19 protein-coding genes and 1 rRNA gene (1 of these 20 only partly in view) are annotated in these 44,261 nt (G+C 63.4%); 9 read left to right on the top strand and 11 right to left on the bottom strand.

The window, feature by feature from the left end; translation table 11 throughout:
* From HU762_RS20180 to HU762_RS20200, 5 genes are all read right to left on the bottom strand, one after another.
* A protein-coding gene (locus HU762_RS20180) for a TonB-dependent receptor (RefSeq protein WP_186639981.1) crosses the window boundary here: on the bottom strand, window positions 1-104 show its start. 2,368 nt of this gene lie to the left of the window's left edge; only the first 104 of its 2,472 coding nucleotides appear in the window; it begins with the start codon at window positions 102-104; its stop codon lies off the left edge, out of view.
* 347 nt (window positions 105-451) lie between these two features.
* Window positions 452-3,670 (bottom strand): amino acid adenylation domain-containing protein, encoded by a 3,219-nt coding sequence (locus HU762_RS20185; RefSeq protein WP_186639983.1) that lies wholly within the window; start codon window positions 3,668-3,670, stop codon window positions 452-454.
* Window positions 3,667-17,142 carry a non-ribosomal peptide synthase/polyketide synthase gene (locus HU762_RS20190; RefSeq protein WP_186639985.1) on the bottom strand — a complete coding sequence of 4,492 codons (13,476 nt, stop codon included), beginning with the start codon at window positions 17,140-17,142 and terminating at the stop codon, window positions 3,667-3,669. The genes HU762_RS20185 and HU762_RS20190 overlap by 4 nt, the downstream gene beginning before the upstream one ends.
* On the bottom strand, window positions 17,142-29,471 hold the full coding sequence (locus HU762_RS20195) for a non-ribosomal peptide synthase/polyketide synthase (protein ID WP_186639987.1): 12,330 nt from the start codon (window positions 29,469-29,471) through the stop codon (window positions 17,142-17,144). The genes HU762_RS20190 and HU762_RS20195 overlap by 1 nt, the downstream gene beginning before the upstream one ends.
* 218 nt (window positions 29,472-29,689) lie before the next feature.
* Complete coding sequence (locus tag HU762_RS20200) at window positions 29,690-30,442, bottom strand: alpha/beta fold hydrolase (RefSeq protein ID WP_186639989.1); 753 nt, start codon at window positions 30,440-30,442, stop codon at window positions 29,690-29,692.
* 134 nt (window positions 30,443-30,576) lie between these two features.
* On the opposite strand from HU762_RS20200, the gene tam reads away from it, so the two are divergent.
* Window positions 30,577-31,347 (top strand): trans-aconitate 2-methyltransferase, encoded by a 771-nt coding sequence (gene tam, locus HU762_RS20205; RefSeq protein WP_186639991.1) that lies wholly within the window; start codon window positions 30,577-30,579, stop codon window positions 31,345-31,347.
* A gap of 81 nt (window positions 31,348-31,428) precedes the next feature.
* Window positions 31,429-32,562 carry a cupin-like domain-containing protein gene (locus HU762_RS20210; RefSeq protein WP_186639993.1) on the top strand — a complete coding sequence of 378 codons (1,134 nt, stop codon included), beginning with the start codon at window positions 31,429-31,431 and terminating at the stop codon, window positions 32,560-32,562.
* A gap of 30 nt (window positions 32,563-32,592) precedes the next feature.
* Here HU762_RS20210 and HU762_RS20215 read toward each other — a convergent pair whose 3' ends face one another.
* On the bottom strand, window positions 32,593-33,765 hold the full coding sequence (locus HU762_RS20215) for an MFS transporter (RefSeq protein WP_186639995.1): 1,173 nt from the start codon (window positions 33,763-33,765) through the stop codon (window positions 32,593-32,595).
* Between the two features lie 157 nt (window positions 33,766-33,922).
* On the opposite strand from HU762_RS20215, the gene HU762_RS20220 reads away from it, so the two are divergent.
* Both HU762_RS20220 and HU762_RS20225 read left to right on the top strand, forming a co-directional pair.
* On the top strand, window positions 33,923-34,723 hold the full coding sequence (locus tag HU762_RS20220; protein ID WP_186639997.1) for an SDR family oxidoreductase: 801 nt from the start codon (window positions 33,923-33,925) through the stop codon (window positions 34,721-34,723).
* Window positions 34,716-36,539, top strand: a complete 1,824-nt coding sequence (locus tag HU762_RS20225; RefSeq protein WP_186639999.1) for a glycoside hydrolase family 15 protein — start codon at window positions 34,716-34,718, stop codon at window positions 36,537-36,539. Before HU762_RS20220 ends, HU762_RS20225 begins: the two co-directional genes overlap by 8 nt.
* 39 nt (window positions 36,540-36,578) lie before the next feature.
* Here HU762_RS20225 and HU762_RS20230 read toward each other — a convergent pair whose 3' ends face one another.
* Window positions 36,579-36,950, bottom strand: a complete 372-nt coding sequence (locus tag HU762_RS20230; RefSeq protein ID WP_186640001.1) for a DUF6124 family protein — start codon at window positions 36,948-36,950, stop codon at window positions 36,579-36,581.
* Between the two features lie 581 nt (window positions 36,951-37,531).
* Between HU762_RS20230 and HU762_RS20235 the strand changes: the two genes are divergently transcribed.
* Window positions 37,532-37,909, top strand: coding sequence for a hypothetical protein (locus HU762_RS20235; RefSeq protein ID WP_186640003.1), 378 nt, complete (start codon window positions 37,532-37,534; stop codon window positions 37,907-37,909).
* A gap of 28 nt (window positions 37,910-37,937) precedes the next feature.
* The gene (locus HU762_RS20240; RefSeq protein WP_186640004.1) at window positions 37,938-38,840 is read left to right on the top strand and encodes an alpha/beta hydrolase; all 903 of its coding nucleotides are present in this window, start codon (window positions 37,938-37,940) and stop codon (window positions 38,838-38,840) included.
* Here the strand turns inward: HU762_RS20240 and HU762_RS20245 are convergent.
* Window positions 38,809-39,801, bottom strand: coding sequence for a GlxA family transcriptional regulator (locus HU762_RS20245; RefSeq protein WP_186640006.1), 993 nt, complete (start codon window positions 39,799-39,801; stop codon window positions 38,809-38,811). The genes HU762_RS20240 and HU762_RS20245 overlap by 32 nt on opposite strands.
* A gap of 99 nt (window positions 39,802-39,900) precedes the next feature.
* Here HU762_RS20245 and inhA point away from each other — a divergent pair, with 99 nt between their 5' ends.
* A complete protein-coding gene (gene inhA, locus HU762_RS20250) occupies window positions 39,901-40,587 on the top strand; it encodes an isonitrile hydratase (RefSeq protein WP_186640008.1) in 687 nt (228 codons plus the stop codon).
* 36 nt (window positions 40,588-40,623) lie between these two features.
* On the opposite strand, the gene HU762_RS20255 is transcribed toward inhA, so the two are convergent.
* Window positions 40,624-41,361 (bottom strand): SDR family oxidoreductase, encoded by a 738-nt coding sequence (locus tag HU762_RS20255; protein WP_186640010.1) that lies wholly within the window; start codon window positions 41,359-41,361, stop codon window positions 40,624-40,626.
* Window positions 41,362-41,559: 198 nt separating this feature from the next.
* On the opposite strand from HU762_RS20255, the gene HU762_RS20260 reads away from it, so the two are divergent.
* Window positions 41,560-42,507, top strand: coding sequence for an AraC family transcriptional regulator (locus tag HU762_RS20260; RefSeq protein ID WP_186640012.1), 948 nt, complete (start codon window positions 41,560-41,562; stop codon window positions 42,505-42,507).
* A gap of 573 nt (window positions 42,508-43,080) precedes the next feature.
* Here HU762_RS20260 and HU762_RS20265 read toward each other — a convergent pair.
* Entirely contained in the window at window positions 43,081-43,539 is a 459-nt protein-coding gene (locus HU762_RS20265) for an SRPBCC family protein (RefSeq protein WP_186615741.1), read from the bottom strand.
* Window positions 43,540-43,658: 119 nt separating this feature from the next.
* Here HU762_RS20265 and HU762_RS20270 point away from each other — a divergent pair, with 119 nt between their 5' ends.
* On the top strand, window positions 43,659-44,060 hold the full coding sequence (locus tag HU762_RS20270) for a lysozyme inhibitor LprI family protein (RefSeq protein WP_186640014.1): 402 nt from the start codon (window positions 43,659-43,661) through the stop codon (window positions 44,058-44,060).
* Between the two features lie 99 nt (window positions 44,061-44,159).
* Here HU762_RS20270 and rrf read toward each other — a convergent pair.
* Window positions 44,160-44,261: ribosomal RNA gene (gene rrf, locus HU762_RS20275) — 5S ribosomal RNA — on the bottom strand; the annotation flags it as partial.

Genomic DNA, 44,261 nt, shown 5'->3' on the forward strand with positions numbered 1-44,261 from the left:
AGAACGCAGACCAGACCCAGCCCCGTCAACATCCGGCGCGAACGCAGGCCGCGGGACATGACAAGTGCCTTGAACAACGGTTTCAACTCATGAATTGCCGACATCGCGCTCTCTATTATTGGTAAAGGTGAAAAGTCCATGGGGCCAAAGGGCCTGCCGCTCGCCAGCACGGGTGAACCCGCACCGTCGATTGCCTGGGGCAATGCATCGGTGCGTGGCCGACCGGCCCCTCCCCGGGCACGGTCGTCCGGCTGGACGACGGCTAAATTTTTTCCTGGACACAACCGGCGCCTGGGCTGCCCTGCCCGAGCCGATTTGCCCGCATACCTTAGTAAGACGCAGCACTTGGGAAAAACCGGAATGAGTTTATTTATCATTCGCGCATAAACTTAAAAAAAAGCCGACGCTCGCGGGCGTCGGCCTGTTGTTGAGTGAGATGTTGGCTGGGATGTCAGCTACCCTGCGCAACCTTGGCGGCTTGCAGTTGCCGAGCCTGTTCGGTCAGGCGGGCCTTTTCCTCGGGGCTCATCGCGTCCATGCGCAGGCGCACCTGGGCGATTTTTTCCAGCTGCCCCGGAGCGCTCTCCTCCGCCCGCAACGCCATGGCGAGCGACGCCACGGTCGGATGATCGAAGACCAGTCCCGGATGGATGTCGCACTGCAACAACTTGCGAATGCCGGCCACCAACTTGATCACCAGCAACGAATGCCCGCCGGCGGCGAAGAAGTCGCGGTCGATGCCCAGCCGTTCAAGCCCCAGCAGCTGCGCCATGCGCGCGGAGAGCAATTGCTCCAGCGCATCACGTGGCGCGAGGTCTTCGTCGTTGCTCGGCGCGATCATCAGTTGCTGCAACGCCTTGCGGTCGATCTTGCCGTTGGCCAGGCGTGGGAAACGTTCGATCAATTGCAGATGCTGCGGCACCATCACGCCGGGCAGCCGGGCGATCAGTTCGCCACGCGCGGCGTCCAGCACGCCCGAAGACTGCCCTTGCCGGGCCACGACGAACGCCAACAATCCCTGCTCGGCCGACGCGGCCGGCAGCACCAGCGCTTCGGCCACTTGTGGCACTCGCAACAGTTCGGCCTCGATCTCCGCCAGTTCGATACGGAACCCGCGCACCTTCACCTGCTGATCACGGCGACCGTGCAACTGGACAGCGCCGTCGGCGCGATAACGCGCCAGATCGCCCGTTCGGTAAAGGCGTTGCGCCGGGTCGAACGGGCTCTGGATAAACGCTTGCCCGTGCGCCTCGGCATTCAGGTAGCCCCGGCACAATTGCGCGCCGCCCAGGTACAACTCGCCCAACATGCCCACCGGCGCCAGGCGCCGATCAGCGTCGAGGATGTAAACCTGATTGTTGCCCAGCACGTGGGTCAGCGCCGAACAATCATCGGCAGCGCCGTCCAGTGACAACGGATGAATCATCACCCCGACCGTGGCTTCGGTCGGGCCATAGTGGTTGAACACCCGGCAATCGCTGCGCAAGCGTTTGATCCGCTCGACCAACGTCGGCGCAATCGGCTCGCCGCCGAGCACCAGCGTGCGTGGCAGTGTGGCGTGCTCACTGTCGAGCAGCGCCGCGAGGTGCGACGGGACGATTTTCAGGCAGTCGATCTGTTGCTGTTGCATGAATCTGCTAAATAATTCGCCGTCCTGCATCTGCTCATCAGTGGCGACATGCAGGGTCGCGCCGTTGAACAACGCACCGAACAGCGCCGTGTTGCCCAGATCCGCCGCCACGGTGGAACTGAACGCGACGTTGCTGCACTGCCCAAGCCCCAACGCCTGGCTGGCCTGGGCGGTGTAGTTGAGCAGTTGCCGATGTTCGATCACTACGCCTTTGGGCACGCCGGTGGAGCCGGAGGTAAACAGCACGTAGGCGATGTCATTGCCCTTGGTCATGAGCGCCGACAACGGCGCGCTCGACAAGTCGAGCCCGGCCACCGTCAGCGCGGTGTATGGCTGCTCCTGCCAGCCAGACACATGCAGCGCATCAGTCAGCACCACAGCGGCGCCGGCCTGCTCCAGCATCAACGCCTGACGGGCCTGGGGCCACTGAATATCCAGTGGCAGATACGCCGCCCCGATGCGCCAGCTCGCCAGCATCGCAATCACCAGGTCCACCGAGCGCGGCAAGGCCAGCGCGACAATCGAACCCTCGCCCAAGCCTTGGTTCACCAGGCCTTGGGCGATGCGCTCGACTTGGCTATTCAACTGGCCGTAGCTGAGGGATCGATGGGCGTCGGTCAGGGCAATCGCTTCCGGCGTCTCAAGCGCCAGATCCGCGATACGCTGCGGCAGGTAGCGCTGATCGACCAGCGCCTGCATCGTCGGGTTGATTGCCCGTAAGCGCTGTTCCTCTTCAGGCCCGAGCAAGTTGAGCTGCGCCAGCGGTGTTTGCGCAGCCGCGAGGATCGAAGCCAACAGCACGTCGAATTGTTCCAGCACAGTGGTGGCCGCCGCCGACGAATAACGCGAGGCGGCGTAATGCAGGTTCACCGAATCAAGCCGCTGGGCGTCGTCCAATTGAACGTGCAGCAGCACCTCGAATCCGTCGGCCCGCGCGGGTAAAGACTCAGCCGCCCAAGCCAAACCGCCGCTGCTGTTGGTAATCGGCGCCCGGCCTACCGTAAAGCCATAGGCCGGATACGCCGCGTCTGGCGCCAACTCCGGCGCCCAGTATTCCTGCCAGGTGCGATGTGCTTCGAGGCGTGCCGCCAGCTCCACCAGCCACTCGCTGAACGGCGCGGTGGCCGGCAGCGGAACGCAAAGCGGCAGGTTTTTTTCGAACACGCCAATGGCATTGGCGAAGTACTCGTAGTCGCCTCGGCTGTCGTGGCGCACGCCGACCAGCGCCTGTTCGAGGCCGCTCAGGCGCCCCAGCAATACCCACCAGGCGCCTTGCAGCAACGTCGCCAGCGGTTGGCCGAGTTGGTCGGCCAAGCGTTGCAAGGCGTCGCGCCGGGCCGGTTCCAAGCTCAGCGATACCTGCGCATTAGCTGTCCCGCTGACGGTGCTGCGTGCGGCCAGCCACGGTGTGGCGATATCCGCCTGCAAGCCTTGCAGGTGTTGCTGCCAATAAGTCCGCGCAGTGGCGGCATCTTCATCGAGCACCACTTCGCTGCGCCATTCCAGATACTGGGCGAACTCGCCCGGTGCTTCGTCTTCCGACGCCTGGCCCGCATACGCTTGCCGTACCTGTTCCAGCAACAGGCTCATCGATCGGGCATCGGCACTGTAGCGAGCGATACCCAGCAGCAATTGCCATTGCCGTGGCGCCAGGCGATACAGTACGGCCTGGACACTTGCCGATTCGCCCAGCACAAAAGCGCGACCGAGCATTTCGTCGATCTGCGCCCGGACTTCATTGGCGCGCTGCCCGCTGGCCTGTACCGTCAGCGGAAAGCGCCCGGCATCGGCGGCGGCTTGACGCAGTCCGTGGAAACCGCCGACCTTGGCCAGGCGCGCCAGCACCATGGGTTGCTGCGCCACCACCGTATCGAAAGCGACCTGCAATCGCTGCGAATCGAGATCGCCGTCAATGACCACGCTGAACCAGCGCAAGGCCTCGCCGCAGGTCACCGTGCCCGTCAGCCATTCAACTTCCCGTTGTTGCTCGGGCGTCAGGGCGAAACCCGGATCCTGCGCGTCCATCATCACCTCGTTCATGCTCCGGTTTCCTCGGTATTGAATGCGCCCCGCGGGGTTTGCCCAAAGGCAGGTCGTTGCAGGCTGGCATGGTCATACATGTCGCCCATGGCGACGACGATCTTGCGCGGCCCCTCGAACGGGTCGCGGGCGTGGGCCACGAGCATGTTGTCCAGCAGGATCACATCGCCCTTCTGCCAGTCGAAACGCACCGCGCAGGCCTCGTACAACTCGCCGATACGCGCCATCACCTCGTCTTCAATCGGTGTGCCGTCGCCGTAATACACGTGACGAGGCATGCGCTCCAGGCCGTACATCGACAACAGGTCCTGGCGCACGTCCGGCTCCAGCCAATAGATGTGGTGCAGCTGCACCTGGTTGAAGAACGATTTCTCCCCGGTGATCGGGTGCGTGATGATTGCCGGCCCCGGCGTGCGGGTTTGCAGCTCATCGTTATCGAGCCAGCGCCATTGAATGCCACCGGCCCGGCAGCGCGCCTCCACTTCAGAACGATCCTCGGTCTTGAAGAAGTGCTGCCACGACACGTCGAGCTTGTCGGTGAAGGTGCGCACGTACAGCAGCCCCTTGTCCTCAAATTTTTCGCGAAGGTCTGCTGGAAGCTTTTCGTACATCAAGCGGCAGTCCACCACTGGCGTCGCACCGCCTACGGGCGCGGCTTGCTCGCAATAGAACATCTGCTTGCGCGGCCAGCGGTCCTGGTGGGAGCTCTCGTTGTGGAACAGGATCATCTTGCGTTCCGGGTACGGCGTGGAACGGTAGGTGTTCTTGCCTCCCTCCTTCTTGGGAAGATCGCCATACTGGCCGTACAGTCCCGGTTGTATCGCTTCGGCGAAGGCTTCAAAGCCCTGGATGCCGTCCAGCGCGAAACCGCGGAACAGGATGCCGGCGTGTTCGGCCAGCTTCTGCTCGATCAATGGCCGGTTCTGCTGGATCCACTCGATGACGTCCAAGTGTGGCTCGCCGGGCTCCATCATCAGCGGGAAGCGCTGTGGCGCGGCCACCAGCGATTCGCGCACCAACGCCGGTCGAGGCCGGGCAGCCGGAGTCGCCGCGCGCTTGAGAAACTTGCCCAGTTTGTCGGCCTTGGGCCCCGGGACGTTGGCAGGCGTGGCGGCTGTCGCCACGTTGTCGACTGGCATGCTGATAGCTCCCAATTGAATGTCCTGATCAGCGACGATCTGTTCCAACAGGGCCGTCCAGGCCTGGACCAGGTACTGGATGCGCTCATGTCCGAACAAGCCTGTGGCAAATTGCCAATTACCGCGCAATTGCCCTTCTTCTTCGTCAACGAACAACGCCATGTCGAATTTAGAATGGGTCTGCAACGCCGGCAGGAACTCGACGCTCAAGCCCGCCATGGCGCGGCTGCGCACCGGCACGTTGTTCATCACGAACAACACCTGCAGCAGCGGGCTCATGCCTTTGTGCCGCGGGACGCCCGAGGCCTCGACGATCTGGTCGAACGGCAGGTCCTGATGCTCCAGCGCGCCGAGCAGGTCGTCCTGGGTCTGCGCGAGGAATCGGCCGAAAGTGGCGTCGGCGACGAAGCGCGAACGCAGCGGCAGGACGTTGACGAAGAAACCGATCAGGCGTTCCAGCTCGGGCTGTTCGCGCCCGGCCACGTCGGCACCGACCACCAGATCCTGCGTAGCGCAGAGTCGATGCAACAACACCTGGAACGACGCCAGCAACGTGCTGTACAGCGTGACACCGGCCGCGCTGGATACTCGCCGCAACGCGGCGCTGAGCCCGGCAGAAAGCTCGAACTGCAACGCATCGCCTTCATAGGACGCCGTCGGGCCGCGAGGATTGTCCAGTGGCAGGTCGAGACGGCCGTTGTAACCGTCGAGCCGGTCTTTCCAATAATCGGCCTGGCGCGCCAGCACGCCTTGTTCCTCCAGCGCTTGCTGCCACAAGGCGAAGTCGTGGTATTGGACCTCCAACGGCGCCAGCGGCATCGGTTCGTTGCGCGAGGACGCCTCGTAGACCTGCACCAGCTCATTGATCAACAGCCCCATCGACCAGCCGTCGGAGATGATGTGGTGCATGGCGTACAACAACACATGCTCGGTCGGGCCCAGGCGCAGGATCCGTCCGCGCAGCAGCGGCGCCTGTTCCAGATCAATCGGTGTACGCGCATTGTCCAGCGTCGCCTGGGCGACGTGTTCCTGCTGGGCACCGGGCGAGAGGTCGGACAGTTCGATCAGCGGGAAATCCAGTTGGACCTCATCGACAATCAGTGCCACCGGGTCGCCTTCGTCGTCCTGGACGTAGGCGGTGCGCAGCACGGCGTGACGGCGTGTCACTTCGGCGAAGCTGCTCATCAGCCGCTCGACCGACAACTCGCCACACAGCCGCAACGCCATGGGCATGCCATACGCCGATGTGCCGCCGGCCAGCTGCTCGGCGATCCACAACCGCCGTTGCACCAGCGACAGCGGCGCCGATTGCCGTGGGCCATGGGCCTTGAGCCGGACCTGGCTGGAGTCGCCCGCCCGCACCGAACCCTCGTCGCCAGCGCTCATCACTGCCGCCAACGCCTTGAGTTGCGGGTGATCGAACAGGTCGCGCAGGCTCAATGGATAAGTCGTCAGCTTGCGTAACCGGGAGATGGCCTGGGTCGCCAGCAACGAATGACCGCCGCGCTCGAAGAAATGGTCGTTGCGACCGACTTGCTCCACTTCCAGCACCGCTTGCCAGATGTCGGCGATGCGTTGCTCGAGTTCGCTGGCCGGTGCCGCGTAATCGCTTTGCTGCAACCCGCTCTCGATGCCCGGCAACGCCTTGCGGTCGAGCTTGCCGTTGGGCGTCAGCGGCAGTCGGTCGAGGAACAGCCAGTGCGCCGGGATCATGTAGTCGGGCAGGTGTTGCTTGAGGATTTCGCGCAGCGTGTCAGCGCCCCGTTGCAGCGCTGGGGCCACCACGTAGGCCACCAGCTGTTGACCGCCCGCGCCCTCCTGGGCGAGCACCGCCACTTCGCGCACCGCCGGTTGTTGCAGCAGCCGCGCCTCGATTTCCCCCAGCTCGATGCGGAAGCCACGGATCTTCACTTGATGGTCGATCCGCCCCTGGTATTCGAGCACGCCATCGGCGCGATAGCGGCACAGGTCACCGGTGCGGTACAGGCGTTCGCCGGTTGTCGAGAACGGGTTTGGCACGTACTTCTCGGCGGTCATCGCCGCGCGCCCGAGGTAACCCCGGGTGATGCCCGCGCCGCTCAGGTACAGCTCCGCCGAGACGCCTTGAGGCACCGGTTGCAGGTTTGCGTCCAGCAGGTAGCTGGCGGTGTGCTTGAGCGGGCGACCGATGTTCGCCGTGCCGCCGGCGGTGCGGCGGGTCCAGGTCGAATAGGTGGTGTCCTCGGAAGGACCATAAAGGTCATAGACGTGCTCGATGGTTGGCTGTTGGTACAGCGTCTCCACCAGGCTTTGCTTCAGCGGCTCGCCGGCCAGGTTGATGATGCGCATGCTCGGCGGAATCTCGCCGTTGCGCTGCAACGCAGCGATGGCCGAGGGCACGCTGTTGATCAGCCGGACTTGATCGCGGGCCGGCAGCTGCGGCAGTTCCAGGGCGTTGCGGGCGATGATCAACGAGCCGCCATTGGCGAGCGTGACAAACAGCTCCCACACCGACAGGTCGAAGCACACCGAGGTGGAAGCGAGTACGCCTTGGATGTCGTCGCGGCTGTAGACCGATTTCGACCAGTCGATCAGCGCCAACACGTTGCGATGGGCGATGGCCACGCCTTTGGGTTTGCCGGTGGAGCCGGAGGTGTAGATCACATAAGCAAGATTGTCGGGTTTAACGCTGCTCTGTGGTGCGTCCAATGGATAGCGTGAAAGGTCGAGCTGATCGAGCATCAGTACCTCGGTCCCCGCCGGAACCGTCAGCGTTTGCGCCACTGCCTGCTCGGTCAACAGCACCCGCGCACGGCTGTCATCGAGCATGTAGGCCACGCGTTCGGCCGGATAATCCGGGTCGAGCGGCACGTAGGCGCCACCGGCCTTGAGCACCGCGAGCAAGGCGATCAGCAACTGCTCGGAACGCGGCATCGCCACGCCCACTCGCACTTCCGGGCCGACGCCCAGTTCGATGAGTTTATGGGCCAGGCGATTGGCGCGGCCGTCGAGTTCGCTGTAGCTCAGGCGAATATCATTGAAGGTCACCGCTAGCGCGTCTGGAGTAGCGTCGGCTTGGCGAGCAATCAAATCGTGGATGCACACGTCCTGTTCGAACGGCGCATCGACTGGATTCCACTCGTGGGTCAGGCGCTGATGCTCATCGAATTCCAGCATCGACAGTTCACCCAGGCAACGCTCGCCTTGCGTGGTCATCTGCCCAAGCAACTGCGCCAGATGCGCCGCCAACCGCTCAACCGTATCCGGAGCAAAGCTCGCCCGCTGATAACTCATGTGCACCGACAACTGCCGCTCCAACCCCACCAACAGCGTCAACGGGTAGTTGGTCTGCTCCTGGGTAATGGGCGAGCCGAAGCGCAAACCGTCCGGAGCGCCCTGCTCCAGGGCCTGGGCAATCGGGTAGTTCTCGAACACCAGCAAGCTGTCGAACAGCGCGTCGCCGCCCTGCCCGGCCCAGCGCTGGATGTCCAGCAACGCGGTGTGTTCGAACTCGCGCAGCGCCAGGTTTTGTTCCTGCACCGCTTGCAGCCAGCTGTCCAGCGACTGCTCGGCCCGCGGGCTGGCGATCACCGGCAAGGTGTTGATGAACAGCCCGATCTGCTGCTCGATGCCCGGCAAGTCCGCCGGACGCCCGGCCACCGTCGCGCCAAACGCCACGGTGTCTTTGCCGGTGTAGCGCTGCAACAGCAGCAGCCACGCCGCTTGCACCAGCGTGTTGACGGTGACTTTCGAGGCTCGGGCAAAAGACTCCAGGCGTCGGGTCGACGCTTCGTCCAGCACCTGCACGTGATCGCCGTAGCCAGCGCTCGTTTCGGTCGGTTTAGCAACGGCATCGGCCAGCCGCGTCGGGGCTTCCAGGCGTTGCAGCGCGGGCTTCCAGAACGCTTCGCTGGCCGCCGCGTCCTGGCGTTGCAGCCAGGCGATGTAATCCCGGTAACGGCTGCCAGACACGGCAACCGACTGGCCGCTGTAGCGCTGCAACACTTCGCCGAGCAACTGCGAATTGCTCCAGCCATCCATGAGGATATGGTGGCTGGTGTAGATCAAGTGGTAACGGTCCTGGGCCACGCGCGCCGCCACCAATCGCAGCAACGGCGCTGCCTCCAGGACGAAACCTTGTTGCCGCTGGGCGGCTGCGAGAGCGTCCAGATACTCAGGCAAATCAGCCTGTGAGCGTCCGTCATGCAGCTGCAAAACGAGGTCCACGCGCTTGTGCACCACTTGCAACGCCCGCTTGAAATCACCCTCCCAGACAAAACCGCTGCGCAGCACATCATGGGCATCCGTTGCCGCTTGCCAGGCCTGGCGGAAGCGCTCGACGTCGAGCCCTTCGACATCGACGCGCATCTGATTGATGTAGTGGCCGGCCTGTTGCTCTAGCAACGTATGGAACAACATGCCCTGCTGCATCGGCGACAGCGGATAGATGTCCTCCACCTCTCGCGCCACCAGCGGCAAGGCGTCTAGCTGCGACTGGTGCAATCCGGCCAGGGGGAAGTCCGACGGTGTGAAGCCGCGGTGCTGCGGTTCGCAGCAGTGGTCGATCAACGCTTGCAACTCTCGACCATAGTCCACGGCCAACGCCTGGACCGTCGCCTCGTCGAACATCTGCGAGCTGAACGTCCAGTCGATGCTCAACTCGCCCGCATAGACACTGCCATTGAGTGTCAACCAGTTGTCCAGCGGCGCTAACGGACTCTGCGCCGCGCCCGCCGATTCGCTGGCGGGAACAAACAGCCCATCGCCGTCATCGGCAAAATCGCTGTCGAACTGGCCCAGATAATTGAACGTGATGCGCGGTACCGGCAGCGCTGCGAGGGTGCGACGCGTCGGTTCATCGCCCAGGTAACGCAACACGCCGAAGCCGAGCCCTTTGTCGGGAATCGCCCGCAGTTGCTCCTTGATCGCCTTGATCGAGCCTTCGGCAGTTGCCGTCGGGGTGAGGCGCACCGGGAACAGGCTGGTGAACCAGCCAACGCTGCGGCTCAGGTCCAACTCATCGAACAGCGCCTCGCGGCCATGGCCCTCCAATTGAATCAAGGTCGATTCCTGGGAGGTCCAGCGGCCGATCACCCGGGCCAGTGCGGTCAGCAGCAGGTCGTTGACCTGGGTGCGATAAGCCGCTGGCGCCTGTTGCAGCAAGCGCCGGGTCTGGTCTTTATCCAGCCGCGTCTGGACCTGCACCCCACGGCATCTTTGCAAATCGCCCTGCGGACGGTCGCAAGGCAAGTCGTGGCAAGCACCTTCCAGTTGTCCCTGCCAATACGCCATCTGGGCGTGCAACGCCGCGCTGCCGGCATACACCTGCAACCGTTGCGCCCAGGTCTGCGTGGCCGTGGTCTTGGCTGGCAGCGTCGGCGCCTGGCCGGCCTGCAACTGGTCATAGGCCTGTTGCAGGTCTTCCAGCAGAATGCGCCAGGACACGCCGTCCACCACCAGGTGGTGAATCACCAATAACAACCGTTGGCTGCCGTCGGCCAGGCTCGCCAGCACGCCGCGCAGCAGCGCGCCATTTTGCAGTTCGAGGCTGCGCTGGGCGTGTTCGGCCAACGCTTCGAGGGCCGACGCATCGGCCACCTCGGCGGTCCACAATAGCGGCGAACGCTGCCAAAGCGCCTGCTGCTCAGCCAGGGTGCCATGGCGAGCGCTCCAGACGCCGTCCTGGCAGGCAAAGCCCAGGCGCAACGCGTCGTGATGCGCAACCAAGGTTTGCAACGCTTGCTCCAGATGCCCGGCGTGTACGGGTCGCAAGCCCTTGAGCAAGACCGACTGGTTCCAGTGATGAGGCTCGATCATGGCCTGTTCGAAAAACCACTGCTGGAACGGCAACAGCGGTGTTTCGCCGGTGACCGGGCCTTGGTCAACGACAGGCCCGCCGTGTCCCGTCGTCGCGACGCTGGCCAGGCCCTGGATGGTCTGGTGCAGGAACAAGTCCTTTGGACTGATGTGGATCCCGGCCTGACGGGCGCGGCTCACCACCTGAATTGAAATGATCGAATCGCCGCCCAGCTCGAAGAAGTTGTCGGTCACCCCTACGCGCTCGCGCCCGAGCACGTTTTGCCAGATCACGGCTAACGTTTGTTCCACGGCGGTAACCGCTGCAACGTAGCCCTTGGGGCTCGCGCTTGGATCGGCCTTGGGCAGCGCCTTGCGCTCAAGCTTGCCGTTTGGGCTGACCGGCATTTTTTCCAGCCACACCCAATGTTGCGGCACCATGTAGTCGGGCAAGGATTGGCTCAGATGTTCCCTCAAGCGAGCTTGCAGCGCTTGGCGAACGGCGTCGTCGGCGGCCAGCAGCTCGGCGCGCGTCGGGACCACGTAAGCCACCAATAACGTGCCGTCCTGGGCCAGGACCACGGTTTCGCGCACCGCATCGTGCTCGGCCAGGCGCGCGTCGATTTCGCCCAGTTCGATGCGCAGTCCGCGGATCTTCACCTGATGGTCCATTCGCCCGGCATATTCGATCACGCCATCGGCGCGATAGCGCGCCAGGTCGCCGGTGCGATACAAGCGCTGGCCATGGCCGAACGGCCCGGTGACGAAGCGCTCGGCGGTCAACGCCGCGCGCCGATGGTAACCCCGCGCCAGCCCCTCGCCCGCCAGGTACAGCTCGCCGATCACGCCCACCGGCACCGGCGACAATTCGTCGTCGAGGATGTAGGTGCCGAGGTTGGCGATCGGCTGGCCGATCGGCACGCTGTCGCGGCCTTCTTCGACACAGGTCCAGTGGGTGACGTCGATAGCCGCCTCGGTCGGACCGTAGAGGTTGTACAGGCCGGCGTTCGGCAGCTTGGCGAAGACCTGTTGCTGGGCATCCACCGGCAGCGCTTCACCACTGCAAACGATCCGCTTCAGGCTGGTGCATTGCGCCACGCGCGGATCTTGCACGAATGCCTGGAGCATCGACGGCACGAAGTGCAGCGTGGTGATGCGCTGCGCGGTAATCAGCTCGATCAGTTGCGTCGGGTCACGATGGGCACCCGGCGCAGCCACCACCAGCGTAGAGCCGGTCAGCAGCGGCCAGAAGAATTCCCACACCGAGACGTCGAAGCTGAACGGCGTTTTTTGCAGGACGCTGTCCGAGGCATCGAGGCCGTATGCCTGCTGCATCCAGCACAGCCGATTGACCAGCGCGCCATGGCGATTGCCGGCGCCCTTGGGCTTGCCGGTGGAGCCGGAGGTATAGATGACATACGCCAGGTTTTCGGCATGGACTTGCACATTCGGATTGTGCTCGCGGGTCGCGTATAGCCCATCGTCAGGCAGGTCCAGCACCAGGCAGCGCAGCCCGTCCGGAATCGGCAACGATTCCAGCAGAGCCTGCTGGGTCAGCAGCAAACCGATGCCGCTGTCTTCGAACATGTAGGCCAGGCGGTCCCGTGGATACTCAGGGTCCAACGGCACGTAGGCGCCGCCAGCCTTGAGAATCGCCAACAGCCCCAGCACCATTTCCACCGAACGCTCCACGGCGATGCCCACCAGCACATCGGGACCGACACCCTGGTCGATCAAGCGGTGGGCCAATCGGTTGGCACGAGCGTTGAGTTCGCTGTAGCTCAGGCGTTGTTCGCCAAACACCAGTGCCGGCGCGTCCGGAGTCCGGCGCACCTGTTCCTCGATCAGCGCCTGGACGCTGCGGTCAAGGGGGTAACGCTGCGCCGTCGTGTTCCAGTTGATGAGCATATGCCCGCGCTCGTCCTCGTCCAGCAGCGACCATTGCGCCACCGGACGATGCAGGTCTTGCACCATGTTCCGCAACACGTTGAGCCAATGCCGGGCCATGCGTTCGATGGTCGCCGGTTCGAACAGGTCCGTGGCGTAGGTCAAGGCTGCGTGCAAGCCCTGCGAGCTGTCGGTGGTGTCCAGGCTCAGGTCGAATTGCGCGGTGCGCTGCGCCCAGCCGACGGGTTCGACGCGAAGACCCGGCAAGGCATCGACGAAGGCCGAGTCGGCTTCGTTGCGGTGGTTGAACATCGCCTGGAACAGCGGGCTGTGACTCAGATTGCGCTGCGGCTGCAAGGCATCGACCAATTGCTCGAAGGGCAGGTCCTGGTGCATCTGCGCGGCCAAGGCCGTCTGCTTGATCTGTTGCAACAATGCGGCACCGCTCAGGTCGCTATGAAACTCGCTGCGCAGGACCTGGGTGTTGACGAAGAATCCGATCAGCCGCTCGGTTTCCAGCCGCTGGCGGTTGGCGATCGGCACCCCGACACGGATGTCGGCTTGACCACTGTAGCGATGCAGCAACGTTTGGAAAGCGCCGAGCAACAGCACGAACAGCGTGACGTTTTCTCGCCGGGCCAGGGCCTTGAGGTCATCGCTCAACGCGCGGTCCAGCACAATCGGCAGACGTGCGCCCCGCTGGCTTTGCTGCGCTGGGCGCGGGTGGTCGGTGGGCAATTCCAGCAACGGCTGTTCGCCGCCCAGTTGCGCGGTCCAGTAGGCCAGTTGGCGATCCTGTTCACCGGCCGCCATCCATTGCCGCTGCCAGACCGCGTAGTCGGCGTATTGCACCGCCAGTGGCGGCAGTTGCGCGCTGTGGCCCTGAGCGAATGCCGAGTACAGGCCCATCAGGTCATCAACCATCACCTGCAGGGACCAACCGTCCGAGACGATGTGGTGCAGCGTCAGTACCAGGACGTGATCCTGTTCGGTCACCTCCAGCAACGCCACGCGCAGCAGCGCATCGCTCAGCAGATCGAACGGACGTTGCGTCTGCTGCTCGAGGAAAACCTCGATAGCGGCCTCATCGTTCCCCTCCAAGCACTGCTCAATGAAATCAACCCGGCCCTGCCCGCGAATGACTTGGCAGGTGTGTCCATCCTCTTCGACGAACACGGTGCGCAAGCTTTCATGACGTTCCAGCAACGCCGCAAAACTCTTGCGCAGCGCGACTTTATCCAGCGTGCCGCGCATCCGCAGCGCAGTCGGGATGTTGTAGGCGGCGCTGTCCGGATCCATTTTCCAGAGGAACCATTGGCGCTCCTGGGCAAACGACAACGGCAGCGGCGCGTCACGCGACACCGGCACCATGACCGGCGTTTGTTCGCCGGGCGTTGTATCGAAGGCCGCGACGAACGCTTGCAACGTGCTGTGCTCGAACAGGCTGCGCAGCGGCACCTCGATGCCCAGCGCCCGACGGACTCGCGAGACCACTTGGGTGACCAGCAGCGAGTGCCCGCCCAGCTCGAAGAAGTTGTCTTCCAGCCCCACGCGCTCAAGCTTGAGCACGTCCTGCCAGATCGCCGCCACTTGCTGCTCGACCTCACTGCGCGGCGCCATGTAGGTCTGCTGCAAATCGCTGGCCTCGGGCGCCGGCAAGGCCTTGCGGTCGATCTTGCCATTGGGTGTCAGCGGCAGCTGCGCAAGAAACAGCAGGTGTGCCGGGACCATGTATTCCGGCAGCTGCGCCTTGAGCGCGGTCTTGAGCGCGGCGCGCAATGGCGCGTCCGCCTCCGGCACTTCGCCGGTCGCAGGGACGACATACGCCACGAGCTGCGCGCCGGTCGGGCCTTCGTGGGCGACCACCACGGTTTCGCGCACACTGTCCTGGGCCAGCAGCGCAGCTTCGATCTCGCCGAGCTCGATACGCAGGCCGCGGATCTTCACCTGATGGTCGAGGCGGCCGAGGTATTCGACCACGCCTTCGGCGCGATAACGGCTCAGGTCGCCGGTGCGGTACAGCCGCTCGCCCGTGGTGGAAAACGGGTCCGGCACGAAGCGTTCGGCGGTCAATGCCGGGCGCTGGAAATAGCCACGGGCGAGGCCGACGCCACCGATCAACAGCTCACCCGGCGCGCCAGGGGGATTGAGGCTCAGGTCGCTGCCGACGATGTACAGTGCAGTGTTGTCCAGCGGTTTGCCGAGGAACGGACGGTCGCACTCAAGGCCCAGCGGATGCACGGCCGACCAGATCGTGGTTTCGGTCGGACCGTAGAGGTTCCAGACCTTCGGCGAAAGCGCTAGCAGACGCTGGGCCAACTCCAGCGGCAATGCTTCGCCGCCGCACAGGAAAGTACGACCGGCGAGCACCCAAGCCTGCTCATGATCGAGCAGCATGCGCCAGCTCGACGGCGTGGCTTGCAGCACGCTGACGTCGTGCTGTTCGATCAGCGCCAGCACCGCTTGTGGATCCTGATGGACGTTCTGGCCGGTCAGCACCACGCTGGCCCCGACCGACAATGGCCCGTAGATTTCCAGGCCGAAAATATCGAAGGAGAACGTCGTCAGCGACAGCATGCGGTCGCCGGCCGCGAGGCCTGGCTGGGCGATCATGCTGCTGATGAAATTGCTCAGCGCGCCGTGGCGCACCATGACGCCCTTGGGCTTGCCGGTGGAGCCGGAGGTGTAGATGGCGTAAGCCAGGTGCTCGCCGGTCAGCGCTACGGCCGGGCAGGTTTGGGCGGCGTCTTGCAGCGCGGCGTCCGGCTGATCCAGCAGCAGGGTTTGGAGCGTCGCCGGGATCGGCAATCGATTGACCAAGCGGGCCTGGGTCAACAACAAACCGATGCCGCTGTCCTCGATCATGTAGGCCAGGCGATCCTCCGGGTACGCCGGGTCCAGCGGTACGTAGGCGCCGCCGGCCTTGAGGATCGCCAACAGGCCGACGATCATTTCGGCGCTGCGCTCCACCGCGATGCCCACCAATTGGCCTGGCGTCACGCCCCGCTCGATCAAGCGGTGAGCCAGTTGGTTGGCACGTGCGTCCAGTTGCCCGTAGCTCAGGGCGTGTCCGTCGACAGTCAGCGCCAGTGCCTCGGGATTCAGACGGGCCTGTTCAGCGATGCGCTGGTGTACGCACACGGCCTCGGCACCATGATCGGCCACGCGCAGCCATTGTTGTTGCGTGAGGCGCTGTTGCGCCGGGCCGAGCAGCGGCAGTTCGCCGATGCGCTGGTGTGGCGCGTCGACGATGCCTCGCAACAGGTTTTGCCAGTGCTCGGCCAGGCGTTCGATCGTCAGGGGGTCGAAGAGGTCGGTGGCGTAAGTCAGCTCCGCCGCAATGCCCTGCTCGGTTTCATAGGTGCCGAGGGTCAAGTCGAACTGGGCGGTGCGCCCTTCCCACAGCAAATCTTCGACGCGCAGTTGCGGCAGGTGCATCTGCCGGCTTCGATTGGCGCCGGCGTTCTGGTGGTTGAACATGACTTGGAAGATCGGGCTGTGGCTGAGGCTGCGCTCCGGTTGCAGCGCCTCGATCAGTTGCTCGAATGGCAAGTCTTGATGGGCCTGGGCGGCCATGGCCGCTTGCTTGACCTGGGCAAGCAAGCGATCGAATGGCAGCTGCCCGTCGACATGGGCGTTAAGCACTTGGGTGTTGACGAAAAAGCCGATCAGCCCTTCGGTCTCGACCCGGTTGCGGTTGGCGGTCGGCACGCCCACGCGAATCTGCGGCTGGCCGCTGTAGCGGTGCAGCAACGCCTGGAACGATGCCAGCAAGACCATGAACAGGCTCGCGCCTTCGCGCTGGGCCAGTTGCTTGAGCGCTGTCGCCAGTTCGGCTGCCAGCTTCAAGTCCAAGCGCGCGCCACGAAAGCTTTGCACGGGTGGGCGCGGATGATCGAGCGGCAGCTCAAGCACCGGCTGCTCATCACCCAGGGTCTGGAGCCAATAGGCCAACTGACGCTCGCGCTCGCCGGCCTCCAGCCAATGGCGCTGCCAGATGGCGTAGTCGGCGTACTGCACCGGCAGCTCCGGCAAGGCCAGCGGTTGGTTGGCGGTGTCGGCGGCGTAGTGCCGCACCAGTTCATCCACCAGCACTTGCATCGACCAGCCATCGGCGATGATGTGGTGCTGGATCAGCGCCAACACGTGGTCGTCTTCGGCGATTTTCAACAGCGAAATCCGCAGCAGCGGTCCCTGGCGCAGATCGAATGGACGCGCTGTTTCACCTTCGACGAAGGCCTTGATGACGGGGTCCTGGCTGGCCAGCGAACCGGCGGATAATTGCTGGACCGCGATGCGCAGCGGCATGTGCGGATGGATGACCTGCACAGCCTGCTCGCCTTGCTCGGTGAAGGTGGTGCGCAAGCTCTCGTGGCGCTCGACCAGGGCATTGAAACTGCGCTCCAGGGCCGGCACGTCCAACCGGCCTTTCAGGCGAAGGGTCGTGGGGATGTGATAAGCCGAGCTGTAGGGATCCATCTGCCACAGGAACCACTGGCGCTCCTGGGCATAGGACAGCGGGATGTGTTCGAACCCGGAACGCACCTCGGGGATCGGCAGATTGGCCGGCGAGACGCCCTCTTCGAGCATCTTTTCCAGATACAGCCTGCGTTTGTCCAGCGGCAGAGTGATAAAGCGCTTGGCGACCCTCAAAGCAACACTCTTGTCCATCAGACTTCCTCCATTTCATCAAGCAGGGCGTCCAGCTTGTTCAGTTTCTGTTCGTTGATTGACCGGTCGCCGCTGTCGAGTTGCGCGACGAAATCCTTCAGGACCGGGTGCTGGAATAGCAGTTGCGGGGTGAGGCTCAACCCCAGTTCAAGGGCCATGCGCGAGACGGCGGTGACCGCCAGCAACGAGTGGCCGCCCAGCTCGAAGAAGTGATCGCGCAAGCCCACGCGCTCGACGGTGAGCACTTGGGCCCAGATCGCCGCGACCTGCTGTTCGAGTTCGCTGACAGGCGCTTCGTAGCTGCTTTGCGACAACCCGCTCTCGATGCCCGGCAACGCCTTGCGGTCGAGCTTGCCGTTGGGCGTCAGCGGCAGTTGTTCGAGGAACAGCCAGTGCGCCGGGATCATGTAGTCGGGCACGCTTGTCTTGAGATTGGCCTTGAGCTGATCTCGCAAGGTATTGGCGTCCGCGTCCAGAGCCGAAGCGACCACGTAGGCCACCAGCTGTTGACCGCCCGCGCCCTCCTGGGCGAGCACCGCCACTTCGCGCACCGCCGGTTGTTGCAGCAGCCGCGCCTCGATTTCCCCCAGCTCGATGCGGAAGCCACGGATCTTCACTTGATGGTCGATCCGGCCCTGATATTCGAGCACGCCATCGGCGCGATATCGGACCAGATCACCGGTGCGGTACAGGCGTTCGCCGTTCGTGGAGAACGGGTTCGGCACATACTTTTCGGCGGTCATCGCCGCCCGCCCGAGGTAACCCCGGGTGATGCCCGCGCCGCTCAGGTACAGCTCCGCCGAGACGCCTTGGGGCACCGGTTGCAGGTTCGCGTCCAGCAGGTAGCTGGCGGTGTGTTTGAGCGGGCGACCGATGTTCGCCGTGCCGCCGGCGGTGCGGCGGGTCCAGGTCGAATAGGTGGTGTCTTCCGAAGGGCCGTAAAGGTCGTGGACGTGCTCGATGGTTGGCTGTTGGTACAGCGTCTCCACCAGGCTTTGCTTCAGCGGCTCGCCGGCCAGGTTGATGATGCGCACGCTCGGCGGAATCTCGCCGTTGCGCTGCAACGCAGCGATGGCCGAGGGCACGCTGTTGATCAGCCGGACTTGATCGCGGGCCGGCAGCTGCGGCAGTTCCAGGGCGTTGCGGGCGATGATCAACGAGCCGCCGTTGGCGAGCGTGACGAACAGCTCCCACACCGACAGGTCGAAGCACACCGAGGTGGAAGCGAGTACGCCTTGGATGTCGTCGCGGCTGTAGACCGATTTCGACCAGTCGATCAGCGCAAGCACGTTGCGATGGGCGATGGCCACGCCTTTGGGTTTGCCGGTGGAGCCGGAGGTGTAGATGACGTAGGCGAGGTTGTCTGGCGTGACAGCTATAACCGGTGGTTTCAACGGATAGGAGGTCAACTCAATCCGGTCCAGCAGCAACACTTCGGTCCCCGCCGGAACCGTCAACGTCGCCGCCACTGCCTGCTCGGTCAACAGCACCCGCGCACGGCTGTCATCTAGCATGTAGGCCACGCGTTCGGCCGGATAATCCGGGTCGAGCGGCACGTAGGCGCCACCGGCCTTGAACACCGCGAGCAAGGCGATCAACAACTGCTCGGAACGCGGCATCGCCACGCCCACTCGCACTTCCGGGCCGACGCCCAGCTCGATGAGCTTGTGGGCCAGGCGATTGGCGCGGCCGTCGAGTTCGCTGTAGCTCAGGCGCGTCTTGGCGAAAGTGACCGCCAATGCGTCAGGAGTGGATTGCGCCTGGCGGGCGATCAGTTGGTGAACACAAACGTCCTGTTCGAACGGCGCATCGACTGGATTCCACTCGTGGGTCAGGCGCTGATGCTCATCGAATTCCAGCATCGACAGTTCACCCAGGCAGCGCTCGCCGCCGTCGGTCATTTGTCCCAGCAACTGCGCCAGGTGCGCCGCCAGACGTTCCACGACAACCGCCGAGAAACTCGCCCGCTGATAACTCATGTGCACCGACAACTGCCGCTCCAACCCCACCAACAGCGTCAACGGGTAGTTGGTCTGTTCCTGGGTGATGGGCGAGCCGAAGCGCAAACCGTCCGGAGCGCCCTGCTCCAGGGCCTGGGCAATCGGGTAGTTCTCGAACACCAGCAAGCTGTCGAACAGCGCGTCGCCGCCCTGCCCGGCCCAGCGCTGGATGTCCAGCAACGCGGTGTGTTCGAACTCGCGCAGCGCCAGGTTTTGTTCCTGCACCGCTTGCAGCCAGCTGTCCAGCGACTGCTCGGCCCGCGGGCTGGCGATCACCGGCAAGGTGTTGATGAACAGCCCGATCTGCTGCTCGATGCCCGGCAAGTCCGCCGGACGCCCGGCCACCGTCGCGCCAAACGCCACGGTGGCTTTGCCGGTGTAGCGCTGCAACAGCAGCAGCCATGCCGCTTGCACCAGCGTGTTGACGGTGACTTTCGAGGCTCGAGCGAAAGCTTCGAGGCGGCGGGTCGACGCTTCGTCCAGCACCTGCACGTGATCACCGTAGCCGGCGTCCATGTCGGCCGGTTTGGCAACCGCATCGGCCAGCCGCGTCGGGGCTTCCAGGCGTTGCAGCGCAGGCTTCCAGAACGCTTCGCTGGCCGCCGCGTCCTGGCGTTGCAGCCAGGCGATGTAGTCGCGATAACGACCGCCAGACACGGCAACCGACTGGCCGCTGTAGCGCTGCAACACTTCGCCGAGCAACTGCGAATTGCTCCAGCCATCCATGAGGATGTGGTGGTGGCTGTAGATCAGGTGATAACGCTGCTCGTCGAGGCGCACGATCATCAGGCGTATCAGGGCCGACGCGCTCAGGTCCAGTTGTTGGCGCTCGGCATCGGCGAGGGTCTGCAAGGTCTGGTCGGGCTGCGGGTCGCCGCGCAAGTCATGCACGCTGTAAGGCAGCTCCAGATACCTGCTGACGACTTGCACCGGCGCCGACAGGTCGCCCTGCCAGACGAAACGCGTGCGCAATATGTCATGGGCGTCCACTGCAGCCTGCCAGGCCTGGCGGAAACGCTGCGGATCCAGCCCTTCGACGTCCAGGCGCAACTGGTTGCTGTAGTCACCGCTGGCGTCGCCGTACACGCCATGGAACAACATGCCCTGCTGCATCGGCGACAGCGGATAGAGGTCGAGAATCTGCGCTGTCGGCATTGGCAGCCCGTCCAATTGCTGCTGATTCAGGCTCGCCAGCGGGAAGTCCGACGGCGTCACACCGTGGTGTCCGCCCTGGCAGCAATGCTTGATCAGCCGCTGCAATTGGTCCGCATATTCGTCGGCCAAGGCCTGGATGGTGGCCTCGTTGAACTGCTCGCGGCTGAAGGTCCAGCCCAGGTTCAGCTCGCCATTGAACACCTGGCCGTTCAAGGCCAACACGTTGGACAGTGGCGCTTCGGCGTCCAGCTCATCGCCAGCAGCTTCGTCGGCCGGCACGAACAAGGCGCCGTCGGCTTCGTCAAAGCTGGCGTCGAACTGCCCCAGGTAGTTGAAGGTCAGACTTGGCGTCGGCAGTCGCGCCAGGAGCGCACGCGTGGCGTCATCGGCCAGATGGGCCAGGGCGCCAAAGCCCAGGCCCTTGTCGGGAATCGCCCGCAGTTGTTCCTTGATCTGTTTCAGGCATTCGCCAAGGTCCGCCCGTGGCGTGAGCCTGGCCGGGTAAACGCTGGTGAACCAGCCAACGGTGCGGGTCAGGTCGACATCGTCGAACAGGGCTTCGCGACCATGGCCTTCGAGCTGGATGAGCACGCTGTCGGCATCGGTCCAACGCACCATGACCCGCGCCAAAGCAGTCAGCAGCAAATCATTGACCTGGGTGCGATAGGCCTTGGGCGCGTCTTGCAGCAGTTGTCGGGTCAGCGCGGCGTCGAGTCGCGTACGCACAGTCATCGCCAAGCGGTTCTGCTGCCCGCCGTGTGGGTTATCCATTGGCAACCTTGCATCGACGCCCTCGAGCCGGGCTTGCCAGAAGGCCAATTCCTGCTGCAGCGAGTTGCTGCGCGCATAGCCTTGCAGCCGCTCGGCCCAGGCCTGCGCCGAATGGGTCTTGAGCGGCAGCTGCAAGGCTGCGCCACTGGATAACTGCCGGTAAGCGCTTTGCAGATCCTCAAACAGGATCCGCCACGACACGCCATCGATCACCAGGTGATGAACCGCCAGCAACAGCCGTTGGCTGCCATCGGCCAGCGTCGCCAAGACCGCTCGCAGCAGCGGCCCGTCTTGCAGATGCAGGCTGCGCTGGGCCTCGTTGGCAATGCTTTGCAAGGCCTGTGCATCAGGCGCGTCCACGGCCCAGAGCAACTCATCGCGATGGCTGGCCGGCGCACGGTAGCGCGCCGTCCAACCCTCGCCCCGCTCGGTGAAGCTCAAACGCAGGCCATCGTGATGCAGCACCAGCGCGTTTAATGCCTGGTCAAGCACTCGCGCATCCAGGCGCTCGGTCGGCTTGAGCATCACCGCCTGGTTCCAGTGATGACGCTGCGCGATCGTTTGTTCGAAGAACAAGCGTTGCACCGGCAACAGTGCCAGCTCACCGGTAACCGGGCCCTGACCGATGACTTGGGCGGCTTCGCCCAGGCGGGCCACGGTCGTCAGCATTTCCAGGGTTTGATGCTGGAACAGATCCTTGGGCGTGAAATGAATCCCGGCCTGGCGGGCGCGACTGACCACCTGGATCGAGACGATGGAATCGCCGCCCAGCTCGAAAAAATTGTCCCGCAGGCCGACGCGTTCGAGCTTGAGCACGTCCTGCCAGATCGACGCCAATTGCTGCTCCAACGCGCTGCGCGGCGCCAGGTAGCTTTGCTGCAATTGGCTGGTGTCAGGCTTGGGCAGGTTCTTGCGGTCGAGTTTGCCGTTGGGGGTCAGCGGCAGGCGTTCGAGCAGCAGCAGATAAGCCGGGACCATGTGCGCCGGCAATGTCGCCTTGAGCTGTTCGCGCAGCTGCTCGGCGAAATTTTTTTGCACGGGTTTTTCGGCCACCACATAGGCCACCAGGCGCTTGCCGCTGCTGGCGGTGCCTTCCTGGGCCACGACTACCGCTTCGCGCACGCCATCGAGGGCTTGCAGGCTGGCTTCGATTTCCCCCAGCTCGATGCGGAAACCGCGGATCTTCACTTGGTTGTCGATACGGTCCAGGTAATCGAAAGTGCCGTCGACGCGCTGGCGCACCAGGTCGCCGGTGCGGTACAGCAGACCGCCGGCGCTGAACGGGTCAGCAACGAAGCGCTCGGCGGTCAGGCCCGGACGGTTCAGGTAACCGCGGGCCAGCCCAGTGCCGCCCAGGTACAGCTCACCGGCCATGCCTTGGGGCAGCAGGTTCAGATCGGCGTCGAGCACGTAGGCACTGCGGTCGCCGATGCGGCTACCAATCGGCGCGTACGCGGCGCCACACGCCACCTCGCGACCGGCTTTCCAGATCAGCGGCGTGACCACGGTTTCGGTCGGGCCGTAGCCGTTGATGATGAAATCCGGGTCGAGGGCGCGCTTGACTCGTTCAAAACTGGCGCTGGGCACGGCATCGCCGCCGAAGCAGTAGATGCGCACCTTCGGTGGGTTACCCTCGCGCTCGGCGTGTTCGGCCAGTTGTTGCAGGTACACCGGCGGGAACGCCACCACCGTCACGCCGTGCTCGCGCATGGCGTTGTAGGTTTGCTCCGGGGTCCACAGGCTGTCGTCGCGAATCAGCAGCGACGCGCCGTGAGTCAGGCTGGTGAGCCAACGTTCATGGGCACCGTCGAAAGCGAACGACATGAAATGGAACTCGCAATCGCTGTCGCGCATTTCATAGCGCTCGCCGATGGCCTGGCAGTGCATCGCCAGCGGACCGTGGGCCACGCTCACGCCTTTGGGATTGCCGGTGGAACCGGAGGTGTAGATGACGTAGGCGAGGTTTTGCCGATCGAGTGAGACCTGCGGCGCGCTGGCCGGCAGATCGCGCAGATCGACACGGTCGAGCTCCAACAGCGGCAACGATTCGTCCACGGGCAACTGCGCCGACACCGACGTGTCACTGATCAGCAACGCCAGCCCGGCGTCCTCCATCAGGTACGCCAGGCGCTCTCGCGGATAGCTGATATCCAACGGCACGTAGGCGCCACCGGCCTTGAGCACCGCCAACAGCGCGACGATCACCCCTTCGCTACGCGGCAGGGCCACCCCAACGCGGGTTTCAGGACCGACGCCACGGGCAATCAAGGCGTGGGCCAATTGATTCGCGCGCTGGTCGATCTCGCCGTAGCTGAAGTGCCGGCCGTTGAAAATCACCGCCGTGCGCTGCGGACGCTCGGCCGCCAACGCGGCGATCCGTTGATGCACAGCGATGTCCACCGGATACGGCTGCGGGCGGTTATCGGCCTGTTGTTGCGCCTGTTGCGCAGCGCTCGCCAGGGCGATTTCCCCCAGGCTGCGTTCGGCGCCCTGGCTGAATTGTTCAAGTAGATGCAGCAGATGAGCGCTGATGTCCTCGACGGCCTGATCGGCGAACTGCCGGCGCTCGTAGCTGTAATGCAGCGCCAGTTGTTCACCGAGGGTGACCGCCACGCTCAGCGCATAGTGCGTCTGCTCAAGATTGCAGACCTCGCCGAAGGTGACGTCGCTGCCGACGCGTTGCTGCAAGGCCTGGGCGATCGGGTAGTTCTCGAACACCAGGATGTTGTCGAACAGCGCTTCACCGCCCTGCCCGGCCCAACGCTGGATGTCCGCCAACGGCGTGTGCTCGAAATCGCGCAGGCTCAGGTTCTGCGCCTGCACCGCTTGCAGCCATTGGCTGACCGTCTGGTCGGGACGTGGCGTGCCAATCACCGGCAAGGTGTTGATGAACAACCCGACCTGCTGCTCGATGCCAGGCAGATCCGCCGGCCGCCCGGCCACGGTCGCGCCAAACGCCACGGTCGGGTGCCCGGTATAGCGTTGCAGCAACAGCAGCCAGGCCGCTTGCACCAGCGTGTTGACGGTGACTTTCTGCTTGCGGGCAAACGCTTCCAGCGCCTGCGTGCGTGGCGCGTCGAGCGTCTGGAAACGATCGCCGTGGCCGCCCTGGCTATCGCTGTCCAACGCTGCGCGGGCGAGTCGGGTCGGCTCTTGCAGCGCGGCCAGTTGCTCGCGCCAGAAGCCCTCGCTGAGCTTCCCGTCCTGGCGTTGCAGCCAGCCGATGTAATCGCGATAACGGCCGACGGTGCTGGCGGGCGGGCGTCCGTTGTAGCGCTGCATAACCTCGCCGAGCAGCTGCGAATTGCTCCAGCCGTCCATCAGGATGTGATGATGGGTGTAGATCAGATGCCAGTGCTCGGCGCCGGTGCGCACCAGCACCAGGCGCAACAGCGGCGCCTGGCCAAGATCGAAACCTTGCGCGCGTTCGGCATTGGCCAGCGCCGTCAGGGCCTGGGTCTGCTCGTCTCGCTCGCGCCAGTCCAGCGCGGTGAAGGGCAACTGCACCTGCTTGTGGACGACCTGCAGCGGTTGCTCCCATTCGCCCTGCCAGACGAAACCACTGCGCAGGATATCCTGCGTCGCGACGGTGGCTTGCCACGCCGTGCGGAAGCGCTCGGCATCGAGGCCTTGCACGTCCACCCGCAGTTGGTTGACGTATTCGCCCGCGGCCTGTTCGTAGAGCGTGTGGAATAACAAGCCCTGCTGCATCGGCGCCAGCGGATAAATGTCATCGAGCTGGCCGGCCGGCATCGGCAGCTGGTCGAGCTGCGCCTGGCTGATCTGCGCCAGGGGGAAATCCGACGGCGTGGCTTGCGGCATCGCAAGGTTGGCGCAATGCTCGATCAGCGCCTTGAGCTCGATGGCGTATTGGTCGACCAGCCGTTGCACCGTCGCGCTGTCGAACATCTCACGGCTGAAACCCCAGCTCATCGCCAGTTCCCCGCCGTACACTTGGCCTTCCACGGTCAGCCAGTTGGCCAGCGGAGCCGTTGGATCCTGGGCGACGCCACTGCCTTCGCTGGACGGTACCAACAGCGCCGATTCATCGAACTGACGGTCGAACTGGCCCAGATAGTTGAACGTGATGCGCGCGGGCGCCAGGCCCGCCCATTCGGCTCGCACCGAAGGCGCCGCCAGATAACGCAGCACGCCGTAGCCCAGGCCTTTGTCCGGGACGCCGCGCAGTTGTTCCTTGATCGCCTTGATCGAGCCGTCGAGGTCGTCGGTGGCGGTCAGCTTCACCGGGAACAAGCTCGTCAACCAACCGACCGTGCGGGTCAGGTCGATGTCATCGAACAGCTCTTCACGGCCATGGCCTTCCAGTTCGATCAGCGTGCCGGGCTGCCCGCTCCAGTGGCTGATGGTGCGGGCCAGCGCAGTCAGCAGCAGGTCGTTGACCTGCGTGCGATAGGCCGCGGGCGCCTGTTGCAGCAATTGCCGGGTCAGCTCGGCGTCCAGGCGCCATTCGATCTTGGCGCCGTGAACATTCTGCAGGCTGCCCTGCGGGCGCTCGCAAGGCAGATCCCGCGCCCCGTGATGCTGGGCTTTCCAGTAAGCCAACTGACCGTCGAAGCGCGACGTTTCGGCGCTCAGCCGCGCTGTCCAGCACTTGAACGCGCTGGTCTTGGCTGGCAGCGCCACGCCGCCGCCCGCCGCCCGCTGCTCGTAGGTTTGCTGCAGATCTTCCAGCAGCACGCGCCACGACACGCCGTCCACCACCAGGTGATGGATGATCAGCGCCAACCGCTGGCTACCGTCGGCCAGATTCACCAGCATGGCGCGCAACAGCGGCCCGTCTTGCAGGTCCAGGCTGCGCTGCGCCTCGTCGCACAATGCATTCAACTCGTCGACGGACCGGGCATCGCGTTGCCACACGTCGGCGCTTTGCACCAGCGGCCCATGATGCTGCTGCCAACCGTCGGCGCCTTCGACAAAACGCAGGCGCAAGGCGTCGTGATGATTGATGAGGCAGGTCAGCGCCGCGTCGAGCCAGTGTGCATTCAGCCGCTCGCGGGCAGTCAGCAACAGCGACTGGTTCCAGTGCTCGCGGACCTGCATCCCCTGGGTGAAAAACTGTTGCTGGATCGGCCCGAGCACGGCGTCGCCAGTGACCGCCCCTTGATCCACGGTACTGTGATTGTCGTAGCTGGCAACCAACGCCAGGCTGCGCACCGTCTGGTACTGGAACAGATCACGGGGATGAATGCGGATACCGGCCTGTCGCGCACGGCTGACCACTTGAATGGAGATGATCGAGTCGCCGCCCAGCTCGAAGAAGTTGTCTTCGAGCCCCACGCGCGCCACTCCGAGCACGTCCTGCCATATCTCGGCCAGGGCGGTTTGCAGCGCATCCTGTGGTGCCACAAACGCCTGCTGAGGCGCGGCGTCTGGCTGTGGCAGGGCCTTGCGATCCAGTTTGCCGTTGGCGGTGACTGGCAACTTATGCAACGGCATCAGGTACGTAGGCACCATGTATTCCGGCAAGCTGCCCAGCAGCCAGGCCTTGAGATCCTGCTGCCACGTCTCGTGGGGGTCGCCGTCTTGCAGCACCAGGTAACCCACCAGATGCTTGCCGTCCTGCACCAGCACCACGGCCTCGCGCACGAGCGGGTGCTGCATGAGGCGGGTTTCGATTTCGCCCAGCTCGATGCGCAGGCCGCGCAGCTTGACCTGATGGTCGAGGCGACCGAGGTATTCGATTACCCCGTCGGCGCGCTGGCGCACTTGGTCACCGGTGCGGTACAGGCGCGCACCGTCATGGAACGGGCACGGCACAAAACGCTCCGCCGTCAGCCCCGGGCGTTGGTGATAATTGCGCGCCAGCCCTGCCCCGCCCAGGTACAACTCGCCCGACACACCCCACGGCACCGGCGACAACTGGGCGTCGAGCACATGGGTGCGCAGGTTGGCGATGGGCTGGCCGATCGGCACGCAATCGGCACCTTCGTCGACGCAGGTCCAATGGGTAACATCGATGGCCGCTTCGGTCGGGCCGTACAGGTTGTAGAGGGAGGCGTTCGGCAGTTTCGCAAAGACTTGATGCTGGGCGTCCAGCGCCAGCGCCTCACCGCTGCAGACGATGCGCTTCAAGCCTTCGCAACTTTCCACGCCTGGCTCGTGGATGAACGCCTGCAGCATCGACGGCACGAAATGCAGCGTGCTGATGCCGTGACGGTTAATGGTCTCGATCAGTTGCCGCGGGTCGCGGTGCGCACCCGGCGCGGCCACCACCAGGCGCGCACCGGTTATCAGTGGCCAGAAAAACTCCCACACCGACACGTCGAAGCTGAACGGGGTTTTCTGCAACACCGCATCACCGCCATCCAGGCCGTAGGCGTGTTGCATCCAGCACAAGCGATTGACCAGGGCGGCGTGACTGTTGCCCGCGCCCTTGGGCTTGCCGGTGGAGCCGGAGGTATAGATCACATAGGCCAGGTTCAGCGGATCGATGCTGATGTCGGGGCGACGCGCGCTGTAGCCGTCGAGCCAAGCGGCCGGCTGATCGAGCGTGATCACCTCGACGCCATCGGACGGCAGCCCCGCCATCAACGAGCGCTGGGTCAACAACAAGGCGACGCCGCTGTCCTCGATCATGTAGGCCAGGCGATCCTGCGGATACTCAGGGTCCAGCGGCACGTAGGCGCCGCCGGCCTTGTGGATCGCCAGCAGGCCAACGACCATTTCCACCGAGCGCTCGACGCAGATGCCCACCAGGCTGTCCGGCCGCACACCGCGCTCACGCAGCAGATGAGCCAGTCGGTTGGCGCGTGCATCGAGCTCGGCGTAGGTCAGGCTTTGTTCGTCAAAAACCAGCGCCGTTGCATCCGGGGTGCGCGCCACCTGGGCTTCAATCAGTTGATGCATGCACAGGTCGGTCGGGTAGCGTTGGGCGGTGGCATTCCAACCGTGGACCAGGCTGCTGTACTCGTCACTATCGAGCAACGGCAACTCGCCGATGCGCTGCGACGGGTCGGCGATCATCGCCGTCAGTACGCGCAGCCAATGCCGTGCCATGCGCTCGATGGTCGGCGCCTCAAACAGGTCATTGGCAAAGGTCAGCGCAGCGTGCAGCGTGCCGGCCTTCTCAAAGGTGTCCAGGGTCAGGTCGAATTGCGTGGTGCGGGCCTGCCACTCGATCATGCCCAATTCCAGCCCGGACGCCGTGCGGATCGTGGTGACATCCGCCACCTGCGGTTGATGGTTGTACATGACTTGGAACAGTGGCGTATGGCTGAGGCTGCGCTCCAACTTCAGGGCTTCGACCAGGCGTTCGAATGGCAGGTCTTGATGAGCCTGCGCACCCAGCGCGGTCTCCTTGACCCGGCGCAACAACTCGTCGATACGGGTCTGGCCATCCAGCTCAGTGCGCAGCACTTGGGTGTTGACGAAGAAGCCGATCAAGCCTTCGATTTCGTCACGGTTACGGTTGGCGATCGGCACACCGACGCGGATATCCGACTGGCCACTGTAGCGATGCAGCAGCACATTGAACGCACTGAGCAACAACATGAACAGCGTGACGCCATGCTGCTGGGCGGTGCTGCGCAGTTGCTCCGCCAATGCGGCATCGATGGCAAACTCATGACGGCTGCCACGGTAGCTCGGCATGGCCGGGCGCGAATGGTCGGTCGGCAGCTCCAGCACCGGATGTTCATCACCCAATTGCGCCTGCCAGTACGCCAGCTGCCGCGCCTGCTCACCGGCCTCCAGCCAGCGGCGCTGCCACAGCGCGTAATCGCTGTACTGGATCGGCAAGTCAGCCAATTGCGGCTCCAGGCCCGCTTCATGGGCGTCGTAGCAGCGGATGAATTCATCGATCAGCACGTTCATCGACCAGCCATCGGAGACGATGTGATGCAAGGTCAGCAGCAACACGTGTTCCTGCTCATCGAGCTTGAGCAACTCGACTCGCAGCAAGGGACCGTTCGACAAATCGAAGGGCCGCATCGATTGCGCTTCCGCCGCCTGGCGTACCGCCTGCTCGCGCTCGCCTGCGGGCAAGTTGCCGAGGTCTTGTTGCTCGATCACCAGCGGCGCATTGGCCGGTACTTGCAGGAGGCTGTCGTCGGCCTGGCGCTGGAACACCGTGCGCAGGGTTTCATGGCGGGCCACCAGGCTGGCGAAGGCTCGCTCCAGCGCTGGCAGGCTCAGCATGCCCTTGAGCCGGACCGCACCGGGCAAGTTGTAGGCGCCGCTTTGCGGGTCCAGTTGCCAGAGAAACCACATGCGCTGCTGGGCGTAAGACAGGGCCTGGCGGTCGTCAGCCTCGACGCCTTGGGGAATAGGGAAACGGCTGAACTCCACGCCCTCCTTGTCCAGCGCTGCCAGGAACATCTGGCGCTTGTCCAAGGGCAACCCGATAAACCGGCGAGCAAGTTTCAAGGCGTCTTCAGCATTCATTTCTGGGTATCCGGAATCAGTGGGCACAAGGCACAAAGGCATGTCGTCCCTATGAAACGAATGCAAACCGGAAAAATTAGCGATTGGGAATTTGTGTCAGGAAGCTGGATTCAGATCGTTCCCACGCTCTGCGTGGAAACGCATCCGGTGACGCTCTGCGTCACGCAGGGGACGCTGAGCGTCCAGGGCGGCGTTCCCTCGCAGGAGCGTGGGAACGATCATGCGGGGATAAATCCCCTCGCCACAGTCGCCAACCCATGTCGGCGATGATGGACGCTCAGCTGATCCTTGATCAGCCGCAGCACCTTGGCCTCGTGCTCGTGAATGAAGAAGTGCCCGCCCGCGAGCATGTCCACCGAGAAGCTGCCGCGGGTTTCCCGGCTCCAGCCGATCAGTTGTTCGGTGGTGGCTTTGTCGGCGGTTCCACCGAGCACGTGCACTGGACAACCGAGCGGCGGTCGAAGCCGTGGCTGGTAACGCCCGCACAGCAGGAAATCGGCACGCAGTACGGGCAGCGTCAGGGACATCAGTTCTTCGTTGGCCAGCACCTCTTCGCTGGTGCCGTTGAGGGTGCGCAGTTGGTCGATCAATTCAGCGTCGGTTTTCGCTTCGGCGAAGCCGCGGTCATAGTCGGCGCGCATCGTTGGCGCCGCTGTGCCCGAGGCGAACAGCGCGACCGGCTCAGGGCAGCCCAGTTCCCGCAAGGCATGGGCGATTTCGCAGGCCAGCAACGCACCCAGGCTGTGACCGAACAAGGCATAAGGCGCTTGCAATGTGGGCAGCACCTCCCGCGCCAACTGCATCGCCAACGGGCCCATCTCAGTGTGCAGCGGCTCGCCGAAACGCGCACCGCGCCCCGGCAGCTCCACCGGCTGCACCTGCAGCCATTGCGGCACCTTGCGCCGCCAACGGCTGTAAACCATCGCGCTGGCGCCGGAATACGGCAGGCACAGGAGCGTCAATTGGGTCACTGCGGTTTTCTCCGATCGTTTATATAAAAAGAATAACGAGGCCGGGTCGTGAAGAATTAGTCAGCGGCCTCCTCGCCCGGATGCGCCTTATACTGCACGCCCAATGGCTTTGGTCTGCCCTCAAGGAGAACACAATGAGCTGGTCCGCCCAACAATATGTCGCTTTTGAACAGGAACGCACCCGCCCAGCCCGCGATCTGCTGGCGGCCATCCCGCCTGTGCAGGCGCGCGACGTGATCGACCTGGGCTGCGGCCCCGGAAATTCCACCGAACTGCTGGTGGACCGGTTCCCCGGCGCAACGGTGCGTGGCCTGGACAGCTCCGGCGACATGATCGAAGCCGCCCGCAAGCGCCTGCCCGGCGTGACATTCGCCACTGCCGATATCGGACGATGGAATGAAGGCGGTCCCTTTGACCTGATCTTCGCCAACGCCGTGCTGCAATGGCTACCCGACCACGCCACGCTGTTGCCGTCGCTGGTGGAAAAACTCGCGCCGGGTGGCAGCCTGGCGATCCAGATGCCCGACAACTTGCACCAGCCTTCCCATCGCTTGATGGGCGACATCGCCGCCAACGGTCCCTGGGCCAGTCAACTGGCCGGCGCGGCGGACACGCGCACGGAAGTGGCCGACGCCAGCACCTATTATTCGATCCTCAAGCCCCACTGCACGCGCGTCGATGTGTGGCGCACCACCTACCATCATCCGCTGGCCGATGGTGCCTCGGGCGTCGTTGAATGGTTCAAGGGCAGCGGCTTGCGGCCGTTCCTCGAGCCGTTGGATGAGGCGCAGCGCGAGGAATACCTTCGCCAATATCTCGCGGCCATCGAGCAGGCTTATCCCGCCTTGGTCGATGGCTCGGTCCTGTTGCCGTTTCCAAGGTTGTTCATCGTCGCGACGCGCTAGGGGCCGGTCAGCAGCGAGGGCTAAATTTAGCGTGCGGGCCCTCGTTACCTGCTAGGACCGAAACCCACAAGAGTGACCGCCGTGGACCTGCAAACCATCCTGGGCAAACTTTTCGCCAACGCCGGCGCCGTTGGTATCGAAGGCGTTTTCCAATTCGTGTTCGGCCCGCACCAGGCGTACTGGTCCGAGGTCAAGGCCAGCAGCCGCACCCAGGCCGGCCGACACGCCAGCCCGGACGTCACCATCGAAGTGGCGGAAAAAGACTTTCTCGGGATCATGGCCGGCATGGCTAACGTCGAGGAACTGTTTGCCAGCGGTCGCTTGAAGATCGGCGGCAACATGGGCCTGGCGACGTTGCTGCCGCAGATCATCGATCATGCCCGTCACGGCGCCCGCCCCGTGGAAAAGGTCGACATGAACAAGCGCTACCCCACGCCGTCGCGTTTCAGCGAGACCCTCACCGCCAGCCTGCCAATCCAATACAGCGTGGAGCGCCGACCGCGCAGCGAACTGTCGCTGCAGGAATTCCAGGCGCGCTACCTGCCCCACGGCATCCCGCTGGTCATCAGCGACGCGTTGCAGGACTGGCCGTTGTTCAAGCTCAGCAGGGAAGAGTCGCTGGTGCACTTTGCCGAGTTGCAAGGCATCACCCGTCACGGCGATTACGTGAAGAAAACCTTCTCCACGGAACGGGATTTCCGCTCAACGTCCATGGCCGATTTCATTGCTTCCCTCGACAGCCCGGCGGTCAAAGGCGCCGACGGTGAGCCACCGGCCTACATGGGCAATAACATCCTGCCGGCGCAACTGTTGGAGCAGATCAAATACCCGCCCTACTTCGACCCTTCGCTGTTCATCCCGCCGCGCATCTGGATCGGTCCCAAGGGCACCCTCACGCCGCTGCATCGCGACGACACCGATAACTTGTTCGCCCAGGTCTGGGGCCAGAAAACCTTCACCCTCGCCGCGCCCCATCACCGCGAAGCCCTGGGCACCTGGTCGACCGCGCCCCAGGGGGGGCTGGACGGCTGTGATTTCAACCCGGACGCGCCGGACTATGATCGCTTCCCTCGCGCCCGGGACGTGACGTTCCTGCGGGTGACGCTGGAGGCTGGGGACCTGTTGTTTTTGCCCGAGGGCTGGTTCCACCAAGTGGAGTCGGTGTCCACGTCGCTGTCGGTGAACTTCTGGGTGAATTCGGGGCGGGGTTGGTGACGGTCGAAACAACTCCCTGTGACATGGGCGTTATTTTTGCTGCCGATAACTCTGCACCGCAGCCCCCATCACCACCGCCCCGGCAGCGATTGCCAACCAGAAACCACTGCGCGCGCCAAACGTATCCACCAGCCAACCCGAACCCGCCGCGCCGATGGCCACGCCGATACTCAGGCCCGTCACCAGCCAGGTCAGGCCCTCGGTGAGCCGGGCCGGTGGCACGATGCGCTCGACCAAGGCCATGGCGACGATTAGCGTCGGCGCGAAGAACAACCCGGCGACAAACACCGCCAGTGACAACCCGAGGATATTGCTCGCCAACAACAGCGGCAGCGTGGTCAGCGCAGTCGCCACCCCGCCGTACAGGAACAACCGCGGCAACGGCACTTTCGAGCGCAGCGCCCCGAACGCGAGGCCGGCCAGGCAGGAGCCGATGGCGTAGACCGACAACACGATGCTCGCCGCCGCCGGTTGCCCCTGATGCTGGGCGAAGGCCACGCTGACCACGTCCACCACCCCGACGATGACGCCCATGGCGACCATCAACAACAGCAGCAAAAGCACGTCGCTGGAACTGATGATCGAACCCTGGTGATGCGCCTGGTGCGGATGCACCGGCGGCTCGGTGTGGCGTTGCAGGACAAACGCTGTCACGCCGATCGCCAGCAGCAGCACCGAGGCCAGGGGCCCCGCCTCCGGGAACGCCACCACGCACAGCCCCACCGACAGCGGCGGCCCGACAATGAAACAGACCTCGTCCAGCACCGACTCCAGCGCATAGGCAGTGCGCAGTTGCGGCTGGCCGCGATAGACCTCGGTCCAGCGCGCCCGCACCATCGCCGACATGCTCGGCATGCAGCCAGCGAGGGCGGCGAACAGGAACAGCGTCCAGTGGGGTGCCTGCAATCGCGTGCACAGCAGCAACAGCAACAACGCCCCGCCACCGACCAGCGCCGCCAATGGCAAGACCCGACCCTGACCAAAACGGTCCACCAGCCGCGACACCTGTGGCGCGCAGAACGCCGTCGCCAAGGCGAACGTCGCCGCCACCGCGCCGGCCAATCCATAGCCGCCCTTGAGCTGCGCAAGCATGGTGATCACGCCGATGCCCGTCATCGAGATCGGCATGCGCGCGATCATCCCCGCCAGCACGAAGCCGCGGCTGCCAGGGGCGGTGAACAGTTCGCGATAGGGGTTTGCCATGGAATGACACCTCAACAAGGGCCTGCAAGTTGCCATAAAGGCCCGTGCCGGGGAAGCGCGAAACTGTGGGGGAAATGTGAAGACCGTTGCCTGCAAATGAACTCTCCGGGCCTGTCGCCAGTCAGCAAGTAAGGCCCTCGATTCAAGGTGCTATCCCATGCAGATTTCCCTCGCCCGACAAGTTGCCCTGGTCACCGGCGCCAGCTCCGGCATTGGCGCAGGCTCGGCCAAGGCGTTGGCGGCGGCCGGTGCCGCCGTGGTGCTCAACTTCAATTCCAGCGCCGGCCCGGCCGAAGAACTGGCCCGTGAAATCAACGACAGCGGTGGCCGCGCCATCGCCATCGGTGCCGATGTCTCGAAGGAACAGGACGTCGAGCGACTGTTCGCCGAGACCCTGGACGCCTTCGGCACGCTGGACATTCTGGTGGCCAACTCCGGCCTGCAAAAAGACGCCGCCGCCGTCGACATGAGCCTGGATGACTGGAACACCGTTATCGGCGTCAACCTCACCGGCCAGTTCCTTTGCGCCCGTGCCGCCCTGCGGATCTTCAACCGCCAGGGCATTCGCCAAGGCGTGTCCCGGGCTGCTGGCAAGATTATCCACATGAGTTCGGTGCATCAGCGCATCCCTTGGGCCGGCCACGTAAATTACGCGGCTTCCAAGGGCGGTATCGACCAGCTCATGCAGACCTTGGCCCAGGAGACCAGCCACCAGCGAATCCGCATCAACAGCATCGCCCCTGGCGCGATTCGCACGGCTATCAACCGTGAGGCCATGGAAGGTGAAAAAGAACAGCAACTGTTGCAGCTGATTCCCTACGGCCGGGTCGGCGATGTCGACGATGTCGCCAACGCGGTGGTCTGGCTGGCGTCGGACCTGTCCGATTATGTGGTGGGCACCACGCTGTTTATCGACGGCGGAATGAGCCTTTATCCGGGGTTCCGTGGCAATGGCTGATCATGACGAACCGCAAAGCCCCATCGAAAACCACGGCATCATTGGCGACATGCGCACGGCCGCGCTGGTCAATGATCGAGGCAGCGTGGATTTTTTCTGCTGGCCGGAGTTCGACAGCCCGTCGATCTTCTGTTCGCTGTTGGACACCCCCGAAGCGGGCATCTTCCAACTCGCTCCGGACCTGCCGGATGCCCGCCGCCAGCAAATCTACCTGCCCGACACCAATGTGTTGCAAACCCGTTGGCTGAGCGACGGCGTGGTGGTGGAGATTACCGACCTGCTGCCCATCGGCGACAGCGAGGACGATTTGCCCGTGTTGATGCGCAGGGTGCGCATGACTGTCGGCAGCGCGACCTTCCGCATGCGTTGCGCGGTGCGCCATGATTATTCCCGCGCGGCGACCACCGCGCGCAGGGACGGTGACCACGTTATCTTCAAGGCCCCTCAACAGCCGAGCCTGCGTTTGTGCGCCGATCAGGCCATGACATTGGACGGCCAGGCCGCGACGGCCGAGTTCACCCTGGAGCAAGGCCAGACCGCCGAGTTCCTGCTGGGCGGCATCGACGATGCGCGTCTGGTCGATGACACCAGCGCCCTGTGCCTGGAGCGAACCCTGGCGTTCTGGCGCGGTTGGATCAGCCAATCGAACTACCGCGGACGCTGGCGAGAGATGGTCAATCGCTCCGCGCTGGCGCTGAAACTACTGACCTCGCGCAAGCAGGGCGCCATCATCGCAGCCGCCACCTTCGGTCTGCCGGAAAGCCGCGGCGGTGAGCGCAACTGGGACTACCGCTACACCTGGATCCGCGACGCCTCGTTCACCGTCTATGCATTCATGCGCCTGGGCTTTATCGACGAGGCCAACGCCTACATGCGCTGGCTGCGCGGCCGCGTCAGCGACTGCCGCGACCAACCGACCAAGCTCAATATCCTTTACGGCCTGGATGGCCGGCTCGAACTGCCGGAAACCGAATTGACCCATCTGAGCGGCTACGGCAACGCTCGGCCAGTGCGCATCGGCAACCTGGCCTACCAGCAGGTGCAGCTGGATATTTTCGGTGAGCTGATGGACGCAGTGTATCTGGTCAACAAATACGGCGAAGCCATCTCCCACCAAGGCTGGAAACACACCGTCGATGTGGTCGATCAGGTCTGCGAAATCTGGCAGGACAAGGACGTGGGCATCTGGGAGATGCGCGGCGAAAAGCAACATTTTCTGCATTCGCGGCTGATGTGTTGGGTCGCGGTGGACCGCGCCATTCGCCTGGCGAGCAAACGTTCCCTGCCCGCCCCGTTCACCCAGTGGGACGAGACTCGCCAGGCTATCTATGAAGACATCTGGACGAATTTCTGGAACGACGAACACCAGCATTTCGTCCAGCGCCTGGGCAGCACCGCGCTCGACGGTTCGATGTTGCTGATGCCGCTGGTGCGCTTCGTCAGCGCCCGCGACCCGCGCTGGCTGTCGACGCTGGACGCCATCGAAAAGGACCTGGTGCGCGACGGCATGGTGTACCGCTATCGCAACGACGACAGCCCCATCGATGGCCTCAGCGGTACCGAGGGTTCGTTCGTCGCCTGCTCATTCTGGTACGTCGAATGCTTGGCCCGCGCCGGCCGCGTGGAGAAAGCCCAGCTGGAGTTCGAGCAACTGCTGCGCTATGCCAATCCGCTGGGGCTGTATGCCGAGGAATTCGACAGCCATGGCTACCATCTCGGCAACCTGCCCCAGGCGTTGAGCCATTTGGCGCTGATCAGCGCGGCGAGCTTTCTGGACCGCAAGTTGAGCGGGGAGAAAAATCACTGGCAGCCGTGAGCGGTGCTCAACGCTTCGGATTTTGTGGCGGTGTTTCGACTACCGAGTTGGCTCCGCCAGTTCGATGTCATTCAGGGCACGGTTGACCAGTAAGGTGCCCAGCTCGATCAACTGCTGAAGCCACAACGCCACATGCCGCCGTGAGCCTTCCAGGTCGAATGCCAGGTCACTGGCCATCGCATTGGCCGAGGCCAGGGTTTCGCTGAGGGTGGTCAGCAGGGATTCGGTGTTGAGACCGGGCACCACGCAAAAGACCTGGCCTTGCTGGGTGTCGGGCTTGGCTGGGGTGTCGGGCGATAAGTGCATGCGTAATGCGCGATCAGCCGCTTCGCGGTGCTCTTGCGAGTCGAGCCGGGTGTAGGCGGAGAGGTTCTCGGCTTTTTTGGGGGGATTGGGGGTGATCTTGACCATGACGTGCAGCTCCATTCAAAAGTGGAGTCCGCCATTTCCGCGACCAAGCGGAGGGGTGGCGAACTGTACGCAGGTTGGTCGACCAGGGAATGGAAACCCGGCAGGGCCCGGAGCCCTCCCACGCACAGTCAGCCATAAAGCAGCCAGCCGCTCGCGCGGCACCGTGCGCCATTCTAAACCCGGACGACCAAGCCCGGTCGCTGATTTTGCAGCGACGGACAAAGCCTATCCCCGGCGCTTCCGAACCACCAACCGCCACTACTCGTCGGAAAATTCTGACTTGCCACAATTTTTATAGGACCAAATCACTCTTGTGGCGAGGGGATTTATCCCCGCTGGGCTGCACAGCAGCCCCTCTAGAAGTTTACGCGCTTATCCCGGTATACCGAGATGCACACTTGGGGCTGCTTCACAGCCCAGCGGGGCGGTGCGACGTTTCGCTAAATCCCCTCGCCACAAAAGCTGTACAAATTTGATGGCCACGCCCCACTTCAGGTTGCCAGCCCCGCCCCCCTCTCCTAAGATCGATGCACTCACGGGTGCAGCGGAGCTGCCCGATAAACCCGATTCAAGGATCCGATATGACGCACATCAAACGCCCCATCACCACCGCGCCTCGAACAGGCTTGAACCGAGAAGAACTGTGGAACGACCAGGACAAAGGCTTGATCAAATGCTGGGAAATCGGCCGCGATCGAGCGGCGAGATTTCCTGAACTGGCACACCGTTGCCTGGCCGGTGAATTGCCGGTGCTGGGTTGGAAAGGCGGCGTCAGCCGCAGCCTGAAGAAGAACGCAAAATTCGGTTGTCTCAAGTACCTGGCCCAATGGCAGGGCCTGCGCGGCGAGGACTTGGACATCGATCTGACCCAGGAACGGACCTTGACCTGTTCCAGCACGAACATGGTCGTGACCTTCACCCCGGACCGCGCCAAATACGTGAACCAGGAACCCGCCTGACCACAACCGAGCGATGCCGGAGGCCAACATGACAGCTGCACCCAAGGTGAATTTCGCGGTGACGCCACTGCTGCGCATCGCCTATGAGGAACACGGCCCCGCCAGCGGTGAGCCAGTGATTCTGCTGCATGGATTTCCCTACGACCCACGAGCCTTTGACGAGGTTGCGCCGGCCCTGGCCCAACGCGGTTATCGAGTCGTCGTGCCGTACCTGCGCGGCTATGGCCCGACCCGGTTCAACAACCCCGCTATCGCCCGCTCCGGCCAGCAAGCGGCACTGGCCCAGGACCTGCTGGACCTGATGCAGGCGCTCGATATCCCGCAAGCGGCGCTGTGCGGCTATGACTGGGGGGGCCGCGCCGCCTGCATCGTCGCCGCCCTGTGGCCCGAACGCGTGCGCTGCCTGGTCACGGGCGACGGCTATAACTTGCAGGACATTCCTCATTCGACCCAACCGCTGGGGCCCGAAGATGAACATCGCCTGTGGTACCAATATTACTTTCACACCGCCCGGGGCGTCGAAGGCCTGAGACAAAACCGGCGTGAATTGTGCCAATTGCTTTGGCGCCTGTGGTCGCCGACCTGGCAACGCGGCGCCGAGCTGTATCCGCTCACCGCCCCTTCATTCGATAACCCGGATTTTGTCGAGGTGGTGATTCACTCCTACCGCCATCGTTTCGGGTACGCGCCGGGGGACCCGGCCCTTGAGTGGATGGAAGAAAAGCTGGCGGCGCAACCGGCCATCGGTGTGCCGAGCATTTCCCTGTGCGGGGCCAATGACGGCGTGGGCCCGCCGTCCGAACACGATGACGATGCCGGGCATTTCACCGGGCGCTATGAACGTCGCGTGTTGGCCGGCGTCGGCCACAATATTCCCCAGGAGGCGCCCGAAGCGACGCTCAAGGCGCTGCTGGACCTGCTTGAGGGCTGATCGCGAAACGCTCGCGATAGGCCTGAGGGGTTACGTCCATCGCGCGCATGAAGCTTCGACGCAGGGTCTCCTCGCTGCCGAACCCACACTGCACCGCTACGCGTTTGATCGGCACGGTGCTGTCGGTTAGCAGGCGCCGAGCGGTTTCCACGCGAATCAGCTCTACGGCACGGGCCGGGGTCTGGCCGGTCTCGGTGCGGTAGTGGCGCACAAAGCTGCGCTCACTCATGCCGACCTTGGCGGCCAGGCTCGATAAGCCCAGGTCTTGGATGAGATTTTCGGCAATCCATGCATGCAACTCATCGAAGCGACCGCCCTGCTTCTGTAGCGCCAACGTAGCGCTGAATTGCGATTGCCCACCGGGGCGCTTGAGAAACACCACCAAGTGCCGCGCAACCTCCAGGGCCACCGCTCGGCCCAAGTCTTCTTCGACCAGCGCCAACGCCAGGTCGATCCCGGCGGTGACCCCGGCGGAGGTCCACACCGGACCGTCGTTGATAAAAATTGGATTGGGTTCGACCTGTAGTTTTGGATGTTGCCGGGCCAGTTGTTCACAGCGGGTCCAGTGAGTCGCCACCCGGCGTCCGTCCAGCCATCCACTGGCCGCCAGCAGAAACGCCCCAGTGCACACCGACGCCACCCTGCGCGAACGCAGCCCTTGTGCCTTGACCCAAGCCACCAAGGCTGGATCCTCGGCGGCTTCGTAAACGCCCCAACCGCCGGCGATCAGCAGCGTGTCGCTGGCTTCGCTGGGCAGCGGTTCGGCCATCAGCGCCAATCCCGCCGACGACATCACCGCCCCACCACCGGCGGCAATGACCGTCGGCGCGTACGGCACCGGCAGGCCTTGCCCACGGAGCAGATCGTTGGCCGATGCGAATACCTGCAAAGGCCCGGTGACATCAAGCACTTGCACGTTGGCGAAGGCCAGCACATGAATGGTTTTCGGCTGATTGGGCATATTGGCGTAATTCGAGGGCTTATTGGCGAATAAGCCAAAGACTACGGACCTAAACTAAAACCGTCCACCCCTCGGGCACTATTCAAAGGAGAAAGCGACATGACGTTGCAGATCGGTTTTCTGTTATTCCCTCAGGTCCAGCAGCTGGATCTCACCGGCCCGTACGACGTGCTGGCCTCGTTGCCGGATGTGAAAATCCACCTGATCTGGAAAGACCTGGCGCCCGTCACCTCCAGCACCGGACTCGTCCTGCTGCCAACCACCACTTACGAGGAGTGCCCGAAACTCGACGTCATCTGCGTCCCCGGCGGCAGCGGCGTCGGCCCGTTGATGGAAGATGAGCAGACCCTGACGTTCATCAAGCGCCAGGCGGCCCACGCCAAGTACATCACTTCGGTGTGCACCGGTTCGCTGGTACTCGGCGCGGCGGGACTGTTGCGTGGCAAACGTGCCACCACCCACTGGGCCTTCCACAGTCTGTTGCAGCCCTTGGGAGCGACGCCGGTCAACGATCGCGTGGTCCGCGACGGCAACCTGTTCACCGGCGGCGGTATCACCGCAGGAATCGATTTTGCCTTGACCCTGGCAGCAGAGCTGTTCGACCAGGACACCGCCGAACTGGTCCAACTGCAGCTTGAATACGCGCCGGCTCCACCGTTCGCCGCAGGTTCTCCGGACAGCGCACCGACGCAGGTGCTCGAAGAGGCCAACCGGCGCTCGGCGGAGTCGTTCCGGGTGCGCTCGCAGATCACCCAGCGGGCCGCGGCGCGGTTGGAATCGGCGTAAAGCGATCAAGCCAGGCACTCCAATAAAGTGCCTGGTTTAGAACGGGCTGGCCGTCGGCCGCACCACCAGTTCGCTGACGTCCACGTCCGCCGGTTGCTCGACCGCATAGGCAATGGCCCGGGCAATGGCCTCGGCGGGAATGGCAATCTTGCGGAACTCGCGCATCTCGGCGCGCCCGCCTTCGTCGGAAATGCTTTCGGCCAGTTCCGACTCGGTCACGCCAGGTGAAATCACCGTCACGCGAACATCGCCACCGACCTCCTGGCGCAGGCCCTCGGAAATCGCCCGTACAGCAAATTTCGTCGCGCAGTACACAGCGGCCGTGGGGCTGACGGTGTAGGCACCGATGGAAGCAATGTTGATGAACTGGCCGCTGCGTTGGCGCTGCATCAGCGGCAAACCGGCGGCGATGCCATGAAGCACGCCACGAATGTTGACGTCGATCATGCGATCCCATTCCTCGACTTTCAGCGCCTCGAGCTTGGAGAGCGGCATGACCCCGGCGTTGTTGACGATGACATCAACCCGTCCGAATCTTTCGACAGCGAAATCGATCAGGCTCTGGACGTCGTCACGACGGGTCACGTCCACGGCTCGGCAGGCGGCCTGCTGGCCCGCGGCTTGAAGTTCCTCCACCAGCGCTTGCAAGCGGTCCACGCGCCGGGCGCCAAGCACAACAGAAGCACCCCGGGCGGCCAGCAACCGCGCCGCCGCCTCGCCAATCCCGCTGCTTGCGCCAGTGATGACCACTACTTTGCTTTGAATATCGGACATGATGATTTCCTCGTCTGGATACGTTGGCCCCGGAGGGAGCGTTTTGACAGGTCCAGATTAAGAGGCCTTCCGACGCTTGGGTTAGCCGGATTCTCCTGCGCACTTGCACGATCCTGTAACGATAACGCCTCTGGTCGTCGCGACTGCAATCGGCTTTACTAGCGCGATCCATTGAATTGGGCAGGGAGATTGATCGGCATGTCGGTATCCACCTCCATCACCATCGCGCCTGATAATGGCGTAGACCTGCGTCGCGCCGAACTGGCGAACTTGATGAAGCGCTTCGCGCCGGAATATGGCGTTCATGCCACGGCTATAGAGGCGTTGCACCTGATCCGTAGCGACCATCCCACCGAAGCCTTGCACGTCGTGCATAAGCCTGGGCTGTGCGTGATTGTTCAAGGGCGCAAAGAGGTCACGCTCGCGGACGAACGCTACGTTTATGATCCGCTTAACTACCTGGTGGTCTCGGTGACGCTACCGTTGGCCGGCCAGGTGATCGAGGCTAGCCCCGATCAACCGTACCTGTGCATCCGCCTGGACATCGACCCGGCACAAATCTGCCGGCTGATCGCCGACGCCAGCCCAATCGGCGTGCCAACCGAAAGAGCCGATCGCGGGTTGTTTCTCGACCGAATCGATGAGCCCCTGCTCGACGCAATGCTGCGCTTGCTGCGACTGCTGGACAGTCCGGACGACATTGCGACCCTCGCCCCCTTGGCCCAGCAGGAGATTTTTTATCGATTGTTGCGGGGTTCCCAAGGCCGACGCCTGCATGAGATTGCCATTCCTGACACCCAGACACACCGCATCAGCCGCGCCATCGAGTGGCTCAACACGCATTACGCCGAACCGCTGAGCATCGAAAGCCTGGCGCAGATGATCAATCTCAGCGCCTCGGCACTGCATCATCGTTTCAAAGCCGTGACCGCCATGAGCCCGCTGCAATATCAAAAACAGTTGCGTCTGCAAGAAGCCCGGCGACTTTTACTGGCAGAGAACAGCGACGTTTCGTCAATCGGCTACAAGATGGGCTATGAAAGCCCTTCGCAGTTCAGCCGTGAATACAGCCGTCTATTCGGCGCCTCGCCGAGCAAGGACATCGCCCGCCTGCGTGCCATGGCGTTGCAAGCCAGCAGCGCCTGAGTCTGCACGCAAACAGGATCAGGCAAACGCAGGGCAGTTTCCGACTAACGACCGCACCCGACTCCCCCTACTCTGAACCCATGCAGCAAGACCAGCATGAGGGACCTACTTTCTTCAAGACGAAAAAAAACCCGCCTAGGCGGGTTTTTTGAGGACCAGTTTGACTCCTGTCTGGCATTCCGTGCCTGGCCCCGTCATCCGTGACCCCGAACACTCCCTGTGCTCAGTGGGTAGACACAGATTAGCCCCGTCACCTTGATGAGCAAAGACGACAAAGCAGCATCGCGGTGTAAGCGTTTGGCTACACAACGCCTTCTGATCTTTTAAAGGACGAAAAAAAACCCGCCTAAGCGGGTTTTTCCAAGACCATTACGACTCCCTGTCGATAGCAATCCTTGCAAGGCCGATCTTCCCTGATCCTGAGCACTCCCTGTGCTCAGTGGATAAGTCCAGATTACGCCTCGGATCCAAAGTGAAATAGAGGAAATAGCTACCACCGAGTGTAAGCCATTCGCCATACGCTCCCTTCCGCAAACCCCTAGTCCCGTCAGGTATCGCTACCCTGGGTAGCCATCACGATTTGCTCAGAAACTCTTCAATGTTCGCCATCTGCTCATCCCAGCCGCGACTGTCCATGCGGAAGGCCTTGAGTCGGCGCGCCTCGGGAATCTTTTTGAAACCCGACTCCACCACCTTTAGCAAGGTCCCTCCATTCATGTCTTCGAGTTCGAACTGCACTTGGGTTTCAGATTCCTGGGAGTAATCGGTTTGCGGATCGACGGCGTAAGGATGCCAGCGAAATGAGAACACCCGCTCGGGCTCGACGCGTTCCACCGCCACATCCCAGACAAGATGCTCATACCCCGGATAGGTGATCTGCCCTTGGGTGCGCTCACCCGCAACGAACCGTTTGCCCGCGAGGTTTACACCAAACCATTGGCCGAAGGTCTCAGCATTGGCCAGAGCGCGCCAGACTTGTGAACGCGGCGCCTTCAGTAGGATCTTTCTTTCGATACGATCGGATAAATGCATGGGGTCACCTCCTGTGTTTAACAGTAGGCCTGTAAGACCGCTAGGCCAACCGGAAAGTTGTATCGATGCGTTGTTTGGGTACACTCCTCCGGCAGTTTTACCTCAAGGAGAGATAGATAATGTCCAGCCGCTTGCTTCTGCCCCTGATCCCCCTGTTATTCATCGCCGCTGTCCACGCTGAAGATTGCACCGACGCCACGAGCCAAGGTGACCTGAACCAGTGCTCGGCCCAAGAGAACAAGGCCGCCGACAAGGAGCTGAACAGCTTGTACAAGCAAATCACAGCGCGCCTGAAGGACAATGCCGAAGCCAAGCAACTGCTGGTCAAGGCGCAACGTGCCTGGATCGGCTTTCGTGACGCTGAATGCAGCTTTTCTGCGTCCGGCGTTGAAGGCGGTAGCGTCTATCCAATGATCCACAATGAGTGTATTACAGCCGTTACGAAGGCGCGTATCGAGACGCTCAAGACTTATCTGAAATGCAAGGAGGGCGATTTGAGCTGCCCGGTGCCTGAGGCTTGATTGAGGGATGCTGAAGAGGATGATCATTAGGTCATCCTATTTTTTGACGCAAAAACAAAACCCCTACCTGCGTCAGCAGATAGGGGTTTCGGAATTTAATCTTGACGATGACCTACTCTCACATGGGGAAACCCCACACTACCATCGGCGATGCATCGTTTCACTGCTGAGTTCGGGATGGGATCAGGTGGTTCCAATGCT

Source organism: Pseudomonas sp. SWRI92 (assembly GCF_014268685.1).
Lineage (GTDB): Bacteria > Pseudomonadota > Gammaproteobacteria > Pseudomonadales > Pseudomonadaceae > Aquipseudomonas > Aquipseudomonas marvdashtae.

Bases quoted from the DNA above. Each gene is read 5' to 3' on its own strand.
- HU762_RS20185 (WP_186639983.1), bottom strand. From the start codon at position 3,670: ATGAACGAGGTGATGATGGACGCGCAGGATCCGGGTTTCGCCCTGACG.
- HU762_RS20190 (WP_186639985.1), bottom strand. From the start codon at position 17,142: ATGGACAAGAGTGTTGCTTTGAGGGTCGCCAAGCGCTTTATCACTCTG.
- HU762_RS20195 (WP_186639987.1), bottom strand. From the start codon at position 29,471: ATGAATGCTGAAGACGCCTTGAAACTTGCTCGCCGGTTTATCGGGTTG.
- tam (WP_186639991.1), top strand. From the start codon at position 30,577: ATGAGCTGGTCCGCCCAACAATATGTCGCTTTTGAACAGGAACGCACC.
- HU762_RS20215 (WP_186639995.1), bottom strand. From the start codon at position 33,765: ATGGCAAACCCCTATCGCGAACTGTTCACCGCCCCTGGCAGCCGCGGC.
- HU762_RS20220 (WP_186639997.1), top strand. From the start codon at position 33,923: ATGCAGATTTCCCTCGCCCGACAAGTTGCCCTGGTCACCGGCGCCAGC.
- HU762_RS20225 (WP_186639999.1), top strand. From the start codon at position 34,716: ATGGCTGATCATGACGAACCGCAAAGCCCCATCGAAAACCACGGCATC.
- HU762_RS20230 (WP_186640001.1), bottom strand. From the start codon at position 36,950: ATGGTCAAGATCACCCCCAATCCCCCCAAAAAAGCCGAGAACCTCTCC.
- HU762_RS20235 (WP_186640003.1), top strand. From the start codon at position 37,532: ATGACGCACATCAAACGCCCCATCACCACCGCGCCTCGAACAGGCTTG.
- HU762_RS20240 (WP_186640004.1), top strand. From the start codon at position 37,938: ATGACAGCTGCACCCAAGGTGAATTTCGCGGTGACGCCACTGCTGCGC.
- HU762_RS20245 (WP_186640006.1), bottom strand. From the start codon at position 39,801: ATGCCCAATCAGCCGAAAACCATTCATGTGCTGGCCTTCGCCAACGTG.
- inhA (WP_186640008.1), top strand. From the start codon at position 39,901: ATGACGTTGCAGATCGGTTTTCTGTTATTCCCTCAGGTCCAGCAGCTG.
- HU762_RS20255 (WP_186640010.1), bottom strand. From the start codon at position 41,361: ATGTCCGATATTCAAAGCAAAGTAGTGGTCATCACTGGCGCAAGCAGC.
- HU762_RS20260 (WP_186640012.1), top strand. From the start codon at position 41,560: ATGTCGGTATCCACCTCCATCACCATCGCGCCTGATAATGGCGTAGAC.
- HU762_RS20265 (WP_186615741.1), bottom strand. From the start codon at position 43,539: ATGCATTTATCCGATCGTATCGAAAGAAAGATCCTACTGAAGGCGCCG.
- HU762_RS20270 (WP_186640014.1), top strand. From the start codon at position 43,659: ATGTCCAGCCGCTTGCTTCTGCCCCTGATCCCCCTGTTATTCATCGCC.